The 55,595-nt window shown below is 73.1% G+C and carries 50 protein-coding genes and 1 rRNA gene (2 of these 51 only partly in view); 21 read left to right on the top strand and 30 right to left on the bottom strand.

Annotated features, from left to right (window positions below):
• Positions 1 to 1,877, top strand: the 3' portion of a protein-coding gene (locus ACH4ZX_RS18150; RefSeq protein ID WP_398273216.1) for an alpha-mannosidase. It extends 1,171 nt beyond the left edge of the window; only the last 1,877 of its 3,048 coding nucleotides appear in the window; its start codon lies beyond the left edge, outside the window; its stop codon occupies positions 1,875 to 1,877.
• Between the two features lie 210 nt (positions 1,878 to 2,087).
• Here ACH4ZX_RS18150 and ACH4ZX_RS18145 read toward each other — a convergent pair whose 3' ends face one another.
• From ACH4ZX_RS18145 to ACH4ZX_RS18130, 4 genes are all read right to left on the bottom strand, one after another.
• Positions 2,088 to 3,770: a carbohydrate binding domain-containing protein gene (locus tag ACH4ZX_RS18145; RefSeq protein ID WP_398273214.1), complete on the bottom strand. Its 1,683-nt coding sequence runs from the start codon at positions 3,768 to 3,770 to the stop codon at positions 2,088 to 2,090.
• Positions 3,771 to 3,955: 185 nt separating this feature from the next.
• Positions 3,956 to 4,363 (bottom strand): hypothetical protein, encoded by a 408-nt coding sequence (locus ACH4ZX_RS18140; RefSeq protein WP_398273212.1) that lies wholly within the window; start codon positions 4,361 to 4,363, stop codon positions 3,956 to 3,958.
• Positions 4,364 to 4,502: 139 nt separating this feature from the next.
• Positions 4,503 to 5,153 carry a CatB-related O-acetyltransferase gene (locus tag ACH4ZX_RS18135; protein ID WP_398273210.1) on the bottom strand — a complete coding sequence of 217 codons (651 nt, stop codon included), beginning with the start codon at positions 5,151 to 5,153 and terminating at the stop codon, positions 4,503 to 4,505.
• A 253-nt stretch (positions 5,154 to 5,406) separates the two neighbouring features.
• Positions 5,407 to 6,597: an ATP-grasp domain-containing protein gene (locus tag ACH4ZX_RS18130; RefSeq protein WP_398273208.1), complete on the bottom strand. Its 1,191-nt coding sequence runs from the start codon at positions 6,595 to 6,597 to the stop codon at positions 5,407 to 5,409.
• A gap of 365 nt (positions 6,598 to 6,962) precedes the next feature.
• On the opposite strand from ACH4ZX_RS18130, the gene ACH4ZX_RS18125 reads away from it, so the two are divergent.
• Positions 6,963 to 7,823: a metallophosphoesterase family protein gene (locus ACH4ZX_RS18125; RefSeq protein WP_398273206.1), complete on the top strand. Its 861-nt coding sequence runs from the start codon at positions 6,963 to 6,965 to the stop codon at positions 7,821 to 7,823.
• On the top strand, positions 7,820 to 8,503 hold the full coding sequence (locus ACH4ZX_RS18120) for a 4'-phosphopantetheinyl transferase (protein WP_398273204.1): 684 nt from the start codon (positions 7,820 to 7,822) through the stop codon (positions 8,501 to 8,503). Before ACH4ZX_RS18125 ends, ACH4ZX_RS18120 begins: the two co-directional genes overlap by 4 nt.
• Before the next feature lie 61 nt (positions 8,504 to 8,564).
• Here ACH4ZX_RS18120 and ACH4ZX_RS18115 read toward each other — a convergent pair whose 3' ends face one another.
• The 5 genes from ACH4ZX_RS18115 to ACH4ZX_RS18095 all read right to left on the bottom strand — a co-directional run bounded on the left by ACH4ZX_RS18115 (position 8,565) and on the right by ACH4ZX_RS18095 (position 11,504).
• A complete protein-coding gene (locus tag ACH4ZX_RS18115; protein WP_398273202.1) occupies positions 8,565 to 8,771 on the bottom strand; it encodes a hypothetical protein in 207 nt (68 codons plus the stop codon).
• A 14-nt stretch (positions 8,772 to 8,785) separates the two neighbouring features.
• On the bottom strand, positions 8,786 to 9,097 hold the full coding sequence (locus ACH4ZX_RS18110; protein ID WP_398273200.1) for a hypothetical protein: 312 nt from the start codon (positions 9,095 to 9,097) through the stop codon (positions 8,786 to 8,788).
• An 833-nt stretch (positions 9,098 to 9,930) separates the two neighbouring features.
• Complete coding sequence (locus tag ACH4ZX_RS18105; protein WP_398273198.1) at positions 9,931 to 10,158, bottom strand: hypothetical protein; 228 nt, start codon at positions 10,156 to 10,158, stop codon at positions 9,931 to 9,933.
• 132 nt (positions 10,159 to 10,290) lie between these two features.
• Positions 10,291 to 10,821, bottom strand: a complete 531-nt coding sequence (locus tag ACH4ZX_RS18100) for a toxin-antitoxin system, toxin component (RefSeq protein WP_360752978.1) — start codon at positions 10,819 to 10,821, stop codon at positions 10,291 to 10,293.
• A 32-nt stretch (positions 10,822 to 10,853) separates the two neighbouring features.
• Positions 10,854 to 11,504 (bottom strand): helix-turn-helix domain-containing protein, encoded by a 651-nt coding sequence (locus tag ACH4ZX_RS18095; protein ID WP_398273196.1) that lies wholly within the window; start codon positions 11,502 to 11,504, stop codon positions 10,854 to 10,856.
• 233 nt (positions 11,505 to 11,737) lie between these two features.
• On the opposite strand from ACH4ZX_RS18095, the gene ACH4ZX_RS18090 reads away from it, so the two are divergent.
• Positions 11,738 to 12,400 carry a hypothetical protein gene (locus tag ACH4ZX_RS18090; RefSeq protein WP_398273194.1) on the top strand — a complete coding sequence of 221 codons (663 nt, stop codon included), beginning with the start codon at positions 11,738 to 11,740 and terminating at the stop codon, positions 12,398 to 12,400.
• 198 nt (positions 12,401 to 12,598) lie between these two features.
• Here the strand turns inward: ACH4ZX_RS18090 and ACH4ZX_RS18085 are convergent, their stop codons facing one another.
• Together ACH4ZX_RS18085 and ACH4ZX_RS18080 are read right to left on the bottom strand one after the other, a co-directional pair.
• Positions 12,599 to 13,390: a cache domain-containing protein gene (locus ACH4ZX_RS18085; protein WP_398273192.1), complete on the bottom strand. Its 792-nt coding sequence runs from the start codon at positions 13,388 to 13,390 to the stop codon at positions 12,599 to 12,601.
• A 39-nt stretch (positions 13,391 to 13,429) separates the two neighbouring features.
• Entirely contained in the window at positions 13,430 to 14,176 is a 747-nt protein-coding gene (locus ACH4ZX_RS18080) for a FadR/GntR family transcriptional regulator (protein ID WP_398273190.1), read from the bottom strand.
• Positions 14,177 to 14,288: 112 nt separating this feature from the next.
• Here ACH4ZX_RS18080 and ACH4ZX_RS18075 point away from each other — a divergent pair, with 112 nt between their 5' ends.
• The 5 genes from ACH4ZX_RS18075 to egtA all read left to right on the top strand — a co-directional run bounded on the left by ACH4ZX_RS18075 (position 14,289) and on the right by egtA (position 19,715).
• Positions 14,289 to 15,320: an ABC transporter ATP-binding protein gene (locus tag ACH4ZX_RS18075; protein WP_398273188.1), complete on the top strand. Its 1,032-nt coding sequence runs from the start codon at positions 14,289 to 14,291 to the stop codon at positions 15,318 to 15,320.
• An 11-nt stretch (positions 15,321 to 15,331) separates the two neighbouring features.
• Positions 15,332 to 16,540: an ABC transporter substrate-binding protein gene (locus ACH4ZX_RS18070; protein WP_398273186.1), complete on the top strand. Its 1,209-nt coding sequence runs from the start codon at positions 15,332 to 15,334 to the stop codon at positions 16,538 to 16,540.
• A gap of 4 nt (positions 16,541 to 16,544) precedes the next feature.
• Positions 16,545 to 17,435, top strand: coding sequence for an ABC transporter permease (locus ACH4ZX_RS18065; RefSeq protein WP_351894762.1), 891 nt, complete (start codon positions 16,545 to 16,547; stop codon positions 17,433 to 17,435).
• Positions 17,436 to 17,444: 9 nt separating this feature from the next.
• The gene (locus ACH4ZX_RS18060) at positions 17,445 to 18,260 is read left to right on the top strand and encodes an ABC transporter permease (protein ID WP_398273184.1); all 816 of its coding nucleotides are present in this window, start codon (positions 17,445 to 17,447) and stop codon (positions 18,258 to 18,260) included.
• 159 nt (positions 18,261 to 18,419) lie between these two features.
• A complete protein-coding gene (egtA, locus tag ACH4ZX_RS18055; RefSeq protein WP_398273182.1) occupies positions 18,420 to 19,715 on the top strand; it encodes an ergothioneine biosynthesis glutamate--cysteine ligase EgtA in 1,296 nt (431 codons plus the stop codon).
• Between the two features lie 28 nt (positions 19,716 to 19,743).
• Here egtA and ACH4ZX_RS18050 read toward each other — a convergent pair whose 3' ends face one another.
• Positions 19,744 to 20,739: an alpha/beta fold hydrolase gene (locus tag ACH4ZX_RS18050; protein WP_398273180.1), complete on the bottom strand. Its 996-nt coding sequence runs from the start codon at positions 20,737 to 20,739 to the stop codon at positions 19,744 to 19,746.
• A 265-nt stretch (positions 20,740 to 21,004) separates the two neighbouring features.
• Between ACH4ZX_RS18050 and ACH4ZX_RS18045 the strand changes: the two genes are divergently transcribed.
• Positions 21,005 to 21,535 carry an HPP family protein gene (locus ACH4ZX_RS18045; protein WP_398273178.1) on the top strand — a complete coding sequence of 177 codons (531 nt, stop codon included), beginning with the start codon at positions 21,005 to 21,007 and terminating at the stop codon, positions 21,533 to 21,535.
• Positions 21,536 to 21,567: 32 nt separating this feature from the next.
• Here ACH4ZX_RS18045 and ACH4ZX_RS18040 read toward each other — a convergent pair whose 3' ends face one another.
• Both ACH4ZX_RS18040 and ACH4ZX_RS18035 read right to left on the bottom strand, forming a co-directional pair.
• Positions 21,568 to 23,043, bottom strand: coding sequence for an AAA family ATPase (locus tag ACH4ZX_RS18040; RefSeq protein ID WP_398273176.1), 1,476 nt, complete (start codon positions 23,041 to 23,043; stop codon positions 21,568 to 21,570).
• A gap of 61 nt (positions 23,044 to 23,104) precedes the next feature.
• Complete coding sequence (locus ACH4ZX_RS18035; RefSeq protein ID WP_398273174.1) at positions 23,105 to 24,592, bottom strand: ATP-binding protein; 1,488 nt, start codon at positions 24,590 to 24,592, stop codon at positions 23,105 to 23,107.
• Between the two features lie 191 nt (positions 24,593 to 24,783).
• Between ACH4ZX_RS18035 and ACH4ZX_RS18030 the strand changes: the two genes are divergently transcribed.
• Entirely contained in the window at positions 24,784 to 24,948 is a 165-nt protein-coding gene (locus ACH4ZX_RS18030) for a hypothetical protein (RefSeq protein ID WP_360752848.1), read from the top strand.
• 34 nt (positions 24,949 to 24,982) lie between these two features.
• Here the strand turns inward: ACH4ZX_RS18030 and ACH4ZX_RS18025 are convergent, their stop codons facing one another.
• A complete protein-coding gene (locus tag ACH4ZX_RS18025; RefSeq protein WP_398273172.1) occupies positions 24,983 to 25,852 on the bottom strand; it encodes a universal stress protein in 870 nt (289 codons plus the stop codon).
• Between the two features lie 86 nt (positions 25,853 to 25,938).
• Complete coding sequence (polX, locus tag ACH4ZX_RS18020; RefSeq protein WP_398273170.1) at positions 25,939 to 27,663, bottom strand: DNA polymerase/3'-5' exonuclease PolX; 1,725 nt, start codon at positions 27,661 to 27,663, stop codon at positions 25,939 to 25,941.
• Positions 27,664 to 27,740: 77 nt separating this feature from the next.
• On the opposite strand from polX, the gene ACH4ZX_RS18015 reads away from it, so the two are divergent.
• The 5 genes from ACH4ZX_RS18015 to ACH4ZX_RS17995 all read left to right on the top strand — a co-directional run bounded on the left by ACH4ZX_RS18015 (position 27,741) and on the right by ACH4ZX_RS17995 (position 33,858).
• Complete coding sequence (locus tag ACH4ZX_RS18015) at positions 27,741 to 28,880, top strand: site-2 protease family protein (RefSeq protein WP_398273168.1); 1,140 nt, start codon at positions 27,741 to 27,743, stop codon at positions 28,878 to 28,880.
• Positions 28,881 to 29,055: 175 nt separating this feature from the next.
• Positions 29,056 to 29,700: a protein-L-isoaspartate(D-aspartate) O-methyltransferase gene (locus tag ACH4ZX_RS18010; protein ID WP_398273166.1), complete on the top strand. Its 645-nt coding sequence runs from the start codon at positions 29,056 to 29,058 to the stop codon at positions 29,698 to 29,700.
• A gap of 100 nt (positions 29,701 to 29,800) precedes the next feature.
• Positions 29,801 to 30,694: a universal stress protein gene (locus ACH4ZX_RS18005; protein ID WP_398273164.1), complete on the top strand. Its 894-nt coding sequence runs from the start codon at positions 29,801 to 29,803 to the stop codon at positions 30,692 to 30,694.
• 98 nt (positions 30,695 to 30,792) lie between these two features.
• Positions 30,793 to 32,124 carry a phosphoribosyltransferase family protein gene (locus ACH4ZX_RS18000; protein ID WP_398273162.1) on the top strand — a complete coding sequence of 444 codons (1,332 nt, stop codon included), beginning with the start codon at positions 30,793 to 30,795 and terminating at the stop codon, positions 32,122 to 32,124.
• A gap of 207 nt (positions 32,125 to 32,331) precedes the next feature.
• Positions 32,332 to 33,858 (top strand): 16S ribosomal RNA (locus ACH4ZX_RS17995).
• 120 nt (positions 33,859 to 33,978) lie between these two features.
• Here ACH4ZX_RS17995 and ACH4ZX_RS17990 read toward each other — a convergent pair.
• The 6 genes from ACH4ZX_RS17990 to ACH4ZX_RS17965 all read right to left on the bottom strand — a co-directional run bounded on the left by ACH4ZX_RS17990 (position 33,979) and on the right by ACH4ZX_RS17965 (position 38,691).
• The gene (locus tag ACH4ZX_RS17990) at positions 33,979 to 34,455 is read right to left on the bottom strand and encodes an Hsp20/alpha crystallin family protein (RefSeq protein ID WP_398273160.1); all 477 of its coding nucleotides are present in this window, start codon (positions 34,453 to 34,455) and stop codon (positions 33,979 to 33,981) included.
• 128 nt (positions 34,456 to 34,583) lie between these two features.
• Positions 34,584 to 35,015: a DUF2267 domain-containing protein gene (locus ACH4ZX_RS17985; protein WP_398273158.1), complete on the bottom strand. Its 432-nt coding sequence runs from the start codon at positions 35,013 to 35,015 to the stop codon at positions 34,584 to 34,586.
• 339 nt (positions 35,016 to 35,354) lie between these two features.
• A complete protein-coding gene (locus tag ACH4ZX_RS17980) occupies positions 35,355 to 35,579 on the bottom strand; it encodes a DUF1918 domain-containing protein (protein ID WP_324790343.1) in 225 nt (74 codons plus the stop codon).
• Between the two features lie 360 nt (positions 35,580 to 35,939).
• Positions 35,940 to 37,364: an RtcB family protein gene (locus ACH4ZX_RS17975; RefSeq protein WP_398273156.1), complete on the bottom strand. Its 1,425-nt coding sequence runs from the start codon at positions 37,362 to 37,364 to the stop codon at positions 35,940 to 35,942.
• A gap of 53 nt (positions 37,365 to 37,417) precedes the next feature.
• On the bottom strand, positions 37,418 to 37,855 hold the full coding sequence (locus ACH4ZX_RS17970) for an archease (RefSeq protein ID WP_398273154.1): 438 nt from the start codon (positions 37,853 to 37,855) through the stop codon (positions 37,418 to 37,420).
• Between the two features lie 137 nt (positions 37,856 to 37,992).
• Positions 37,993 to 38,691 (bottom strand): histidine kinase dimerization/phosphoacceptor domain-containing protein, encoded by a 699-nt coding sequence (locus tag ACH4ZX_RS17965; RefSeq protein WP_398273152.1) that lies wholly within the window; start codon positions 38,689 to 38,691, stop codon positions 37,993 to 37,995.
• A gap of 291 nt (positions 38,692 to 38,982) precedes the next feature.
• Between ACH4ZX_RS17965 and ACH4ZX_RS17960 the strand changes: the two genes are divergently transcribed.
• The gene (locus tag ACH4ZX_RS17960) at positions 38,983 to 39,432 is read left to right on the top strand and encodes a DUF5707 domain-containing protein (RefSeq protein WP_398273150.1); all 450 of its coding nucleotides are present in this window, start codon (positions 38,983 to 38,985) and stop codon (positions 39,430 to 39,432) included.
• Positions 39,433 to 39,663: 231 nt separating this feature from the next.
• Complete coding sequence (locus ACH4ZX_RS17955) at positions 39,664 to 40,530, top strand: phospholipid scramblase-related protein (RefSeq protein WP_398273148.1); 867 nt, start codon at positions 39,664 to 39,666, stop codon at positions 40,528 to 40,530.
• A gap of 457 nt (positions 40,531 to 40,987) precedes the next feature.
• Here the strand turns inward: ACH4ZX_RS17955 and ACH4ZX_RS17950 are convergent, their stop codons facing one another.
• Both ACH4ZX_RS17950 and ACH4ZX_RS17945 read right to left on the bottom strand, forming a co-directional pair.
• On the bottom strand, positions 40,988 to 41,923 hold the full coding sequence (locus ACH4ZX_RS17950) for a hypothetical protein (RefSeq protein ID WP_398273146.1): 936 nt from the start codon (positions 41,921 to 41,923) through the stop codon (positions 40,988 to 40,990).
• Entirely contained in the window at positions 41,920 to 42,822 is a 903-nt protein-coding gene (locus ACH4ZX_RS17945) for a phosphatase PAP2 family protein (protein WP_398273144.1), read from the bottom strand. The genes ACH4ZX_RS17950 and ACH4ZX_RS17945 overlap by 4 nt, the downstream gene beginning before the upstream one ends.
• Before the next feature lie 245 nt (positions 42,823 to 43,067).
• Here ACH4ZX_RS17945 and ACH4ZX_RS17940 point away from each other — a divergent pair, with 245 nt between their 5' ends.
• The gene (locus ACH4ZX_RS17940) at positions 43,068 to 43,682 is read left to right on the top strand and encodes a TetR/AcrR family transcriptional regulator (protein WP_398273142.1); all 615 of its coding nucleotides are present in this window, start codon (positions 43,068 to 43,070) and stop codon (positions 43,680 to 43,682) included.
• Positions 43,683 to 43,822: 140 nt separating this feature from the next.
• On the opposite strand, the gene ACH4ZX_RS17935 is transcribed toward ACH4ZX_RS17940, so the two are convergent.
• Positions 43,823 to 44,962 carry a DUF2510 domain-containing protein gene (locus ACH4ZX_RS17935; RefSeq protein ID WP_398273141.1) on the bottom strand — a complete coding sequence of 380 codons (1,140 nt, stop codon included), beginning with the start codon at positions 44,960 to 44,962 and terminating at the stop codon, positions 43,823 to 43,825.
• A gap of 630 nt (positions 44,963 to 45,592) precedes the next feature.
• On the opposite strand from ACH4ZX_RS17935, the gene ACH4ZX_RS17930 reads away from it, so the two are divergent.
• Positions 45,593 to 48,277 (top strand): ATP-binding protein, encoded by a 2,685-nt coding sequence (locus ACH4ZX_RS17930; protein ID WP_398273139.1) that lies wholly within the window; start codon positions 45,593 to 45,595, stop codon positions 48,275 to 48,277.
• Between the two features lie 455 nt (positions 48,278 to 48,732).
• Here ACH4ZX_RS17930 and pcaD read toward each other — a convergent pair whose 3' ends face one another.
• The 4 genes from pcaD to pcaH are packed head-to-tail and all read right to left on the bottom strand — an operon-like array spanning position 48,733 to position 52,588.
• Entirely contained in the window at positions 48,733 to 49,881 is a 1,149-nt protein-coding gene (gene pcaD, locus ACH4ZX_RS17925; RefSeq protein WP_398273137.1) for a 3-oxoadipate enol-lactonase, read from the bottom strand.
• Complete coding sequence (gene pcaB / locus ACH4ZX_RS17920) at positions 49,878 to 51,206, bottom strand: 3-carboxy-cis,cis-muconate cycloisomerase (RefSeq protein ID WP_398273135.1); 1,329 nt, start codon at positions 51,204 to 51,206, stop codon at positions 49,878 to 49,880. The genes pcaD and pcaB overlap by 4 nt, the downstream gene beginning before the upstream one ends.
• Positions 51,203 to 51,808, bottom strand: a complete 606-nt coding sequence (gene pcaG, locus ACH4ZX_RS17915) for a protocatechuate 3,4-dioxygenase subunit alpha (protein WP_398273134.1) — start codon at positions 51,806 to 51,808, stop codon at positions 51,203 to 51,205. Before pcaG ends, pcaB begins: the two co-directional genes overlap by 4 nt.
• Before the next feature lie 6 nt (positions 51,809 to 51,814).
• Positions 51,815 to 52,588, bottom strand: coding sequence for a protocatechuate 3,4-dioxygenase subunit beta (pcaH, locus tag ACH4ZX_RS17910; protein WP_398273132.1), 774 nt, complete (start codon positions 52,586 to 52,588; stop codon positions 51,815 to 51,817).
• Between the two features lie 266 nt (positions 52,589 to 52,854).
• Between pcaH and ACH4ZX_RS17905 the strand changes: the two genes are divergently transcribed.
• Entirely contained in the window at positions 52,855 to 53,319 is a 465-nt protein-coding gene (locus ACH4ZX_RS17905) for a MarR family winged helix-turn-helix transcriptional regulator (RefSeq protein WP_398273131.1), read from the top strand.
• Between the two features lie 190 nt (positions 53,320 to 53,509).
• On the opposite strand, the gene ACH4ZX_RS17900 is transcribed toward ACH4ZX_RS17905, so the two are convergent.
• Positions 53,510 to 55,595, bottom strand: the 3' portion of a protein-coding gene (locus ACH4ZX_RS17900; RefSeq protein WP_398273129.1) for an ATP-binding protein. The gene runs 260 nt beyond the window's last position; only the last 2,086 of its 2,346 coding nucleotides appear in the window; its start codon lies off the right edge, out of view; its stop codon occupies positions 53,510 to 53,512.

The raw sequence follows: 55,595 nt of genomic DNA, 5'->3' as shown, positions 1-55,595 counted from the left end.
ACGAGTGGTTCCTCACCCAGAAGATCTCCTGGAACCAGACCAACAAGTTCCCCCACCACACCTTCTGGTGGGAGGGCATCGACGGCACCCGCATCTTCACCCACTTCCCGCCCATCGACACCTACAACGCCCGCTTCAGCGGCGAGGAGATGTCCCGCGCGGTGCGCAACTACGCCGAGAAGGGCGGCGCCAGTCGTTCCCTGGCCCCGTTCGGCTGGGGCGACGGCGGCGGCGGACCCACCCGCGAGATCATGGAACGGGCGCGCCGGCTCCGGGACCTGGAGGGATCGCCCCGGGTCGAGATCGAACACCCCGACGCCTTCTTCGCCAAGGCCCGCGAGGAGTACCCGGACGCGCCGGTGTGGGTCGGCGAGCTGTACCTGGAGCTGCACCGGGCCACCTACACCTCCCAGGCCCGCACCAAGCAGGGCAACCGGCGCTCCGAACACCTGCTGCGCGAGGCCGAGTTGTGGGCGACGACGGCCGCGCTCCACGCGCCGGGCTACGCCTACCCGTACGAGCGGCTGGACCGGCTGTGGAAGACGGTGCTGCTGCACCAGTTCCACGACATCCTGCCGGGCTCATCCATCGCCTGGGTGCACCGCGAGGCGGAGGCCGAATACGCCCGTGTGGCGGAGGAGTTGCAGGAACTGGCCGGCGAGGCGGTGGCCGCGCTGGGCGGCGGCGGAGCGCGGGCGTTCAACACCAGCCCCTACGACCGGGCCGAGGTCGTCCGCACGGCCGGCGGAGTCCCGGCGTACGTCGAGGTGCCGGCGAACGGCAGCGCGCCGCTCGCCGTCGCCGAGCCGCCGCGGCCGGTGACGGTGGACGGCCGCGTCCTCGACAACGGCCTGGTCCGCGTGGAGGTGGCCGAGGACGGCACCCTGGCCTCCGTGTTCGACCTGCGCGCCCACCGCGAGGTGCTGGCCGGCCCGGGCAACCTGCTGCGCCTGCACACCGACCTGCCCAACTACTGGGACGCCTGGGACATCGACAAGCACTACCGCAACCGGTACACCGACCTGCTGGACGCCACCAGCGTCGAGGTCGTCGAGCAGGACCCGCTGCTCGCCTCGATCCGGGTCTCCCGGTCCTTCGGCAAGGGCTCCACGATCGTCCAGACGATCACGCTGCGCGCCGGCAGCCCCCGCGTCGACTTCGAGACCGACCTCGACTGGCACGAGGCCGAGAAGATCCTCAAGGCGGGCTTCCCGGTCGACATCCGCGCCGCGCACGCCTCGGCGGAGATCCAGTTCGGCCACGTCCAGCGCCCCACCCACGTCAACACCAGCTGGGAGGCGGCCCGTTTCGAGGTCTCCGGCCACCGCTGGGTGCACCTCGCCGAGCCCGGCTACGGCGTCGCGGTCCTCAACGACTCGACGTACGGCCACGACGTCACCCGCACCGTCCGCGAGGACGGCGGCACGACGACCACGGTCGGCCTCAGCCTGGTGCGCGCCCCGCGCGTGCCGGACCCGGGGGCCGACCAGGGCCGCCACCGCTTCACCTACTCCCTGCTGCCCGGCGCGGACATCGAGGACGCGGTCGCCGAGGGCTACGCCCTCAACCTCCCGCTGCGGGTGGCCGACGCGGCGGGCGCGCCCGAACCGGTCGTCTCCGTGCGGGGCGACGGCGTGACCGTCGAGGCGGTGAAGCTCGCCGACGACGCCTCCGGCGACGTCGTGGTACGGCTCTACGAGTGCCGCGGCGGCCGCGTCCGGGGCGTGCTGCGCACCGGCTTCCCGCTCGCCGGCGCCCAGATCACCGATCTGCTGGAACGGCCGCTGGAGGAGGTGCCCGTCGACGACGGCGTCCCCGTCGCGCTGCGCCCCTTCCAGATCCTGACCCTGCGCCTGCGGCGCGCCGCAGCGGGCTGACGGGCGGCCGACCCTGACGGGCGGCCGACCCTGACGGGCGGCCGACTCTGACGGGCGGCCGACTCTGACGGGCGGGCCCCGGTTCACCGGGCCCGCCCGTGCGCCGCTCCCCGCGTGCCGTCCCGTGGCACCACGGTAGGGCCCCCGCGGCGGTCGTGATTCCTCCCGCCGCGGGGGCCCGGCGCCGGCGCTTCCGCGGGCCGGCGGGGCTCAGCCGGTGAAGCCGGCCGTGATCGAGGTGAACTGCCAGGTGTCCTGGCTGATGCCGGAGCAGTTGCTCACCACGCCGCCGCCCGGGCACGGCCGGTCACGGTTGACCGACCAGAACGCGAGCCGCGCGATGTGGTGGCTGTTGGCCCAGTCCCGTACTTGCGTCCAGATCGCCGGAGTGGTGTTCTCCTGCTGGTCGGACAGGCCGTTCATGCCGGAGATGCCGATGTGCGAGTAGGCGGTGGCGTCGTCCCAGCCGAACGTCGACTTGAGCTTCGCCTTCAGGCCCTCGGCCGCGTTCACCGTGTTGCCGTACATGTCGGAGCCGCCGCCGAAGTCGAACGGCATGATGGTGAAGACGTCGATGTTCGCGCCGAGCGACTGCGCCTGCTCGATGAGCCGGTTGCCGTAGTACGTCGGGCCGGTGGTCGAGGTGCCGAACGTGACGATCGTCCTCAGACCGGGGTTGTTGGCCTTGACGGTCTTCAGCGCGGTCAGGATCTTCGCCTGCACGGCCTCGTTCTCGAACTCGTCCGTGTTCTCGATGTCCATGTCGATCGCCTTGAGCGAGTAGGCGTCGATCACCTTCTGCAGGGCCCCGGCGAGCGCGCTCGCGGAGGAGCAGTTGGCGCCGAGCTTGCTGCCCTGCCAGCCGCCGAACGACGGGATGATGTCACCGCCGGCGGAGCGGATGGCGTTGATGGCGCTCTGGTCGACGCCGCCGGTCAGCGGCCGGCTGCCGTCCCACGAGGGCGTGCAGCCGGCGGAGTCCAGCACGAACGCCATCGTGAACCACTTGACGCCGGTCGCGCTCATCACCGTGCTCGGGCTCGGCGGGTCGCCCCAGCCCTCGTAGAGGTAGGGCGCGGCCTGCTTGAAGGAGGTGCCGGTGCCGGTGCCCGCGTCGGTCGTCACGGACACGGAGTTGGACGCCCCGGAGCTGTTCCCGGCCGCGTCCCGGGCCTTCACGGTGAAGGTGTAGGCGGTGCTCGGCGACAGCCCGCTGACCGTGGCGCTGGTGCCGGAGACGCTGAGCACGCTGTTGGAGCCGCTGTAGACGTCGTACGCCGTGACGCCGACGTTGTCCGTCGAGGCGTTCCACGACAGCGACACGCTGGACGACGTCTTGCCGGTGGAGGTCAGCCCCGTGGGCGCGGTCGGCGCCTGGGTGTCGGAGCTGCCGCCGCCGGGCCCGTCGAGGCTGATGTCGTCGGCGTAGTAGGTGCCCTGGGCGTACCAGCCGTGGACGTAGATGGTGGCGCTCGTCTGCGAGGCGCCGGTCGTGAAGGACACCGACAGCTGGCTGTACGCCGACGGCGAGGTCGTCCAGGTGGAGGCGCCGCCGTTCACGCCGAGGTAGACGTAGGAGCCGCGCACCCAGCCGCTGAGGCTGTACGTCGTGTTCGGCTGCACCGCGACGGTCTGGCTGCACTGCGCGTCGTCGCTCGAAGTCACCGCTCCCTGAAGGGCCTTGGAGCCGCTGTGCACGGGGGAGGAGACGACCGAGCCGAGGTTGCCGGTGCAGGTCCAGGGGGAGAGGCCGCCCGACTCGAAGCCGGGGTTGGTGAGGATGTTGGCCGCTTGGGCCGTGCCGGGGAGGGCGATGGCGCCGGCGAGCGCGAGGGCCGCGGAGCCGAGCAGGGCGAGAAGCCGACGTCTGTGACGTCCGAGTGTGTTGCGCACGCGATCTCCCTGGGGAGTGGGGGTTGTTCGGGAGTGCACGGGTGTGCGGGAAAGCAGGGAAGTGCGAAGGTGCGCAACCAAAGTTGGTATGGACCAATCATGGTGTCAAGATGCTGCGCCATGATTGGTCCAGACCGGTATGAAGATGTGGCCCGGCGGCAGAAGTCGCCGGCCGGGCAGCGGGGTCAGCATCCGGGGCCGACAGGCGGAGACGATGTCAGGGCGATCGCGGCGTTCCGCAGCCGGGCCGCCCACGTCTGCTGGTCGAGCCCCAACGTGTACTCGATGCAGCAATCGCAGTGCGGGATCAGCGCCACGAACGATCGCTCCGCAGCGGTCTCGGCCTCCGTCTCCCACCGGTCGTCCGTCGCCAGGTCGGCAGGGGTCAGCTCCCCGTCGATGAGTCTCGCCGCCAGCCGGCGCAGAGCGTGGCGCCGTGCCGGGGCCCGGTCCGGCAACCCGGTCCCGGACTCGGCGAGTGCCTGCTCGAACGCGTCGCGGACATCGCGGGTGTCCGCGTTGCGAGGCAGGCCGGCGAGCTCGCGCAACGTCGGGGTGTCCAGTCCGGCTGCGAGCGCCTCGGCGGCGATCATCGGCAGATCCTCCGGGCGTATCTCCCCCGCCTGGTAACGGCACGCCACCTCACCCAGAGATGCGAGCCCACTCCGCCCAGAAGTCTCCGGCTCCCGTGAGGGCGTCGATGCGCCGGCGGGGGCAACTCCCGCAGCGGGGTCACGCATCCGGGGTGTCCGGGGCGGCGGCCTCCAGGTCGGCGATGCTGCCCGACATGATCGTCCGCACGTGGTCGGTGATGTGCTCCGCGGGCCAGTCCCACCAGGCCACGGCAAGCAGCCGAGCGACGTCCTCTTCGCTGTACCGGGTGCGGATGAGCCGTGCCGGGTTGCCGCCGACGATCCCGTAGTCGGGTACGTCCGCGGTGACCACGGCGCCGGAGCCGATGATCGCTCCGTGTCCGATCCGCACGCCGGGCATCACCGTCGTGCCGTGGCCGAACCAGACGTCGTTGCCGACGACGGTGTCCCCTCGGCCGGGCAGGCCGGTGAGCAGGTCGAAGTGTTCCGCCCACGAGCCGCCCATGGTGGGGAAGGGGAAGGTGGAGGGGCCGTCCATACGGTGGTTGGCACCGTTCATGATGAAGCGCACCCCCGTACCCAGCGCGCAGAACCTGCCGATGATCAGCTTCTCCGGCCCGTAGTGGTAGAGCACGTTGCGGGTCTCGAAGGCGGTCGGGTCGTCCGGGTCGTCGTAATAGGAGTACTCCCCGACCTCGATCAGCGGGGACTTCACCAGTGGTCTGAGCAGCACCACCCTCGGCTGCTCGGGCATCGGATGGAGGATCGTGGGGTCGGCGGGCACAGGCATGGGGAGTGATCTCTCATCGGTGGCGGTCCGTGTCCGCTCCATGGTCGCGGCAGCGCGCCGTCCAGGCACACCCATTTTCCGCCCCCGCCGATTCACACCTGCCACCCGTGGGGCGTTGTCCGGGGCCGGCAGCGGGCGCAGCCCCACGGGAAGGCGAGATCGCGTCTCCCCGCGGGGCCGGCCGTGCGTCCCGGGGACAGCGTCCGACGAGCAGCCGCCTGCCGTGAGCGGTCAGCCGGGCGTGACGGTGGGCCTAGGCAGGTGCGGTGGCGCGGCTGCCGGTCTCGGTGACGACCGCCTCCGCCGTGGCCGCGGTGTCCAGGGTGCTCGCGGTGTCCAGGGTGCTCGCGGTGTCCGCCGCCGGGACGGGGGCGGCGGGCAGCAGCGGCTCCGTGTCCTCCGCGCGCTGCTGCGGGAGCGACACCGCGCGCAGCGGACGCGGCGCCGACACCACCGTGTAGTCCTGGCCCAGGAACGGCGGCGCCATCTCGCCCGGGTCCTCACCGAGCGCCAACTGCACAGCCGCCCAAGGGGCGTTGACGCCGCACAGCGACAGCTGGTGCAGGCCGCCGGCCGGGCGGGTGTTGACGTCCATCAGCACCGGCCGGTCGCCGTACATCCGGAACTGGATGTTCGACAGGTAGTGCAGCCCGAAGCCCTCGGCGATGCGCCGCGCCGGCTCCAGCCACTGCTCGTGCAGCGTGAACCCGCGCCGACGGCCGTTCTTCGTGCGGCCCACCGCCAGCCGGACCCGGTTGTCGGGGCCGGTGAGGCAGTCCACCGACACCTCCGGCTGCTCCAGGCGCGGCATCACCAGCCAGTCCACCGGCTCCTCGGCCCGCTCCAGCGCCTCGACGACCAGGTCGAGCGGCACGTACGGGCTCGGGAAGCCGTTCAGGTGCGCCAGCGCGAAGGGGGAGCGGGTGACGACGCGGAAGCCGACCCCGCCCGCGCCGGACGCCGGCTTGAAGCACGCCTTGTGGCCGCCCGCCTCCAACTCGTCGACGGCAGCCACCAGTTCGTCCGCCGTGCGGACCCGCCACCACTGCGGCACGGGCACGCCGATCGCCTGGACCGCCTCGTAGGCGATCACCTTGTCCTCGAAGACGGCCACCGCCTGGGGCGGCGGCGCCAGCAGCGCCGTGCCGACGGCCTCGAACTCGGCGCGGTGTTCGACGATCGCCGCCTGCTGCAGCCGGGGCACGAACACGTCGATGCCGCGACGCCGGCACTGGGCGAGGGCGTACTCGACGTAGGCGGCCGGGGACAGGCCCTCCGGCTCCAGTTCGGCGGTGTCGGCGGCGGCCAGCACGGGAGAGTCCGCGTCCCCGTGCGTCGCATGGATCTCGACCGCGCGGTCGCTGGGATTTCTCCGCAGCTGATCCATGAAGAACACGTTCTCCGCGTACGTGCGGTTGAGCCAGACGCGTACGCGAGAGACCATGCAGGCCGCCTTTCACGGTGAACGGGCAGGGCGAAGCAGGCCCGTGCCCGGGCAGGGTGGTTGGAGGGTCACCAAACCGCCCCTGAAAGAAGGGAAAGGGCAGTGGTGTCGGGGCGATCATACGGCTTCGCGAGGGCCCGGCGTGCAACGTGCGTGTTACGGATTCCCCGACCGGGCCCACCCGGCCGGCCCCACCGGCCGGGCGTTCCGTCCGGGCGTTCCGGGACACGCCCCCGTGGCCTGTCGAGGCACCTTGTCCGGCAGCCGGGAATGTGTTGTCGTGGTGGCGGTCGCCCGCGCGGAGGCGTGCGGCCCTCAGGCAGGTCCGTACGTGGGCGCTCGGGCGAGCGCGGAGGGGGCGACAGGTGACGTCGACGGCCGGTGGTGCCGGACAACTGCTGGCCATCAGCGACCTGCACATCGGCTACGCCGAGAACCGTGCCCTGGTCGAGGCGATGCGCCCCGAGTCGGACGAGGACTGGCTGCTCGTCGCCGGTGACGTCTCCGAGATCGTCTCCGACATCCGCTGGGCCCTGAAGACGCTCGCGAGCCGCTTCGCCAAGGTCGTCTGGGTACCCGGCAACCACGAGCTGTGGACCCACCCGAAGGACCCCGTCACCGCGCGCGGAGTCGCCCGCTACGAGCACCTGGTCACCCTGTGCCGCGAACTCGGCGTCGTCACCCCCGAGGACCCGTACCCCGTCTGGGAAGGTCCCGGCGGCCCGGTGGCCGTCGCCCCGCTGTTCCTGCTGTACGACTACTCGTGGCTGCCCGCCGGATGCGTCACCAAGGCTCAGGGACTGGAGTACGCGCACGGCACCGGCATCGTGTGCAACGACGAGTACCTGCTGCACCCCGACCCCTACCCGAGCCGCGAGGCCTGGTGCCGGGCCCGGATCGCCGAGACCGAGCGCCGGCTCGCCGAGCTGCCCGCGGACCTGCCCACCGTCCTCGTCAACCACTATCCGCTGCACCGGCACCCCACCGAGATCCTGTGGCACCCCGAATTCGCCATGTGGTGCGGCACCGCGGCGACCGCGGACTGGCACCGCCGCTTCCGCGTCGAGACCATGGTCTACGGCCATCTCCACATTCCGCGGACCACCTGGCACGAGGACGTCCGCTTCGAGGAGGTGTCCGTCGGCTACCCGCGTGAGTGGCGCAAGCGGCAGCAGCCGCCGGGGCGGCTGCGCCGCATCCTGCCGAAGGAGGTCGAAGCCGGGTGATCGAGGAGCTGCTGCCGGACACGGTGGTCGTCGTGGAGGCGCACGGTGACGACGGGAGCGAGCCCGCGCCGCTGTACCCGGAGGAGGCGGCGGTGGTGGCGAAGGCCGTCGACAAGCGCCGCCGCGAGTTCGCCCTCGTGCGCTCCTGCGCCCGCCGGGCCATGGAGAAGCTCGGCGTGCCGCCGCAGCCCCTGCTGCCCGGCGAACGCGGCGCCCCGGTCTGGCCGCCCGGCGTGGCCGGCAGCATGACCCACTGCGCCGGCTACTGCGCCGCCGCACTGGTCCGCGCGGGCGACCTGGCCTCCCTCGGCATCGACGCCGAACCGCACGGCCCGCTCCCGGAGGGCGTCCTGGATGCCGTGGCCCTGCCCGCCGAGGCGGCCCGGCTGCGCCGCATGACCGCCGAACGCCCCGACGTGCACTGGGACCGGCTCCTGTTCAGCGCCAAGGAGGCCGTCTACAAGGCGTGGTTCCCCCTCACCGGGCAGTGGCTGGACTTCTCCGAGGCCGACATCGAGGTGCACACCGACCCCGGCGACCGGCTCAGCGGCGGATTCCGTGCCGCGCTCCTCGTCCCCGGCCCGCTGGTCGGCGGCGGGCGGGTCGGCCACTTCGAGGGCCGCTGGACCGTCCGGCGCGGACTGGTGGCGACGTCGGTGACGGTGCCGCACCCGGACTGACCGCCGCCCGGCGCCCTGTTCGACCAGCCCGTGGCCGGCGCACGCGGGCCGGTCGGTCTCCTCAGTGTCCGTGGCCATGGCCGTGGCCGTGACCGTCATCGTCGTCGTCGCTGACGATCGTCCACGGACGCATCAGGTCGTCGTCCTCGTGTTCGAGGATGTGGCAGTGGTGGACATAGGTCGCAGGCAGCTCGGCGCCGCTGCCCGGAATCGACGCGATCGTGGCCTTCGGCGGGACGAATTCCTGGATGATGATCCTGGTCACCATCTCCGCGTGCGCCTTCACCGTGTCCTTGTGGGACAGCGCTTCGTCCGGGGCCGGCGGAACCGGTGCATCGGGTGGGCGTCGTGGTTGGGATTGATGTACTCCCAGATCTCGGTCGAGCCCTCCTTGATGAAGTCCTGTGACGGTTCCATGAACGGCACCGCGTTGAACGTCATGGTGCTGAAGAGCTTGTGCTGGTACACGACCCATTCCCGCCGCCGGGTGCGCGGTTTCGGCCTGATGGGGGCGACCGCCGGCAGCATGAGTTTCTCGGGCGGCGTCGACCTGTCCCCTCCTCCGGACAGCGGCTTGGTGACCCGGAACTGCATGCGTGGAAGCCGTCCGGGCTGAACGACTGCAGCGGCATGCCGTCGGACTGCGGCGCCGTGTAACCGCCGTGCTGATGCACGACGTTCCACACGTTGATGTTCGGAGGAAAGGGCTGGACGCTCTTGTAGGGAGGCGGTGCGATCGGAGCGAGCTCGGGATCCCCATTGCGGATCTTGTCGATCACGAACTGGAACATGTGGGTGGTCGGCAGCTCGTTGCGCCACTTGACGACCGTCGGGTGGTCACGGGTCGCGCTGATGGTCGGGCCGAGGTAGCCCGTGCCGATCGACTGGCGAGGATCATGCGGGTCCGTGGCCCAGTAACCCCACACAGGTGACGGCCCGAGATCCCGGTGGAAGCGCCACGATCCCTGCCGCATCGTGATCTCGTGGTAGTCGGCACCCGGATAGACGGAAGGATCGGGGACGGCTGTCATCGGCCTGGGCAGCGGGTCGACGTACTTTTCCGGCGGAGGCGTGTTCGGCGCGGAGGTTTCCGAACACCCCGTCGGCGGGTGGGCCGTCGCCGCATACGCCCGAGCTCCCAGGACACTCCGCGGAAGCATGGCCGCAGCCCCCATGGCACCGGCCATGAGGAATTCCCTTCGCGCGATCATCGTCGCCGGCCGCCTTCCCTCGCCTCACCTGACGTCCAAGGGATACAGGGATGCTTCGGCCTGTTTCCGCAGCACGCACGTCCGGAAAGACCACTCAAACGCCCACTGCCTGGATGAACCGGCCTGCCGGCCGAGAGTCTTCGCGGGCCGCGAGCGTGGGCTTCACCGGCCTCGGGCCGGATCGGCTCGGACGATCGCCACCGCTTTCTCCCGGGCTCACGGCTCCGGGCACCAGCCGCGCAGCAGGCGGAAGAACTCCTCCTCGTTGCCCGTCAGTCCCGCCCGCGCCAGCGCCTGTTCGGCCTCGGCGAGCACCGACGGCGGGACGACGGGTGGCCGGCGGGAACCGGGCGGACCGTCGAGGGAGGCCCGTACCGTGTGCAGCAGCCGCAGATAGGCCTGGACTGCGGTGCGTTCGTGGTCGGTCAGAACGGCTGTGGGCATCGGTCGGCTCTTCCTGTCGGCGTCGTCGGTCGCGCACCCCCCGCGATGAAGACGAAGGGGTGCGACTCCAGCTTGCCGTCCACCACTGACAGTCGGTCCGGCCACCGGCGCGGTCCGCCCGCTCGGCGGAGATCAGGACTGGGGGCCCAGGTAGCCCAGGGACGCCTCGATCCGGCCCGCGAGGTGGTCGCGCTGCACCGGCGCCCGCAGGGACGAACCGACCAGCCAGGTACGGCATCTGCTGGCCAGGAGGAGGCCGAAGGCCTCGGCCTCCTTCTCGTCGGCCAGGTCGAAGCGGCTGCGGGCGGCCACCTTGCGGACGGTGGCCTGGAGGTCGGCCTCGTCGTCGAGGAGGCGGGCGGCGACCTTGGCGCCTTCGAGGTGGTGGCCGCAGTGGCCGGCCTTCATGTGCCACAGTTCGTGGCCGAGGATGACCAACTGGTGGTCGGGGGCGGTGCGTTCCTCGATGACCACGAGGTCCTGGTCGGCCATGTCCAGCCACAGGCCGCTGGCGGTGCCGGTGGGGAAGGCGGCCGTGCGGAAGTGGACGGGGCGGCCGCGGCGCCGGCTCATGGCGTGGCAGAGGGCGCCGTACAGGTCCGCGGGGTGCGCCGGTGCGGGGAGGTTGAGTTCCGCGACCAGTTCGCCGCACAGGCGGCGCATTTCCTTGCCGATGCCCACAGTTATCCCCCGGCTCACGACTCGGGCCGCTTGACGCTCTCCAGGAGCATGTCCAGCCACTCCGCGACCTTGTCCCGGTGCTGGTCGGTGGGCAGCTGCGCGGCCCGCCAGGCGATCCCGCGGACGCCGTGGTCCTGCAGCAGGCGCTCCAGGGGATCCTCGGAGGCCGCGGCCGCCTCCCGTTCGGCGAGCTTCTGCAGGAGTTCCTGCTCGGTGTGTTGCAGGGCACCCGCGAGGGCCTCGGGGTCCTCGGCCGTGAGGAAGCCGGCGTGCACGCGGAAGAAGCGCTGGATGGCGTCGCAGTGCTCCATGGTGGGACGCCGGTCGCCGTTGATGAGGGCGCCGGCCTGCTGGCGGGACATGCCCGCGCCGTCGGCGATCTCCTGCTGCGTGTACTTGCGGCCGTTGGGCTTCAGGCGGGTGCGCCGCAGCAGGTCCAGGCGCTGCAGGAAGCGGGCCTGGACATCGGGTTCGCCCGCGGGGCGGCCGCCGAGCAGGGCCTTGACGACCGGTTCGGGCACGCCGGAGGCGACGGACAGGCGGGCGGTGTCGAAGACCTGCGAGTGGGGCACGCCGAGCCGGTCGGCGAGCGCGGTGACGCGAGCGACGACGGCAGGCAGCGCAGCGGTCGCCGCGGTGCCCGGACTCTCGAAGCCATCCGTCACCGACCGATCTCCTACGTTTCTCACAGGCTTCTCACAAACGGTTGCCGTGAACTCGACGGAGATTACCGGTCGTTCGAACCCACATCCAGGTCTCGCCACAACTGTGGCCAATTTCAGCCGTCAACAAGCGCTCAACAGGCGTGGAATGCCACGATAGTTGACACGGCTCGTGTCGTGGCCCCAGGATCAAGGCGCCGCGTGAAGGCCGCATAGGCAAGAGGGGTGACCTCCCGATGGCATTTCAGGCAGGAGGGCAGCGGTCGGCACCGCGGCCCGTCCCCGTGAGTCTCGAGGCCCAGGCCTATCTGCAGGACTGCGCCGTCCTCCTGGAGGCCGTCCCCCACCCGTCCGTCGTGCTCGACCACCGCTGGGACGTCGTTCTGTCCAACAGCGCTTTCGCGTCACTTTTCCGTGAGGTGTCCCCGCATCCGACGGCCATGCCCGGCGACAACTTCCTCCGTTTCGTGCTGTTCCACCCGGACGCGGGCACCGTCCTCGGTGAGCACGAGTCGAGCTGGTGCCTGCCCATGCTGGCGCACTTCGCGGACGCCGTGGAACGCCACGGCCATGATCACGGCCTGCAGGCCATCCGGCGGGAGATCGCGCAGGACCCCCTCATGGAGGCCGCCTTCCGGCAGGGGCTGCCGCACTGGATCCGCGCGGTCGGCGAGCGGGCCGTCCGGCACGACGGCGCCGTACGGCCCGTGACGCACCCCGATCCGCGTTGGGGCGCCACGGACTGCCGGGTAATGGATGAGACGACGCCGACGCTGGAGGAGATGGGGTACACGCGGCTGACGCTGGTGCTGCGGGAGGCGCGGCGCGACCGGTCCCGGGGCCGCACGGCCCGCCCCACGGCCGCCCACCTGCGGGTGGTGCCGGCCCCCGAGGTCTGACGGGCACCGTCGGCGTTCAGGTCGCCGACGGCGCCTTGTCGGCACGGCGCGCCTTGTCGGCACGGCGGCCTCGGCAGGCGGTACCAGTACGGCTGTCCGCGCGCCTGCCGCCGTCAGCGCTTGTCGTGACACCGGGCGCCGTCATGGCCGGCCGCGACACCGGGAGCCGTCATCGGCCCGCCGGGTCACCGTCCACCGTCACGACGTCCGGTGCGCCGCGGTCACCAGGACGAGCGGGACGCCCCGGCACGGGACGAGCCGCAGTCCGGCGAAGCGCGCGGGGCGCGAGCGCTCCAGGACGGCGGCGAAGTCCGGTCCCTTGACGAGGGAGCCGGCCAGGTGTGCCGGGTCCGCGGACGCGGCGACCCGGCCGCGCGCGTTCACCAGGTACGCGGGTCCCGGCAGCCGGCGCAGCAGGGGCAGCACGGCCGCCTCGAAGTGGCGCAGGTACACGTCGGCCGCGGCGACGCCCACGAACCGGCCGTCCACCTCGACCGGCGCGGACAGCGTGAGGCTGTACTCGTCGGAGCAGAGGTAGTCGACGTAGGGGCCCGCCACCGCGCGGCGGCCGGTGTCACGGGGCAGGGCGAACCAGTCCCAGTGCGTGTAGTCCGAGTACGCCGACCGGCTGGGGTCCAGGTCGAGCAGCAGGGGACGTACCTGGCCGTCGGCGGTGGTCTGCCACCACTCCAGCCAGGCCGGCACGTCGCCGAGCAGACCGGGCGCGGCCACGAAACCCGCCCCGGAGACCAGTTCCTGCCGGGTCAGCCGCAGGTGCAGGCCGGGGCGGAGCGCGGCGAGGTCGGCGGTCGCGGGACGGCCGTGCCGGTCGGCCACCCGGGCCAGCAGCGCCGTCGCGTCGGCGCGGGTCTCGGCGACCGCGTCGAAGACCGCCTCCAGCGCGCCGCCGACCCGTGCCGCCACCTCTGCCTCGGTGGACGCGTCGAGCGTGGCGGCCGGCGCTCCCACGAGGCCGGGGCTGGTGATCATGGCGCCCTCCAGCGGACGAGGACCGGGCGCGGCGCGCGGCTAGAGGGACAGGCGCAGGGCGATGAGTCTCGCCGTCGACTCCAGGACGCACCGCTCGGCCAGCTCCCTGGCCGATTCGTGCGCCCCATCTTGCACGGCCGAGATTACGGACCGGTGACGGTCTGCGACTTCTTCACCATATTCGTCGTCCCCGAGCACAAGGCACAGCAGCGCCCCGATGTCGGTCTGGAGGGCCACCTGCTCCCGGGTGAGCCGGGCCGACTGCGCGGCCGCCGCCAGTTCCACATGGAAGCGGCCGTACACCCGGCTGCGCGCCGCCGCGTCCTCGGCACTGGCGAACTCATCGACGCTGCGGCGGAGTTGGGCGAGGTCGTCGGCGTCCGTGCGCTGCGCGGCGAGGCGGGCCGCGGCGCCCGACAGGGCCGCCCAGTGGTCGCCCAGGTCGCGCAGTTCCTCGGTGCTCCAGCCGCGCAGCCGGACCTTGAGGCGCTCCTCGCCGGGCAGTTCGGGCAGGGAGACGAAACTGCCGCCGCCGCGACCGCGGCGGGTGGTGACCAGGCCCTGCTGGCGCAGCGCCATCAGCGCCTCGCGCAGGGTCACCGTGGACACGCCGAGCTGCCCGGCCAGCTCGCTCTCGCCGGGCAGCTGCTCACCGTCGGCGAGCAGGCCGAGTTCTATGGCGTCGCCGAGGCGCTGGACCACGGCCTCGACGCGCGCCCGGCCCTCGACCGGCGCGAAGACGGCTCTGCGGGCGCCGCCGTCGATCGATTGCTTCACGGCCACCACCTTGTGCGTTGACTCAAGCTTTACCCTAAGGGGGCCTTGAGGTTTGAACTATGACTTCATATGTTTCACGTCAAGAGGTCAACTCACCAGAACGCCAGAAAGGTTCCCGCTCATGGAGGGACGTGCGATCCGGCTACAGGATCTGCGGAAGTCGTTCGGGGAGACGACCGCGGTGGCCGGGGTCGACCTGGAGATCCGGGACGGAGAGTTCTTCTCGATGCTCGGACCCTCCGGCTCCGGCAAGACCACGGTGCTGCGCATGATCGCCGGATTCGAGACGCCCACCGGAGGCCGGATCGAACTCGCGGGCAAGGAGGTCACCCGCCTCGCGCCCTTCGAGCGGGACGTGCACACCGTCTTCCAGGACTACGCCCTGTTCCCGCACATGACCGTGGAGCAGAACGTCGCCTACGGCCTGAAGATCCGCAAGGTGCCCAAGGCGGAACGGCTGGTGCGCGCCCGCAAGGCCCTCGTCGAGGTCCGGCTGGACGGCTTCGGCCGGCGCCGGCCCGCCCAGCTCTCCGGCGGCCAGCGCCAGCGCGTCGCCCTCGCCCGTGCCCTCGTCGGCCGCCCCAGCGTCCTGCTGCTCGACGAACCCCTCGGCGCCCTCGACCTCAAGCTGCGCGAGCAGATGCAGGTGGAGCTCAAGGCGCTGCAGCGCGAGGTCGGCATCACCTTCGTCTTCGTCACCCACGACCAGGAGGAGGCGCTGACGATGAGCGACCGCATCGCCGTCTTCCACCAGGGCCGCATCGAACAGGTGGGCACCCCCGCCGAGATATACGAGCGCCCCGCGACGGCCTTCGTCGCCTCCTTCGTCGGCACCTCCAACCTCCTGGCGGGCGAGTCCGCCCAGCGCGTCGTCGGCGCGCCCGGCACCTACAGCATCCGCCCGGAGAAGATCCGCGTGCTGAAGGAGTCCGCCGAGACCGACGAGCCGGAGCAGGCCGGCGCCACCGGCACGGTCGCCGAGGTCGTCTACCTCGGGGACGCCACCCGCTTCCTCGTCGACCTCGACGCCGGCGGACGCCTCACCGCGCTCCAGCAGAACCTCGAGACCTCCGCCGAGGACGTCGCCGCCTACCGCGGCACCCGGGTCCGCCTCCAGTGGCACCGCCGCCACACCGTCCACGTCCCCGACTGAACCCTCACCCCATGGAGTACGTCGTGCGCCTCACCCGATCCATCCGAGCAGCGGGCGCCGCCGTGCTGCTGCTCGCCGCCACCGCCTGCGGCTCCTCCGGCTCCGGCGGTTCCTCGGCCGGCGGCCTCAACCCCCCTGACCTGAAGGCGCCCTCGAAGCTCGGCAAGACCGAGGGCCAGGTCAACCTGATCGCCTGGGCCGGCTACGTCGAGGACGGATCCAACGACCCGAAGGTCGACTGGGTCAGCGACTTCGAGAAGCAGACCGGCTGCCAGGTCAACTCCAAGGTCGCGGCCAGCTCCGACGAGATGGTCAAGCTGATGAAGACCGGCGAGTACGACGCCGTCTCCGCCTCCGGCGACGCCTCCCTGCGCCTGATCGCCTCCGGGGACGCGGCCCCCGTCAACACCAAGCTCGTACCGAACTACCAGGACGTCTTCAGCGGCCTGAAGAACGGCAACTGGAACTCCGTCAAGGGCCGGATGTACGGCATCCCGCACGGCCGCGGCGCCAACCTGCTGATGTACAACACACAGAAGGTCAGCCCCGCGCCGACCTCCTGGTCCGCGGTGTTCGACGACGCGGCGAAGTACAAGGGCCACGTCACCGCCTACGACTCGCCGATCTACATCGCCGACGCGGCGCTGTACCTCAAGGCCACCAAGCCCGAGCTGAAGATCAAGGACCCGTACGCGCTGGACCAGAAGCAGTTCGACGCCGCGGTGAGCCTGCTGAAGAAGCAGAACACGAACATCGGCGAGTACTGGAGCGACTACCTCAAGGAGGTCTCCGCCTTCAAGAGCGGTGACTCCGTGGTCGGCACCACCTGGCAGGTCATCGCCAGCCTCGCCGCCGACGAGGGCGCCGAGGTCAAGGCCCTGGTGCCCGAGGAGGGTTCGACCGGCTGGTCCGACACCTGGATGGTCGCCGCCAAGGCCAAGCACCCCAACTGCGCCTACAAGTGGCTGGACTGGATCATCTCGCCCAAGGTCAACGCCCAGGTCGCCGAGTACTTCGGCGAGGCGCCCGCCAACGCCAAGGCGTGCGAGCAGACCAGCGACAAGACCTTCTGCACCACCTACCACGCCGCCGACGAGGCCTACTGGAAGAAGATCGCCTTCTGGAACACGCCCATCGAGCAGTGCCTGGACGGCCGCACCGACGTCAAGTGCGTGCCGTACGCCAAGTGGGTGCAGGCCTGGACCGAGATCAAGGGCTGACGTCATGACCGTAGAGGCGCACGCCGCCGGGCGGGGAACCGTCCGGCGGCTCGCCGGGACCCTGCACCGCCGGCCCCGGCTGCGGCTGTCCCTGCTGCTGACCGCTCCGCTGCTGTGGCTCGCGGTGCTCTACCTCGGGTCGCTGGCCGTGCTGTTCGTCTCCGCGTTCTGGACGACGGACTCCTTCACCAGCGAGGTGGTGAAGGTCTGGTCGACCGACAACTTCCAGGCGCTGTTCACCACCCCCGTCTACCGGCAGGTCGTCCTGCGCAGCGTCGGCGTCGCCGTCGCCGTCACCGCCCTGTGCGCGGTGATCGCCTTCCCGCTCGCCTTCTACACCGCCCGCATCGCCCGCCCCCGGTGGCGTCCGCTGCTCGTGGTCGCCATCCTCACCCCCCTGTGGGCGAGTTACCTGGTCAAGGTGTACGCCTGGCGGCTGATCCTGTCCCAGGGCGGGCTCGCCGACTGGATGCTGAAGCCGTTCGGGCTGAGCGGGCCGGGGTACGGGCTGCCGGCGGCGGTCATGACACTGACGTACCTGTGGCTGCCGTACATGGTGCTGCCGATCCACACCGCGCTGGAGCAGCTGCCCGCCAACCTCCTCGACGCGTCCGCCGACCTCGGCGCGCGGGCCGGGCGGACCTTCCGCTCGGTGGTGCTGCCGATGGTGCTGCCGTCGGTGGCCGCCGGGTCGATCTTCACCTTCTCGCTCAGCCTCGGCGACTACATCACCGTGCAGATCGTCGGCGGCAAGACCCAGCTGATCGGCAACCTCGTCTACTCCAACATCGAACTCAACCTGCCCATGGCCGCCGCCCTCGGCACGGTCCCCGTCGTCGTCATCGTCCTGTACCTGCTGGCGATGCGCCGCACCGGCGCGCTGAGCAGTCTCTAGGAGCCCGCCGTGCAACTCTCCCGCTCCGCGCGGATCGCCCTGCGGGTCGCCGCGGGGCTCGGCTTCGCGGTGATCTACGTGCCGCTGCTGCTGGTCCTCGTCAACTCCCTCAACCCCGACCGCAGCGCGAGCTGGCCGCCGCCGGGGCTCACCCTGCACTGGTGGTCGGTCGCCTGGGGCAACTCCGGTGCCCGGGAGGCGCTGTGGACCTCGGTGAAGGCCGGTCTGGGCGCCACCGTGATCGCCCTGGTCCTCGGCACGCTGATCGCCTTCGCCGTCGCCCGGCACCGCTTCTTCGGCCGGGACACCCTCTCGTTCGTGGTCGTCCTGCCGATCGCGCTGCCCGGCATCGTCACCGGCATCGCGCTCAACTCGGCGTTCAGCACGGTGCTCGAGCCGCTGGGGGTGGGCCTCGGCCTGTTCACCGTCGTGGTCGGGCACGCCACCTTCTGCATCGTCGTCGTCTTCAACAACGTCGTCGCCCGGCTGCGCCGCACCTCCGGCACGTACGAGGAGGCCGCGATGGACCTCGGCGCCGACACCTTCCGGGCCTTCGCCGACGTCACCTTCCCGCTGGTGCGCTCGGCGCTGTTCGCGGGCGGGCTGCTCGCCTTCGCGCTGTCCTTCGACGAGATCGTGGTGACCACCTTCACCGCCGGACCCGGCGTCCAGACCCTGCCGATCTGGATCTTCGACAACATGACCCGGCCGCAGCAGGCGCCGGTGGTGAACGTGGTGGCGGCCGTGCTGGTGCTGGTGTCCGCGGTGCCGATCTACGTGGCCCAGCGGATGTCGGCGGACACGGCGTCGGGGAGCCGGGTGTGAGGCGCGGAAGGCGCGCCGGGCGCTGAAAACCGGTCGCCGGGAAAGTGCGCCCTTGTCATGACAGGGCGGCACGGCGGACCCTGGGGCAGGCACGTCCGTACGCGAACCGGATGCCGGTTCGTGCCCCGCTTCCCCGCGGCGACCCAGGAGGCTCCCCCGATGTCTCTCTCACCGGAGGACGGCGCTGACGGTCCACCCGCCGTCACCGAACACGAAGCGGAGGCACTGGTCGCCGGAATCTGCTTCAAGACCGGCCCGCCCCGCACCGTCGGCGTGGAGGTGGAATGGCTCGTCCACGACGAACGTGCCCCGCACCGCGCCGTCGCCGCCGGGCGGCTGGAAGCGGCCTACGCGGCACTGCGCACCCTGCCGCTGACCTCCGCGCTGACCGTCGAACCCGGTGGCCAGCTGGAGCTGAGTTCCCGGCCCGCCCCGTCGCTGACGCGGTGCGTCTCGGAGGTCTCCGCCGATCTGCGGGCCGTGCGTGCCCTGCTGCGCCAGAACGGGCTGACCCTGGCAGGCATGGGCATCGACCCCTGGCGTCCGCCCCGCCGGTTCCTGCGGGAACCCCGGTACGACGCCATGGAGGTCAGCCTCGGCCGCACGGGTCCGGCGGGACGGACCCTGATGTGCGCCTCCGCCTCCGTCCAGGTGTGCCTCGACGCCGGGGCCGAGGGGCCGGGCGTCATGGGATTCACCCGCCGCTGGTGGCTGGCGCACCGGCTGGGCGCGGTGCTGGTCGCGGCGTTCGCGAACTCGCCCATGTCCGAGGGCCGGGCCACCGGCTGGCGGTCGACGCGGCAGCTGATGTGGACCGAACTCGACCCGGGGCGGTCCGGCGGGCCCGCCCTGTCCCACGATCCGCGCCGCGCGTGGGTGCGCCGGGTCCTCGACGCACCGCTGATGTGCGTACGGCGGGACGACGGGCCGTGGGACGTGCCGGACGGAGTGAGCTTCCGCGACTGGACCCGCTCGGACACCATGCGCCCGCCCACCCGCGCGGACCTCGACTACCACCTCACCACGCTGTTCCCGCCGGTCAGGCCACGCGGGCACCTGGAACTGCGCATGATCGACGCGCAGCCCGGGGACGACGGATGGATCGTGCCGCTCGCGGTCACCACGGCCCTGTTCGACGATCCACGCGCCGCCGCGATCGCACACCGGGCCGTGGAGCCGCTGGCCGGGCGGGCCGCCGGGGATCCCGCCCCGCACAACCCGCTGTGGACGGACGCGGCGCGCCGCGGGCTGTCCGACCCGGAGCTGAAGCGCGCCGCCGTGACCTGTTTCGCCGCCGCGCTGGACGCCCTGCCCCGGCTCGGCGCGAGCGGCGACGTGGTGGACGCCGTGGCGGCCTACGCCGACCGCTATGTCAGCCGCGGCCGTTGCCCGGCGGACGACGTCCTCGAACGGCTGCACGGCCGGGACGGGTGCGCAACGCAGGCTCTGCGCTGAGCCGAGCGGCCGGCCGCCGAGTCGATCGTCACAGTTCCTCGGCCGCGGCCCGCAGGGTCGCCTCGAGGATCACACGGGCGACGAGATCCGGCGCGTCGTTCATCGGGATGTGGCCGCACTCGGGCAGTTCGACGAGCCTGGCTTCCGGGATCATGGCCAGCACGCGCGCGGCCTGCCGCGGCGGCAGGATCCGGTCGCAGGCGCCCCAGGCGACGGTCACCGGCAGGCCGGGGACGTCCCCGCAGAACAGGCCGGGGGCCCGCCCGGCCCGCAGGGTCGCGTTGAAGGCGGTGGCGTCCCGCAGCGCCCGCAGATCGGCGACCAGCGTCTCGGGCGGGCAGCTCTCCGGCCGGCCGTAGACCGTGCCGGCCAGCGCGGCCCGGGCGGTCGCCGTGTGCGCCAGGCGGACCATGGCCATGTCAGGCAGCAGCCGCACGCTGTGCCGGGCCGCGGCGAGCAGGGCGTACGTCCGCCGCCGTTCCGCGTCGGTCCAGAACCCCGCCGGCGCCAGGGCCGTCACGCTGCGCGCCAGTCCGGCCTGGCCCAGACGCAGCGCGATCAGTCCGCCCAGCGAGTGCCCGACCACGTGCGGCCGCTCCACGCCCAGTTCGGCGAGCACGGTGCCCAGCCAGCCCACCGCGGTCCGCAGATCGCGCGGCACGGCCGGATCCAGGTCGGGAGACTCCCCGAACCCGGGCAGGTCGATGGCGATCGTCTCGTGCCGCTCGGCCAGCAGCGGCACGACGGCGTCCCAGGCCCGGCGGTGATGACCGACGCCGTGCAGCAGGACCAGCGGCTCCCCGGTCCCCTGCCGCTCGTACGCCACCGTCACCGGGCCCAGACCCGCGGCCCGGCCCTGCACGAACGACGTCGTCCGCACCGGCACGACGACCTCGCCGCTCTCACGTCTGCCGTCGGGTTCCGCACGTCCGGGAGTCAGCAGGCCGTAGAGGTAACTCGCCGCCGCACGCACCGAGCGTGTCGGGCCGTCCGTGGCTGCTATGAAAGAAGAGATCAGGGCCATCGTCGGACACCTACCTCACCGATAAGCACTCCTTCATCAGAAGTCAGCGCTACCGACCATGGTATTCCAACCTCTCGTTCCCCGCGCGCGGTGAACATCCGGCAGCGGACCACTGACCTGGCACTTCACCGCCGGGTCCATGGTCAGGGCCGCACTCACGGGCCGCACTCACCCGGGGGAACGGAACGGTTCCCGCCCCCGCCGGAGGCGATCCGTGCCGCGCCCCGCGGGTACTCGGTCACGTACACCGGGGAAGGAGGCGGCCATGGAACAGCAGTCACGGGCGGCCCCCGACGAGCGGGAGGTGCTGGCCCGGACGGTCGCCGACGTGATGCGCCCCGCCGCGGTCACCGTCGCCGGCGACGAGACCGTTCTCGTCGCCTGGGAGCTGCTGGAGCGGTCCGGCACCCGTCACCTCCCGGTCGTACGTCCGGACGGCCGCTGCACCGGCCTGCTGGACCGGGCCGACGTGGCGGTCGCCTGTGCGGCGCCGGCCGCCTCGCTGTCCGGCCGGCGCGTGGACGAACTCCTGCCCCGCCACAGACCGGCGCTCGTGCACGCGGGGCAGACCGTACGCCACGCGGCCGACGTCATGAGCTGCGCCGACGCCGACGCCCTGCCGGTGCTGGCGGAGGACGGACGACTGGCCGGGGTGCTGACGGCGGCCGACATCGTCGCGGCCCTCGCCGGCCGGGCGGAGCGGGGCGAACCCGCCGGCACCCACCCGCCGGCCCCGCCGACGACGCTGCCCGGGCTCCCGCCCCGACGGGCGCGGCGCGGCACGGCGATTCCCTGACCGCCCGCACACACCGCCCGCCCGGCGGCTGCTCAGGAGGGTTCCCCCGAGGGGGCGCGGAAGACCGGGGTCCGGTCGGCGTCGTGCGGGCGGACGGCGGCCAGCGCCCGGGCGACCGCGGCCTCCAGGGAGCCGCTCGTGTCGACCGTGACGGCCCTCGGCCACGGCCGTTCCGCGGCCGCCATCGCGGTCGCCACGCCGGCGTCGGCGTCGGAGGCCCCGGAGGTGCGGGTGGCCAGGCGGGCCGCCGACATCGCGCCCGGCACCTGGCAGTGCAGGGCCACCAGGTCGGCGTGGGCGCGTTCGGCCATGCGCAGGGCGGCTTCGCGCTGTCCCGCGTCGTGCCAGGTGGCGTCCAGGACGACGGACTCACCGCGGGACAGCAGGGCCGACGCGCGATCGAGCAGGGCCGCGTACGTCCTGGCGGTCCACTCGGGTGTGTACAGGCCCTCGCCGTAGGCGGCCGCCGCGGACTGCTCCACCGGGATGCCGGCCAGCTCCTTGCGGAGGCGGTCACTGCTGAGCAGGGTGACGCCGAGCCGGTCGGCGAGCGCGCCGGAGAGCGTGGACTTCCCGCTGCCCGGGAGCCCGCCGACGAGGGTCACCCCGACGACGGAGGCGCGCAGATGGCGCAGGGCGGCCGCGATCAGCCGGTGCGCCGCCGTCCCGGCGCCGGGTGCGCCCTGGCGCGCCTGGATCAGCGAGACCTTGGCGCGGACGAAGGCGCGGTAGGCGACGTAGTGGTGCCGCAGCGAGGGCGGCGCCGGGTCTCCCGAGTACTCGCCGTACGCGGCGAGGAAGAACGCGGCGGCGTCCGCGGCGCCGAGCTGTTCCAGGTCCATGGCCAGGAAGGCGGCGTCGTCGAGGCCGTCGACGTAACGGAGGGTGTCGTCGAACTCAAGGCAGTCCAGGACGCGGGGGCCGTCGTCGAGGCAGAAGATGTCCTCGGCCAGCAGGTCTCCGTGGCCGTCGACGATCCGCCCCTGCGCGATGCGCGCGTCGAACAGCTGCCCGCGGCCGACGAGGTAGCGGCGCACCAGCCGCTCGGTCTCCGCCACGCCGTCCGGCACGGTGCCGTCGCCGGACATCGCCCGTACCTGGGCGAAACTCGCCTCCCAGCGCGCCGACAGCGCCTCCCGCGTCCCCTGCCGGTCCACCTCGGGCCTGCGGGGCGCGTTCGCGTGACGGGCGGCGAGCAGCCGGGCGACGGCCCGCAGCGCGTCGTCGACGGGCGCGCCTTCCCGCACCAGCCGGGACAGGCGCCGGCCCGCGGGCATGCGGCGCATCACGACCAGGGGCTCGGACACGTCCGTGTCCGGGCCGCGGAACTCGCCCAGGCCCAGATAGACGTCCGGGGCGAAGCGGCGGTTGAGGGCGACCTCCCGCTCGCAGCCGGCCCGCCGGGCGGCCACCGTGGAGTAGTCCAGGAACTCCAGGTCGACCGGCTTCTTGACCTTGTAGGCGCGGTCCCCGACGAAGAACAGGACCGCGGTGTGGGTCTCGCACACCTCGGCACGGGGGAGCGGCGCAGTCCCGGGAACGGCGCCGGGGCGCGGGTCGGCTGCCACGCTATCGCCCCCGGTACAGCCGGTCGGGGTCGACGAGGACCACCTGCCCGTCGGCTTCGGCCGCGCGGAGCGCGGGGGTGAAGCCGACGCCGCTGTAGCAGGCGGGCCGGGTGCGGGTGACGTCCTCGCCGCGGGCGGCGAGCAGACCGAGCAGGTGACGCAGGTGCTCCAGGTGGGGGGTGTCCATGACCTCGTCCCAGCGGGCCACGCCCACCGACAGCAGGGGCGCGAGGCGGCCGTCGGCCCGGCCGCGTACGACGACCTCCGCCTCCACGTCCCGGCCGGCCCGGCGTTCCGGGTCCGGGAGCGAGCCATGGGCCGCGCTCGCGGGGTGCCCGCCGAAGACGGCCGGGTCGGCGAAGTCCAGCGCCCACTCCCGGCAGATCCGCGCGAAATGGGGGCCCGCCACGGCGGAGTCGAAGACGGGACGTGCGCGCCGCCAGACCTCGCCGGCGTCCTGCTGTTCCAGCGCCTGACGATGCGGCCAGACAGACCCGTGTTCGAAGGCGAGCAGCGGCTCCGCGATGCGCAGCCGGACCAGGTTCGGCCGGAAGGCGTCGGGTTCGCCATACAGCAGACCGCTCGACCGCAGCAGCGTGAGACAGTGCGACGCGTCGGTGAGCGGCGTGCCGAGACGTTCCGCGATCTCGCCCTGGGTACGGCAGCCCGAGGCGATGGCGGCGAGCGCGGAGTGGCACAGCGCACGGTCCCAGTGGTCGGTCTCCTCCTGCATCAGGTGATGCGCCTCCAGGAACAGGGGAGTGCCGGGGTTGAGGACCGTCCGGCACACCCAGGCGTCGAAGTCGTCCGGCCCGCCGGGGGCGTCGTCGCCGGCGTAGCGCCGGTAGGCGGGGGTGCCGCCGACGACGGCGTGGACCAGCAGCGCGAGCCGGGGGTGGTCGATGCCCCAGAACCGCGCGGCCTGCCGGAAGTCCAGCGGGCGCAGGGTGAGTTCCAGATCGGCCAGCCCGCGCAGCGGTGAGGCCGCGCCGAACAGCCGGTGCATCACCGGCAGGGAGCTGCCGCTCAGCAGCAGGCGGGTGCGGTTGTCCCGGCCCGTGTCGCGCAGCCGCCGGTAGGCGGTGTGGATGACGGAAGGCAGTTCCGGGCTCTGCCGTACCAGCTCGGGGAACTCGTCGAGCACGACCGGCACCGCCCGCCGGTCGCCCAGCGCGAGCACCGCCTCGACGGCTTCCTCCCAGCCGGTTCCCCGGGCCGGCCCGCTGCCCGTGTGCCGGGCGAGTTCGTCGCCGAGACGGCGGAGGGACTCCGCCCGGGCAGCCTGCTGCGCGCCGAAACAGAAGCCGCCCAGCGCTCCGGCGAGTGCCTCCAGGAGGTAGGTCTTGCCCTGCCGGAGCCGTCCGGTCACCACACCGAGACCGGCTCCGGGCCGGTCGTCGCAGGCGAACGCGACGAGCGCGTTCCACTCGGCGTCCCGGTCGAAGACCGTCTCCGGCTTCGCGGGACGGAAGACGTCGGACGACGGCATGGCTGCTCCCCTCGCTCGGCAGCGCTCTCCTACCAGTACAACGTCGGAAACCGGCCGCCGCGACACGCGCGGTCACCCCGGGCGGCGGCCCCGCGAACCGAATTGCGGCCCGCCGCGGCCGGGTTCAGGCTGGAACGGTGTCCGAACACGCGCCTGTGGTTGTGCATCCGCCGGGACCCGGTGGCGGGAGAATGGTGACGATCCACGGTGAACCGGCCGGTACGGCCTATCACCTGCTCGACGTCCTGGAGTTCCTGCGCCGGGCCGGCCTGCGGGAATCGCACCGGGGGATCGACGACGAGGAACTGGTCGAGTGGCTGGGCGGCGACTCCAGAATGTGGCGCGGAGAGCCGTAGCCCGGTCGCGAAGTCGTGATGCGGGACGCCCGGATCAGTCGTGCGGGACGACGGCCACGGAGCAGCGCCCGTGGTGAAGGGCGGCCTGCGTCACCGGACCCAGGTGGGGCACCAGGCCGGGACGGTGCCTGCGCCGGCCGACGACCAGCAGCGCGGCCCCTTCGGCGGCCCGGACGACGGCCTTGGGCGGGCTCGCCAGACGGACGCTGTCGTCCACTTCCACCTGCGGGTACTTCTCACGCCAGGGGCGCAGTGCTTTGCTGAGCTGCTGCTGCGCCTCCCGGGTGATCTCCTCGCTGATGTTGTGGTCCACGCCCCAGGGCACGCGCGCGTGCAGCGGCACGCTCCGGCCGTGCACGGCCTGCAGCGGCACGCCCCTGGCCGCGGCCGTGTGGAAGGCGAAGTCGAGCAGGTCGTCGGAGGATCCGTGCAGTTTGAGGGCCACGACCACGCGGCTCGTGGGCGTCGGCCGCGGCTCTCCTTCCGGGGCTTCGGCGCGGACCATCACGACCGGCCGCTCGGCCCGTGCCACGACCGGCATGCTGACGTCGCCGAGGAAGTAGCTCTCGACGGGCGCCAGGCCGCGGGAGGCGAGCACGAGCATCTCCGACTCCGACGCCGCTCGGAGCAGGGCGCTCTGCGCGTCGTCGGCGACCAGCTCCGGGACGATGGTCAGGCCCGGGTGGCGCATCTGGAGTTCCGCCCGGACGGTGTGCACCAGACGCCTGGCCCAGTAGTTCTGGTCGACTTCCGAGGGCACGTCGGTCGGCTCCGGCACCAGCAGCGGCCACGCGTGCAACAGGCGCAGGGTGAGCCCCCGCTTCTGGGCCTCGTCGGCGGCCCAGCGGGCCGCGGCAAGGCTCTCGGGTGAGCCGTCGAGGCCCACGGTGACGACTGCGTGCATGGCGGCGGCCTCCGTTCTCTCCTTCGAGGAGTACCCCAATCCCCTCCGCGGCGCATGCGGACCCGCGGGACGGTTCGCACCCCGCGTCAGTCCCGGTCCTTGCGCAGGAACCGGCGCAGGCGTCGCAGCGGCCACGTGTTGATCACGTCGTCGGGGGTGAGCCATCCGCGCTGCGCGGTGCCGACGCCGTAGCGGAGGTAGGCGAGCTGGGGGATCGAGTGGGCGTCGGTGTCGACGGCGAACTTCGCCCCGTGGTCCCTGGCCCGGAGGATGTCCTCGTCGCCGAGGTCGAGGCGGTCGGGCTGGGCGTTGATCTCCAGGGCCGTGCCGGTGCGGGCGCAGGCGGCGAACACCTCGTCGAGGTCGGCGTCGATACCCGGCCGCTTGCCGATCAGGCGGGTGGTGGGGTGGCCGATGACGTTGACGTACGGGTTCTCGCAGGCGCGTACGATCCGCCGGGTCATCGCCTTGCGGCCGAGGCTGAAGTGGGAGTGCACCGAGGCCACGCGGATGTCGAAGCCGCGGAGGAACTCGTCGGGCCAGTCGACGTCTCCCTCCGGGCCGATGTTGAGTTCGGTGCCGTGCAGCAGCCGCATGCCGTGGTGTCCGCCGTCCAGGGAGCGCACCCGCTCGCGCTGGGCGAGGATCTTCTCGTCGGTCATGCGCTGCATGTACAGGTCCGGCGCGTGGTCGGTGACCGCGTAGTACGCGTAGCCCCGCCCGGCCGCCGCCGCCACCATGTCCTCCAGGGAGGCGAGCCCGTCGGTGAGGTCGGTGTGGGTGTGCAGGTCGCCCTTGATGTCGGCCTCCGTCACCACCTCGGGGAGTTCGCCGCGCAGCCCGGCTTCGATCTCCCCCCGGTCCTCGCGCAGTGTGGGCGGGATCCACGGCAGGCCGAGCCTGGCGTACACCTCGTCCTCGGTGCGGGAGGCGACCCGTTTTCCGCCGTCGGTCTCGAACAGGCCGTACTCGGAGAGCTTCAGCCCCAGGTGGACGGCGATCGTGCGGGTGCGGATGTTGTGGCCCTTGGAGCCGGTGAAGTACTGCAGACCGGCACCCCAGGCGTCGGGCCGTACCACCCGCAGGTCGACCTGGACGCCGAGGACGGTGCGGACCGAGGTCTTCTTCTCGCCGTGCGCGATGACCTCGGCGGTGGAGGGCAGTTCGGTCAGGGCGTCCATGAAGGGGGCCGACCGGCCGGCGGCGACGAGGATGTCGATGTCGCCGACGGTCTCCTTCATGCGGCGCAGCGATCCGGCGTAGGCGCAGTCCTCGCAGCCGGTGATCCGGGAGAGTCCGGCGACGATGTCCTCGGCCGACTCCATGGCGGTGCCCAGCGGGATCCGCCCTCCCGCCTGCCGCATGAGGGCGATGCCGTGCAGGATGTTCTCCTCGGTCTTCTCCCCGAAGCCCTTCAGGTCGCGCAGCTTCTCCGCCTCGATGGCGTCGGTCAGTTCGCTCACCGAGGAGATGTGCAGGTCCTCGTAGAGCGCCAGCGCCTTCTTCGGACCGAGGGTCGGGATGGTGATGAGCTGCCGCACCCCCGCGGGAATCCTGGCCCGCCGCTCCTCGACCACCGAGACCTTGCCGGTGCGGAAGTACTCGACGACCTTCTCGGCGATCGACTTGCCCACGCCCGGGATCTCCTTCAGGCCCGCGGCGTCCAGGTGGGAGACGTCGGCGGGATGGCCCCCGATCGCGCGGGCGGCCTTCTCGTAGGCGCGCGCCTTGAACGGGTCGCCTCCGGTGATGGCGATGAGGTCCGCGTACTCCTGAAGGAGCGCCTCGACCTCCTCGTTGGGCCGGACCACGGGTCAAGTCTAGGAAGCGGCCCGTCCGGGCCGCCAGTCGGCGCGCGAAGCCGCCGGCCGGAGGGTCTACTGGAGGGGTGCGGGCGACGTTCGTTCTGGGACGGATCGCCGGCGTACGCGTCGGCGTGCACTGGAGCGTCCTCGGTATCTTCGCCATCGTCGCGCTCGGTCTGGCGCAGGGCCGTCTGCCGGTGGCGCATCCGGGGCGTTCCTGGGTGGTGTACTGGGCGGCGGGCCTGTGCACCGCCGTGGTCTTCTTCGCCTCCCTGCTCGCGCACGAGGTGGCGCACGCCGTCGTGGCCCGGCGCAACGGGGTCGAGGTGGACGACATCGTGCTGTGGCTGCTGGGCGGGGTGGCCCGGCTCAGGACCGAGGCGTCCACGCCGGGCGCGGAGCTCAGGATCGCCGGCGTCGGCCCCCTCGTCAGCCTCCTGCTGGGAGGGTTCTTCGCGCTCGTGGCCTGGCTGCTGGACCTGGCGTCCGTGTCCGTGATCGTGGTGGAGATGGCGGCCTGGCTGGCGGGCATCAACGTGCTGCTCGCCGTCTTCAACGCGGTGCCCGCCGCCCCGCTGGACGGCGGCCGGCTGCTGCGCGCGTTCCTGTGGTGGCGCACGGGAGACCGGCTGCGGGCGACGGCCGGCGCGACCGCGGCGGGCAAGGGTTTCGGGTGGCTGCTCGTCATGTTCGGGCTGATCGTGTTCATGGCGCGGGGGGTGTTCGGCGGCCTGTGGCTGGCGCTGATCGGCTGGTTCCTCATCGCGACGGCCACCGCCGAGGGACGGCAGGCCCAGCTGCGCGGCCTGCTGGCCGGCGTCCCCGTGCGGGACGTCATGACCCCCGAACCCCTGACGGTCTCCGCGGACACCACGGTCGCGGACTTCCTCGCCGACGCGCGCTACCGCTACCGGCACTCGGCGTTCCCCGTGACCGACGGCGGGGCCCCGGTCGGGCTGGTCACCCTCGACGAGGCCAGAAAGGTGGCGCAGGCCGGAGCCGCGGCCGTACCGGTGCGGGAGGTGATGGTGCCGCTGTCGCGGACCGTCGTGACCGGGCCGGACAGCGCGCTGGCGGACCTGCTGCCCCGCATGGAACGGGGCGCCGAGAACCGGGTCCTGGTCGTGGCGGACGGCAGGCTCGTCGGAATCGTCTCGCTCTCGGACGTCAGCCGTACGGTGAACTGGCTGATGAACGCCCCCGGGCGGGGTGGCGGACGATGACCCGCGCCGCGCCGGCCGGCGACCGCGGCCCGGGACGTCGGACGGGCTGTGGGGGTACCTGGATCCGGTGGTCACACCGCCGGGGCGCCGACGGGGGGATGCGCGGCCGCGGTGGCGGGCCATCGGCACCGGCCGTCGCACGGGAACACCGGCCATCGCACGGAAAGCGGAGAACATGACGGAAACCGCCCCTCCACCCGAGGACCTCGTGAGGGCCGTCCGAGCGGTCGGCATCACCGACGAACGCCTGCTGGAGGCCGTACGGGCGACGCCCCGAGCGGCGTTCGTCCCCGCCGGCCACCGTACGCGGGCCTATGCGGACGCACCCGTTCCGATCGGGCACGAACAGGTGACCACGCAGCCCTCGCTGTCGGCGACGATGATCGAGGGCCTCGACCTGAGCGGGGACGAGCACGTCCTCGAGATCGGCACCGGCCTGGGCTTCCAGACCGCGCTGCTCGCCCGGCTGGCCGCCGACGTCGTGAGCATCGAGCTGTGGCCGGACCTCTCGCGGCAGGCCGGCGACAACCTGGCCCGGCAGGGCATCCGGAACGTCGAGCTGCGCGTCGGGGACGGCAGCGGCGGCGTGCCGGAGCGCGCCCCCTACGACGCCATCATCGTGTCCGCCGCCTTCCCGGAGGTCGCCGCGCCGCTGGCCGGGCAACTGCGCGTCGGCGGCCGCCTCGTACAGCCCATCGGGCCGGGCGGCCGGGACCGGGTGGTGGCCTTCCGGCGCACCGCGAAGGACCTGGAACGCCGACGGGTCCTCACGCCCGCCCGCTTCGTCCGCCTGCGCGGACGGTACGGCTTCCCCGCCTGAGCCGTAGCATGGCTCGTCGCCGGCGATCATCCTTCCCGGCCCGAGCTCGTCCATGGGACCCGAACGACGGCGGTGCATCGCGCTGACAGGAACGCACAACATGACCACGTCGCAGGCGCGGGGGGCGGTCGTCGCCGGGGTGGACGCCACGTCCGGCGCCGGGCCGGTGCTGGCCTGGGCGGCCGACGAGGCGGCGCTGCGCGGCCTGCCGCTGCACGTGGTGCTCGCCGTCGACGCGTCCGCGCCGGAGAGCGGCCGCGCCGCCCCCGGTCCGGTTCCGGCGCCGGGGGGTCCGGCGGCGCCTGCCGCGGTCGCGGCGCTGCTGGAGGAGGCACGCGAGGCCGCCGTCGCGCGGCATCCGGGACTCACCGTGGTGTGCGAGCCGGCCGACGGCTCCGCGGTGGACGCCCTGCGGGCGCTCGCGCCGGGAAGCGTCATGGTGGTGATCGGCTCGCGGCACCGTGGCATCGTGCGGGATCTGGTCAGCCGCGACTCGCTGGGGCCGTCGCTGGTCGCGCAGGCGGCCTGCCCGGTCGTCGTGGTGGGCGGGCCGGAGTCCGTACCCCAGGCTCCGCCGCGGATGGTGGTGGGTGTGGACGGTTCGGGCGTGTCGAGGGAGGCGGTGCGGTTCGCCTTCGAGGAGGCCGCCTTCCGCGGTGCCCGGCTGATCGCCGTCGCCGCCTGGGAGCCGCAGTATCTCCGGGATCTGGCTCTGGAGGACGCCGAGGACGAGGTGCGGCGGGTGCTGGCGGAGTCGACGGCGGGCTGGCGGGAGAAGTATCCGGATGTCGAGCTCCGGCACGAGGTGGTCCGCGGCCACCCGGCGGGTGTGCTCGGCGACGCGGCCCAGGGCGCTGTGCAACTGGTCGTGGGCAGCCGCGGCCTCGGCGGATTCTCCGGGCTGCTGCTCGGCTCGGTGAGCCGGTCGCTGATGCGCCGTGCGACCTGCCCGGTCGTCGTCGTCCCGCACCGCGCCGGGGAGGGCGTGGTCTGACTCGGGCGCGCATCCGTTCAGCGCCGGGGTGAGGATGGAAGTGCGGCGTGCGGGCCGTCGCCCGCCGTGTTCCTCCGGGGGGACGAGGAGGTCGCATCGTGTTCTATCTGGATCGTCGTGATGCCGGTCGGCGGCTGGCCGCCCGGCTGGCCCACCTCAAGGACGCTGGGGTGGTGGTGCTGGGCCTGCCCCGGGGCGGGGTTCCGGTCGCAGCGGAGGTGGCCGGGGCGCTGGGCGCGCCGCTGGACGTGTGCCTGGTGCGCAAGCTGGGCGTGCCGTTCCAGCCGGAGCTGGGAATGGGAGCGATCGGCGAGGGCGGCGTACGCGTGATCAACGATGACGTGGTGCGCATGGGGAGGGTCACCGCCGAAGAGCTGGCCCGGGTCGAGGCCCATGAGCGGGAGGTGCTGCAGAGCCGTGCCCGGCACTACCGGGGCGGACGGGAGCCGGCCGACCTCCGGGGCCGCACGGTGGTGGTGGTCGACGACGGGGTCGCCACCGGGTCGACGGCGCGCGCGGCCTGCCAGATCGCCCGCGCCCGCGGGGCCGCACGGATCGTGCTGGCGGTCCCCGTGGCGCCGCACGACTGGACCGCCCGGCTCGGCGACGACGCCGACGAGCTGGTGTGCCCGTACACCCCCAGGAGCTTCTTCGCGATCGGCGAGTTCTACGCCGACTTCTCCCAGACCGACGACGACGAGGTCGTCGCCTGCCTGGAAGAGGCGGCCGACCACCCGGTGAGCACGCGCCACACCGAGCCGCATCATCACGCCGTGCCCGAGGACCGGGAGGCGGACGTCCAGGCCGGCGGGGCGGTGCTGCGCGGGCAGCTGACGGTGCCCGACGGCGCGAGCGGAGTGGTGCTGTTCGCGCACGGCAGCGGCAGCAGCCGGCACAGCCCGCGCAACCGTTTCGTCGCGGCCGGGCTGAACCGGGCCGGGCTGGGCACCCTGCTGTTCGACCTGCTCACCGAGCGGGAGGAGATCAACCGGGCCAACGTCTTCGACACCGGCCTGCTGGCGCAGCGTCTGGCGGACGCCACCGGCTGGCTGCGCGGGCAGCCCGAGTGCGAGGGGCTGGCCGTCGGCTACTTCGGGGCCAGCACCGGCGCCGCCGCCGCGCTGTGGGCGGCCGGTGAGCCCGGCGCGCGGATCGCGGCGGTCGTTTCCCGGGGCGGCAGGCCCGACCTGGCCGGGCCGCGGCTGCCCGCGGTGACGGCGCCCACGCTGCTGATCGTCGGAGGCCACGACGAGCTGGTCCTCGACCTGAACCGCGACGCGCAGTCCCGGCTGCACTGCGAGAACCGGCTCGCGGTCGTCCCCGGCGCCACTCACCTCTTCGAGGAACCAGGCGCTTTGGAAAAGGTCACCGAGCTGGCCCGTGACTGGTTCGCCGACCACATGGTTCCGGTCACCCACGCGGCGTCCTGAATTCGGTCGCCCGCTCCGTCCGGCACGTGCGCGGGGAATATCCTCGCCCATCATTCGGTTGTAGTGGATGAGGGAGCGGGCGGGCTGTCAGTATTCCGGTGGAACACGAAGCGGTCCGGTCGAGATCCCGGGTTCCTTGAGAACTCGACAGCGTGCCGAAGCCAGCGCCGTTGTCCGCGTCGAGGTCGAAATGATCTCGTCGAGGCATTCACGGAGAGTTTGATCCTGGCTCAGGACGAACGCTGGCGGCGTGCCTAACACATGCAAGTCGAACGGTGAAGCCCTTCGGGGCGGATCAGTGGCGAACGGGTGAGTAACACGTGGGCAACCTGCCCCGGGCTCCGGAACAACCCCGGGAAACCAGGGCTGATACCGGATATGACCTCCACGGGCATCCATGGGGGTGGAAAGGGTTTCCGGCCCGGGAGGGGCCCGCGGCCCATCAGCTTGTCGGTGGGGCGACGGCCCACCGAGGCGACGACGGGTAGCCGGCCTGAGAGGGCGAACGGCCACACTGGGACTGAGATACGGCCCAGACTCCTGCGGGAGGCAGCAGTGGGGAATCTTGCACAATGGGCGCAAGCCTGATGCAGCGACGCCGCGTGAGGGACGACGGCCTTCGGGTTGTAAACCTCTTTCAGCGGGGAAGAAGCCTTCGGGTGACGTCACCCGCAGAAGAAGCACCGGCAAACCACGTGCCAGCAGCCGCGGTAATACGTGGGGTGCAAGCGTTGTCCGGAATTACTGGGCGTAAAGAGCTCGTAGGCGGCCCGTCACGTCGGCTGTGCAATCCCGGGGCTCAACTCCGGAACCGCAGCCGATACGGACAGGCTCGAGGAAGGCAGAGGCAAGTGGAATTCCCGGTGGAGCGGTGGAATGCGCAGATATCGGGAGGAACACCGCAGGCGAAGGCGGCTTGCTGGGCCTCTCCTGACGCTGAGGAGCGAAAGCGTGGGGAGCGAACAGGATTAGATACCCTGGTAGTCCACGCCGTAAACGATGGGCACTAGGTGTGGGCGGTAGCCATTCCGTCCGTGCCGCAGTCAACGCATTAAGTGCCCCGCCTGGGGAGTACGGCCGCAAGGCTAAAACTCAAAGGAATTGACGGGGGCCCGCACAAGCGGCGGAGCATGTGGCTCAATTCGATGCAACGCGAAGAACCTTACCGAGGCTTGACATGCCGGGAAATCTTCCGGAGACGGAAGGTGCCTTCGGGCGTCCGGCACAGGTGGTGCATGGCTGTCGTCAGCTCGTGTCGTGAGATGTTGGGTTGAGTCCCGCAACGAGCGCAACCCCTGTCCCGCGTTACCAGCAGGCCCTTTCGGGTGCTGGGGACTCACGGGAGACCGCCGGGGTCGACCCGGAGGAAGGTGGGGACGACGTCAAGTCATCATGCCCCTTATGTCTCGGGCTGCACACGTGCTACAATGGTCGGTACAATGGGCTGCGACACCGCGAGGTGGAGCGAATCCCCAAAGTCGGTCTCAGTTCGGATCGGGGTCTGCAACCCGACCCCGTGAAGCAGGAGTCGCTAGTAATCGCAGATCAGCATTGCTGCGGTGAATACGTTCCCGGGCCTTGTACACACCGCCCGTCACGTCGCGAAAGTCGGTAATGCCAGAAGCCGGTGGCCCAACCCGTAAGGGGAGGGATCCGTCGAAGGTGGGACTGGCGATTGCGACGAAGTCGTAACAAGGTAGCCGTACCGGAAGGTGCGGCTGGATCACCTCCTTTCTAAGGGAGCTGTCCTCGACCGCGCTGACAGGCCGGTCAGGCGCGCTGTCGGGTTCCAGGGAACGAAAAGCCTGCGGTCGTGGGCGGGGCCACCCGTCCACGACCGCAGGCGTCTGTGTGTCAGGCCTGGGTGATCTCGATGTGCTTGGACCTGGTCCCCTGGGACTTGGGGACGACGACCGTCAGCACCCCGTCGGCCAGCGTCGCGGTGACCTCCTCCTCCTTGACGTCGGACGGCAGCAGAACCCGGTACTCGAAGCGCCCCGTGCGCCGGGTGCTGCGCCGCAGCACACCTTCACGCTCCTGCTCCTTGTACTCGCCGGCGATGCACAGTTCCCGCTCGCTGAGCTCGACGTCGATGTCCTCACGCTCGATGCCGGGCAGTTCCGCCTCGACGAAGTAGGCGTCGTCGGTCTCCCGCAGATCGGCCGGCGGGGAGAAGACCGTGGCGGCGGGCGCGGCGCCGGCGGCCTCCAGGAAGCGGTTCATCCGCTCGAAGAGGTCACCGAACTCGGCGGCGATCGGCTCGCTCCAGCCCAGGGTGGGGAAGGAACGTTCCAGGAGCCGGCCATGCTGGTGGTGTACGGGCAGGGTCATCGCGGTTCACCTCCGCGAAACGACGGCAAACGGGTCAACTCCATGCTGCGCGCCTCCACCGCGCCGGGCGACTCGGGCACCGCACCGTCCTGGGCGGCACCGTCCTGGGCGGCCTCCCGCGTCGGCGGTCAGCCCGCGGGCTGGAGGAACAGCGCGCGGATGTCGTGCGGGAGTTGTTCCAGGACCGCCTCCAGGTGCCCGGTGGAAACGTGCTTGCGCACCACGGCCGTGACCGCGGGGACGATCCGGGGCACGTCCTCGGCGGCGACCTTGGCCTCCTGGACGAAGCGGTTGACGTAGCCCTCGCGGTCGTACTTGATCGGCACGATGCTCGGGTCCCAGCCGTCGTAGTAGGCGCCCCGCAGCAGTTCCGGGAGCTGGGCGGCGAAGTGGGCGGCGACATCGACGGTGACCCGGTCGCGGAGCGTGTGCAGCCAGGTGCGCAGGACCCGGTGGGCGAGGTGGCGGTCGTCGGTTCCCAGCGCTTCCGACACCGCTTTCAGCCAGATGTTCGCGGTGTGGATGGCGTGCTCGAAGTCGGGATGGTGAGTGGCGGGCATGGTCTTCCCTTCCGGCCTGTCCATGGCTGCCGTGCGCCGGGCGGTACGGCGACGCCTGCACGTGGGGGCGCCTTCGATTCCGGACGCCTTCCTGTGGTGACGCCTTCGCGTGAGCGGCGGGCGCGGTCGGCAGTCGGCTCGTTCAGAGGTGGCGGGGTACGGCGGCCCCTGTCCGGCGGCGCCGCGGATGCGCGGCACGGGGCCCGCTCGGCGGCCGCTCTCCCTGCCCTATGGGCTCCATGCTAGGGCGGAGCGAACCGGTCGGCAGCCGCAGCGCCGCACGGCAGCACGCCGCGTTCTCCGGCGCTGCCGGCCGATCCGATCCGGTCGAGTCACGAGTCACGCTTCGTGGGAAACGTGCCCGCGTGCGGTGTGTTCGCCCACGAATTCGAGGTGGGCCTCGGGGCCGGGGAAGAAGACGGTCTCCCGGCCGTCGTCCGTCCAGCGCACGACGTACGGCGGTGTGCCGTCCGGATGCTCGAGGCGCACGATCTGTCCCCGGCGGCGCTGCCCGCCCAGATGCAGGGACTCCACCACGATCCAGTCTCCGACGTGTGCGCGCATGGGGTGCTCCCTCCGCCTGTTGTCCGTCTCTCCGACGCCGTCGGCGCCGGGGAGAGCGCGTGTCAGGGGTGTCGAACGGCTCACCCCTTCCCCCGGGGCCGCCATCGGCGCCCGGGACCGGCACGCCCACTCTCCAGCGTACGCGGGCACACCCTGCCCCGCCCGGGACCGGCCCGTCCGCTCCGGTCCGCCCGCTCCGGTCCGCCCGCTCCGGTCCGCCCGCTCCGGCCCGTCCGTCCACGTCCGGACGGCCACGCGGCCGCGACCGCCGCCACCGGCCGCCGCTCCGGCCTGTCCGTCCACGTCCGGACGGCCACGCGGCCGCGACCGTCGCCACCGGCCGCCGTTCCGGCCAGGGCCTCAGCCCTTCAGCACGCCCAGCGGCACCAGGCGCGCGACCAGCCGGCCCAGCCCGTTGTGCTCGCCCGCCCGGACGACCGCGTCGACGTCCTTGTACGCCTCGGGCGCCTCCTCGGCGACGCTGCGCCAGGAGGCCGGCCGGACCGCGACCCCCGCACCCGCCAGCTCGCCGCGCAACTGCCGGACGGTGACCTCGCGCACCGCGCGGTGCCGGCTCCAGAGGCGGCCCGCGCCGTGGCAGCAGGAGTCGAACGCGTCGTTGCCGGGGACGCCGGTCATGACGTACGAGGCGGTGCCCATCGTGCCGGGCACGAACACCGGCTGGCCGAAGGGGCGCAGGGGCTCGGGCAGGCCGGGGTGGCCCGGCGGCAGGGCGCGGGTGGCGCCCTTGCGGTGCACGCACAGCAGCCGCCGCCCCCCGTCGGCCGGGTGGGTCTCCAGCTTGGCCAGGTTGTGCGAGACGTCGTAGATCAGGTCCAGGCCCTCGCCGGTGACCTCGCGGAACACCTTGCGGGTGGCGTCGGCCAGCAGGTGGCGGTTGGCGTGGGCGTAGTTGGCGGCCGCGGCCATCGCGCCCAGGTAGGCGCGGCCCTCGGGCGAGTCCACGGGCGCGCAGGCCAGCTGCGGATCGGGCACCTCGATGCCGTAGCGGCGCATCACCGCGTCCATCGTCCGTACGTGGTCGGTGCAGATCTGGTGGCCCAGCCCGCGCGAGCCGCAGTGGATCATCACGTACACCTGGCCCGGGCGCAGCTCGAAGGCACGCGCGCACGTCTCGTCGTACACCGCGTCGACGGTCTGGATCTCCAGGAAGTGATTGGCCGAGCCCAGGCTGCCCACCTGCCCGGCGCCGCGTTCCAGGGCGCGCTCGCTCACCTGGGTGACATCGGCGTCGTCCACGGCGCCGCGGTCCTCGCACCGCTCCAGGTCGCGCCGCACGCCGTGGCCCCGCTCGACCGCGTACCGGGCGCCACCGCGCAGCACCTCGTGCAACTGCGTCCGGTCGGCCGGCTGCCACAGGCCCCCGCGGCCGAGGCCGCGCGGGATGAGCGGGTCCAGCCGGTCCATCAGGTCGGGCAGCCGGGGCAGCAGGACGGAGCGGCTCACGCCCGCGGCGAGCAGGCGCACCCCGCAGGAGATGTCGAAGCCCACTCCGCCGGGCGAGACGACGCCGCCGGAGGCGATGTCGGTGGCGGCCACACCGCCGATCGGGAAGCCGTAGCCCCAGTGGATGTCGGGCATGGCGTACGAGGCACGCACGATGCCGGGGAGCGTGGCCACGTTGGCCACCTGCTGCAACGCCTGGTCATGGGGTTCGGCGGGCAGCAGTTCGCGCGGGGCGCAGACGACGCCGGGGACCCGCATGGCACCGGTCCGTTCGATCCGGAACCGCCAGGGGCCCTCCGCGGTCAGTTCGATGTCCATGTCGGTGCCGTTCCTCGGCGTTTTCGTCCCGGTGCCGGACACCGGGGCGGGCGTCACACATCCAACGTCACACGGCAGGCCCACCCGTGCGACCCCTGGGCCAGCGAGAGCCCGTGCAGGGCGACGGCCTTGGGCACGGCCCCGGTCTGCGCGGCCGCCCGGCTGTCGATCATCGTGAAACGCACACGCACCCCGTTCCGGGCCGGTACGACGACGACCTCCGCGGGAAGCTCACCCGCCGTGTCCATGCGGTAGACGACCTCCTCGAGCACGGCGGCCAGCAGGTGCGCGTCGTCCTCGGCCGGCACCGCGCACTCCCGGGTGACGCCGGGGGCGGCGGCGGGCAGGTCGGCGAAGCTGCCCACCACACCGCGCACCGCCTCGGCGATGCACTCCTCGCGGGTCGGCGCCCACGCCTCCACGCGCAGATCGCCGGTGTGCGGAAGGCTCCGGTGGCCGCGCGGCGACGGCTCGGGCTCGGCAGGGGGCACCGGACGTCCTCCCCGGCACGGTCGACTGTGCGGACACGTCCGCCGTTCGTGCGGACACATCCGTTGTATCGGCATACTCCCCGGACCGCGCGCCGGGGCGGGACGGGTCCGGCAGGCGGCGCCGGCCCGCCCGGCTGTCAGGGCGCGGAGCCCGGGCGGTCGCCGCGGCTCAGCGCGCGGGCGCACCAGCCGATGACCGCGGCGTTGACCAGCGCTCCGAAGACGACGGCCGCGACCAGCATCGCGGCGCCGTCCGGGAGGACGAGCAGCACCAGACTCGCCGGGGCGGTGGCGAGGAAGGGGATGACGGCCGTCATGGACTCACCCGAGTCGTCGGTCACGCTCACCGCGAACGCCCACACCAGCGGGGCGGCCCAGCCGAGAAGCAGGGCGGCACAGCCGAGAAGGTGGACGAGGCCGACGACGCCGAAGGCGTCGTGCGGCCGACGGGGCAGGGATCGGCCGGAAGCGGTACCGGTCACGGGACGGACTCCTTGGACGCGTCGCGGACCGTCCTCGTGGGAGGGGGCCGGCGCCCGTACCGCGCCGAGCGGGCGGGTGACCTTGCGGCCGGTCTCGACCGCGAAGTCCAGTGCCTCCCGGACCAGTCCCGGGCGTCGTTCGCGCAGGCCCAGGGCCGCGCCCGCGGTGACCACCACGGCCGTCAGATGGTGGGCGCTGACGTCGTGCAACTCCCGCTCCATCCGGCGCCGTTCGGCGGCCGGCGTCCGGTGCCGCTCGGACTCGGCCCGCTTCAGCAGCAGTTCGGCCGCGGCGCGCGCCCGACGGGTCCGCCGCCGGAGCAGGCCGGCGTCGCACGCGGCGGCGTACAGCACCGCGGTCAGGACCAGGTCGAGGCCGTCGCGCTCCCGCAGCCCGTGCAGGGTGTTGCCTGAAGGAGTTGCCGGACGGCGAGCGCCACCACGCTCAACACGGAGGTGCAGGCGTCGCGTTCGCTCGCCACCGTGAACAGCGCCGGCGCGCCGCCCGCGGTGCCGAGGACGGTCGTCGCCCCGGCGTGCAGCAGCCCGGCGCCCCCTTCCGTGTGCCGGAGCGCCCTACGAACTCACCTACGAACTCACCTACGAACTCACCTACGCGTTCTGCGAACTCACGGGGGATCTCCCATGCCCAAGCGCATTCTGCTCGCCTCCGTCAACGGCGCCGTCGCCCTCGGCGGGCCGGCCGCCGGCGGTCTCGCCCTCGCCCCGGCCCCCACGGAGCCGACCCTGGAGAACGGCGCCGTCCGCTACACGGCCCCGTCCGACGGCGGCGCGGGCTCGTTCAGTCACACCGTGGACGTCGGCGACGACTCCGGCGTACGGCGCCTGAAGGTCCTCGCCTGGCCCGCCGGTTCGAAGCTCGACCCGACCGAGGCGGAGCTGCGCTCGGCGGAGAGCGCCACGTGCCGGAGGTCCTCGGACGAGACCGCCCGCTGCACCTACACGCTCGAGCTCACCGAACGGCAGGTGGCCGGGCTGGACAAGGGCACCTGGTACGTCTCGGCGCTGGCGACGGGCCGGGACGGCGACACGACGTTCGTGCCCCGCGCCGCCCGCTTCGACGGCGCCCAGTGACTCCCGTTTGCCGGGCCGGTACTCGAGCGCCGCCGGCAACAGGTGCCGGTTACCGAGTCCGGCTTCGCCGTTCTTGCGGTGATTCGCCGGACATGTCGAGAACGGGTGTCCCGGGGTCGGTGACCCTGCCGTCATCGCCGGGTGACCGGCCGTCATCGTGGAGTAAAGGGTGATGAATACGGCGTCGGCGGGGCTGGCCAGGTGCCGGTACCGACGGGATAGTGTGCCCCGGTGACCACGCATTCGAACACTCCTGCAGGCTGGTATCCGGATCCGCACGGAGCGCCCCAGACGCTCCGTTACTGGGACGGCGCCCAGTGGACCCAGCACACCAGCCCGGACCAGGGCGCCCAACAGGCCCCGGCCGTCCAGCAGGTGCCCCAGCAGGTGCCCCAGCAGGCGCCTCACCAGGTGCCCCAGCAGGCCGCGGGTCCCGACCCCCGCGTACAGCGTCAGGTGCAGCAGCAGGCCGGTGTCGCCGCGGGCGGCCCCGGCGGCGGCACCCTGTTCACCGAGCCGGTCCTGGTGGTCAACCAGAAGGCCAAGCTGATCGAGCTGACCAACGAGTACAAGGTCATGGATCAGAACGGCAACCAGATCGGCTCGGTCACCCAGGTCGGACAGAGCGCGCTGAAGAAGGTGCTGCGCTTCGTCTCCAGCCTCGACCAGTTCATGACCCACAAGCTGGAGATCCGCGACGCCTACGGGCAGCCGCAGCTGCTGCTGACCCGGCCCGCGAAGTTCCTCAAGTCGCGGGTGATCGTGTCGCGTCCGGACGGCTCGCCGGTCGGTGAGATCGTCCAGCAGAACATGATCGGCAAGATCAACTTCGCCATGAACGTGAACGGCCAGAAGGTCGGCGCGATCAAGGCGGAGAACTGGCGCGCCTGGAACTTCGCGATCGTCGACCACGCCGACAACGAGGTCGCCCGGATCACCAAGACCTGGGAGGGCCTCGCCAAGACGATGTTCACGACCGCGGACAACTACGTCCTGCAGATCCACTACCAGCTGCCCGAGCCGCTGCTGAGCCTCGTCGTCGCGACGGCGCTCACCGTCGACACGGCGCTCAAGCAGGACTCGCGCGGTTTCGGCTGAGACCGGCCGTGACGGCGTACGGTGTCCCGGCCTCGTCCGCCGGGACACCGGCGCCGGTCCGCCTGGGGCGGTCTCCGGGCACGGTGCGGCCGTCGCCGCCGGGTTCGCGTCTGCCGTGTCCCTCGGTCGCGCGTGCAGTCGCCGCGCCGGACGGTCGCGCGGCGGCACCATGCCCTCGTGTCCCCGGCCGGGACAACGGGCGACGGCGGTAGGGACGGGGCCTGCGGTCCGGCGAGCGCGGGAGAGCTGTCGGCATGCGCGTGGCGGTGACGGTGAAGCCCGGCGGGACGCCGGCTTTCGGTCCGGCCGTGGCTTTCGGCCCCGTCTGAAGGTCTGCGGCCCGGTCTGAAGGTCCGAGGCCCGGTCCGTGGGCAGGTCCGGTCCGTGGGCAAGGCCCGGTCGGCGGCGCCTCGAGCTGGAGGCGGGGCGGGCTCTCCGGCCGAGGTCGGCACAGCCGTCACAGGGGTGTGAGGTGTCCTCGTTCCGGTTGCCGGGGGACCAGTGCCGGTTCCACCGAGGCGGTCTCCGGCTGCAGTGCGAGCACCGCCGCGACCGGGTGGTCGTCGTCCGCGGCCCCGGGCGTCGCACGGCTGAGCAGCAGCACGCCCCAGGACGCGAGGCCCGCTCCCGCCAGGGCGAGGAGCACGCCCGCCGGGCCGGCCTGCAGCCGCTCGCCGAGCAGGAGGAGCCCGATCACCGCGGCGGCCACCGGGTTGGCCAGCGTCACCACGGCGAGCGGGGCGCCCAGACCGCCCCGGTAGGCGGTCTGCGACAGCAGCAGCCCGCCCGTCGCGAACGCCGCCACCAGCAGCGCCAACCCGACCACCTGCCAGACCGGCAGCGCGCCGGACCCGCCGGTCGCGGCCACCGTCACGGTCTGGGTGAGCGCCGAGGCCACCCCGGAGGCGAAGCCCGACGCGGTCGCGTGCCGCAGGCCGGGCCGGGCGCCGGGCCGGGCCAGCAGCCCTATCAGCGCCGCCGTCGTCCCCGCCACCGCCAGCGCCTGCGGCACGCTCAGCACGTTGTCGGGCGCGGGCCCGGACGCCACGACGAGGATCGCGCCGAGGCCCGCCAGCGTGAAGGCGGTGCCCCGCCACTCCGCCGCGCTGACCCGCCGCCCGGCGATCCGCGCGCCGAGGGGCACCGCCGCGACCAGGGTGAGCGCACCGAGCGGCTGCACCACGGTCAGCGGGCCGTACCGCAGGGCGACGACGTGCAGCAGCGCGCCGGCCCCGTTGAGCGCGACCGAGCACCACCAGGCGCCCGAGCCCAGAAGCCGCAGGGCAGCCGTCCCGGAGCGGCGGGAGGCCAGCCGTTCCTGGGCCACCGCGGCGGACGCGTAGGCGACGGCGGAGACCAGCGACAGCACGAGGGCGAGGACGGCGGCGCTCATCGGCCCGCTCCGACCAGGGGAGCGTCCTCGGCGTGTCCGGCGTCCTCGAGGTCGCCGGCGTCCTTGAAGCCCTTGAAGTCGCTGAAGTCCTTGGCGTCCTCCGCGTCCCTGGCGTCCTCGGCGGCGGGCGCCTGGGCCGGTACGGGCCTCGCGCGCCCGTCGCCGGCGGTCGTCGCCGTCCGGTGCGGCGGGCGGATCGCCGCGAGGGCGACGCCGAGCAGCGCCGTCGCCGCGAGCGCGTCCAGCCAGTAGTGGTTCGCCGTGCCGACTATCACCAACAGGGTCAGCAGCGGATGCAGCAGCCACAGCCATCGCAGGCGCGACCGGGTCACCAGGATCAGGCCGACCGCCACCATCAGGGCCCAGCCGAAGTGCAGCGACGGCATCGCCGCGAACTGGTTCGACAGGTGGTCGGTGCGCGGCGGCCCGTACACCGAGGGGCCGTACACGTGCCCGGTGTCGACCAGGCCGGTCGCCGCGAGCATGCGCGGCGGGGCGAGCGGAAACCCGAGGTGCAGCACCAGGGCCGCCGCGGTGACCGCGGCCAGGACGCGGCGGGCCCAGACGTAGTGCGCGGGGCGCCGCAGGTAGAGCCAGACCAGGAAGGCCGCGGTGGCGGGGAAGTGCACGGTCGCGTAGTAGGTGTTCGCGATCTGGGGAAGGCCGTCGCCGTGCAGCAGCAGGGACTGGACGGCGCCCTCGCCGGGCAGGTGGACCGCCCGCTCCAGGTCCCACACGCGGTCCGCGTTGCGGTAGGCCTCGGCGGTGTGGCCGGCCGCCAGTTGCCGGCCGGCCTTGTAGACGAGGAAGAGCCCCGCGACGAGCAGGATCTCGCGGACGAGCGGCGGCCGTGTCACGGCCGCCGGCGCTGCCGGTGCAGGCTCGGTGCGCGCATCCATCCCCCGGCCCCTTCACTGACGTGGTGTGTGTGCTGCTTGCGAGAGGAGACTCGGCTCATGGCCGAAACTCATCAGTGCGTCATCGGGACGCCCACGTATCGATACGTCAGTGTACCGATACGTTGGTGTACCGATACGGCAGTGTACCGATACGTGGCTGTACCGGTACACTGACGTATCGATAGACATACGCCACACCGGACCGCGGTATTCCCCGCCGTCGGACACGAGCGAGGAGAAGAGAGATGACGTCGCAGGCCGCGGAGGGACCGGAGTCGGTCGCCGCCTCGCGCCGCTCCAAGATCACGCCGGAGCGTGAGCGGGAGTTCTACGACGCCGTCCTCGAGCAGATCCGCGAGTGCGGGTACGACGCCGTGACCATGGAGGGCATCGCCGCGAGCACCCGCTGCAGCAAGTCCACGCTCTATCGGCAGTGGAAGACCAAGCCGCAGTTCGTGGCGGCGGCGCTGCGTTCGTCCCGCAAGGTGCGCTTCGCCGGCATCGACTCCGGTTCGCTCGCCGAGGACCTGCGGCTGGCCGCGCGGGCCGCGGGGGACTGGACGGGCAAGGACACCCGGCTGCTCCAGGCGCTCGGCCACGCCGTCACGCAGGACCGGGAACTGCAGCAGGCGCTGCGCGAGGCGCTCGTCGACCCGGAGATCACCGCGCTCAGGGAGATCCTGCGGCGCGGCGTCGAACGGGGTGAGATCGCCGCCGACCACCCGGCGCTGGAGTTCGTGCCGACGCAGATCTTCGGTGTCCTGCGCGTCCGCCCGGTCCTGGAGGGCAAGTACGCCGACCCGGACTACCTGGTGCGGTTCGTGGAGGCCGCCGTGCTGCCGGCGCTGGGACTGACCTGAGACCCAGGCCGCCGTCCGTGGGATGACAGGACGGTGACCTGCTCGCGCCGCACCGTGGGGACGGGGGCGGCGCGCACCCCCCCGGCCGGGTGGGGTTCCTCTCGAGCGGAGAGGCGCCCCACCCGGCTGATCCGCAGCGCTCAGACGTTCTGGCCGTTGCCGCTGCCGGTCGACACCTTGATGCCCTTGGTGATGTCGTCGATGACGGACTGCTGCTCGCCGACGTCCACGCCGAAGCGGACCACGACGATCCGGGAGGGGTTTGCGGGCGACGGGAACGCGAGCGACTCGACGTAGCCGTCGGCGCCCTTGCTGGTGACCGCCTTCCAGCGGACCAGATAGCCCTTCTGCCCGGCCACGGTGACCGCCTTCGCGGCCAGCACGTCGTGCGAGGTGATCGAGCCGTAGCTCTTGCCGCCGTAGGACTCCTCGGCGTTCTTCTTGATGTCGGCCTTCGCGACCGCCTCGGCCGTGCTGCCCGCGATGCCGAGCGCCTCGGCCGGCGCCGAGTACGCACCGCCCTTGGTGCAGGTCGCGGAGGTGTCGCCGGGGCACTTGTAGGAGTCGTTGGACGTCACCTGCGCGCCCGCGGTGATCTCCTGGCCGTACCAGCCGTCCGGGATCGGGATGCTGATGCCGCTGACCGCGTCGGTCACCGACCCGCTCTCGATCTTCGGCGCCTCGGACTGTCCGGGCCCGGGCGCCTCGGACCCGCCCGAACCGCCGGAACCTCCCGAATCCCCGGAGCCGCCGGGACCGCCGGGACCGCCGAACGGGCCGCCCTGGCCCTCCTGTCCGCCGGGACCGCCCTGGCCGCCCGGCCCCTGCGGCGCGCCGGCGCTGGTGCCGCCCGAGCCGCCGCCTTCGGACAGCGCGTACACGCCCACACCGATGCTCGCGAGGACCACCACGGCCACCGCGACGGCTATGCCCGTGCGCGCGCCGCGCCGCGGGGCGGCCGGAGGCGGGGCGGGATAGCCCGGGTAGCCCATTTGGCCCGGGTAGCCAGGTTGGCCCGGGTAGCCGGGTTGGCTGGGGTAGCCCGGTTGGGCCGGATGCCCGGGGTGGCCCGGATGTCCGGGGTGGCCGGGAAGGGTCGCCTGAGTGGCCGGATGCGCTCCGCCCGCGGGATCCTGCGCCGGGGGACCCCATACGGCGGCCGTGCCCGCGGGGCGGGTCCGGTCCGTCCATGCCTTGCCGTCCCACCAGCGCTCGGTGGCGGGACCCTCACTTGTCTGCCCGGGATCGGGGTACCACCCGGGAGGAGTCACCTGCGTCATGCCCCCACCGTATGAGGCGTCGGTGAAAGCGGGATGAGAGGATCCGCCCTCCGGACGGTTCCGGCGCGTGCGCGGTGTCGGCGAGGGGGCAGCGATGGCGTCGGCGAGGACGTCGGGCCGGGTCCCACGGGCGTGTTCCGGCCACCCGGACGCCCGCCGCCGCGGACGGCGCGGACGGCGCGGACGGCGCGAGGGCGGGCCCGCGGCCCGTCCGGCCGGGCGTCCGCGCCCTTGGCCGGTCCGGCTGGGCCCCCGGGTCCGTGGCCCGTCGGGGTGGGCGTCCGTGTCCGTGGCCCGTCGGGGTGGGCGTCCGGGTCCGTGGCCCGTCGGGGTGGGCGTCCGTGTCCGTGGCCCGTCGGGGTGGGCCCCCGGGTCCGTGGCCCGTCGGGCCGGCGTCCGCGCCCACGGCCCGCCCCGGGAGCGCGTGCGACGTCGTACGCGCTCCCGGGGCAATGGGTGAGGTACCGTCAGGGAAACGGCGGGCAAAGGCCGTTGGACGTCCCGCGCCACCCGCCCATACCTCTCGTGGACCGTCCTGGCAACATCCGGCCGGACCGGTCTCCGGTTCGGCATGCGGACGACTACGCTCGAGTTCGGTACGTCGTCCGGGCGACTCGGGGAGGTAGCGGGATGACGGAGGGCCGGCCCACAGAGGCCGCCTCGGCTTCCCTGTGGGAGCGCGAAGAGGAGGTCGCCGCCGTCACGCGGGCGATCGACACCCTCTGCGCCGACGAGTCGTCCGCGGGCAGCCTCCTGGTGATCAGGGGCGAGGCCGGTTTCGGCAAGACCGCCCTGCTGGCCGAGGCCCAGCGCATCGCCGAACAACGCGGCTGCACGGTGTGGGCGGCCCGCGGCGGCGAGACCCTCAGATCCGTCCCCTTCAACGTCGTACGGCAGTTGCTGCAGCCCGCGCTGGTGTCGCTGATGCCCGAGGAGGCCCGCGAGTACCTCGGCGACTGGTACGACGTCGCGGCCCCGGCGCTCGGGATGGCGGAACCCGGCGAGCACCAGGCCGACCCGCAGGGCGTGTGCGACGGCCTGGTCGCCGCGGTGCGCCGGCTCGCCGGGCGCCACTGGCCGCTCGTGCTGCTGATCGACGACGCGCACTGGGCCGACGAGGAGACGCTGCGCTGGCTCGCCGCGTTCGCCGAACGCCTCGCCGACCTGTCCGTGCTGGTCGTCGTCGCCCGCCGCACCGGCGGGATGGGCGGCGCGAGCGCCAGCCACCTCGACGCCGTCGCCGCCGCGGCGGACCGCCCCGTCACCACCCTGAGGGCGCTCACCCCGGACGCCACCGCGGGGCTCACCCGCGCCACTCTGGGCAGCCACGCCGACGACCCGTTCTGCCGCGAGGTGTGGGCGGTCACCGGCGGCAACCCGTACGAGACCGTCGAACTCCTCGCCAAGGTGCAGGACAGCGAGCTGGAGCCGACCGAGAACGCGGCGGCCGAACTGCGCGCCCTGAACCGCTCCTCGCGCGGCGGCGGCCTCGTCGCCCGCCTCGAAGGGCTCGGCATCGACGCCACCCGGTTCGCCTGGGCGGCCGCGATCCTCGGCACCGGCATCTCCGTCGACCTGGTCGCGCGCCTCGCCACCCTGAACCGCGAGGACGCGCTGCGCTGCGCCGAACTGCTGCGCGGCGCCCGCATCCTGACCGAGACCGACCCCGCCGATCCACAGGCCGACGACGGCGAACTGGAGTTCGTCCACCCGCTGATAGCGAGCGCCGTCTACCAGTCCATCCCCGACGCCCTGCGCACCGCCATGCACGGCATCGCCGCCCAGGTCGTCACCGACTCCGGGCTGGGCCCCGCCGCGGCCTCCCGGCACCTTCTCCTGGTGCACCCGGACGACGACCAGGAACTCGTCGACCAGTTGCGCGAGGCCGCTCACGAACACCTCGCCGTCGGCGCCCCCGACGCCGCCCGCCGCTGCCTCGAGCGCGCCCTGCGGGAGCCGCCCACCCCCGACGTCCACGCGCGCGTGCTGTACGAACTCGGCTGCGCCACCCTGCTGACGGCGCCCGCCAGGACCGTCGAGCACCTGCGGTCCGCGCTCGCCCTGCCGGGCCTGGAGGGCGACGCGCGCGTCGACGCCGTCTGCCGGCTCTCCCAGGCCCTGCTCCACAACGGCCAGCTGGACGAGGCCGTCCGCACCGTCGAGGCCGAGGCCGCCCGGCACCCGGAGGGCCCCGCCAGGACCCGGCTGCAGGCCGTGCAGTACATGTGGGAGGGCGTCCACGCGGGCGAGGCGGGCCCGCCCGGCCGCTCCGAGCGCCTCGCCGCGCTCGCCCGGGGCTGCGCCGGCCGCAACAACTCCGAACGCGCCGTGCTGATGCTGCGCGGCTTCGACGCCCTGCTCCAGGGCGAGAACGCCGAGGAGGTCGTCGGCCTGTGCGACCGCTCCCTGGTCAACGGCCGCCTCGCCCCGGGACTCGGCTGGACCGACACCGAGTGGGGTGTCGAACCGCTGCTGATGCTCGCCAGCTCCTACGCCTACACCGACCGCCTCGACCGCGCCGAGAGTCTCTGCAACGAGGCCGTGCGTGCCTACGAGTCGGCCGGCTGGAGCGGCGGCCACCTGGCACTCGCCCACGCCCACCTCGGACTCGGGCACCGCAGGCGCGGCCGGCTCCGTGAGGCCGAGGCGTCCTTGCGCGAGTCGCTGCGCCTGGCCGAACGCGTCGGCCGCGGCCTGCCCCTGTACTGGAACGCGGCCTGCAACCTCGTCGACGTCCTGCTCGCCCGCGGCCACGTCGACGAGGCCTGGACGGTCGCCGAGCGGCACGGTTTCGCGCCGCCCTACCCGTCCACCGTGGTGATGCCCGACCCGCGGTCGGTGCGCGGCCGGCTGCTGCTGGCCGTCGGCCGCGTCAAGGACGGCGTCAACGAGCTGGAGGAGGCCGAGAAGGCGGCCGCCGCGCGCGGCCACCACAACCCGGTGGCCGTCCCCTGGGCCCTCGACCTCGCCCGCGCCCTCGCCGCCGAGGACCCGGCACGTGCCGGGCGGCTCGTCGCCGACGCCCGCAGACGGGCCGAGCGCTTCGGCACGGACACCGCCGTAGGAGAGGCCCTGCGCTGCGCCGCCGCGCTGGAGACCGGCCAGCGCGCGGTGCGGCTGGCCGCGCAGGCCGTCGCCTACCTGGAGGCCTCGCCCTGCCAGTACGAGCACGCCGCCGCGCGGGTCGAGCACGGCATCGCCGCCCGCTCGGCCGCCGAACTCGACCGGGGCCTGGCGCTGGCGCGTTCCTGCGGCGCGGACGGCCTGGCGGCCAGGGCACACGAGGCGCTGCTCGCCGCCCGGGAACCGCGGTAGCCCACGAGGCGGCCGACGCCCACCCGGCGACGACGCCCAGCCGGCGACGACGCCCAGCCGGCGACGAAGCCCAGTCGGCGACGACGGCCGCCCGTCGCTGCCGGACGCCCGGCGACGACGCCCACCCGGCGACGACGGCCGCCCCAGTAGCGACGGGCCCCCGCGCGCACCAGGGCCGCAGACCGCTTGCTGCGCTGGCGCCGGCAGGCGGTCCGAGGCGGCCCGAGGCGGCCCGAGGCGGTCGGCCGGTCGGTCGGGGTGGTCGGCTGCTCGTGCCCGCTGGGTCGCGGGCCCGGTGCGCCCGGTGTGCCCGCGTCGGCCGGGTGCCGTCGTAGCAGCCGCCCGTGCGCGACTCCCGGGTCGCCGGGGTCGGCAGCCGCGGTGAGGCAGACGGCGCGCGCGGGCGGTGAGCGCGGACTCGCCCTGGCGGCAGGGCGAGGAGCCGGCCGACGGGGTCACCGTTCTTCCGGTGGCGCCCCGTCCTCCTCGGCGGGCTCCTCGGCGAGCACGCGCTGGGCCGTCGCGAACGCCGAGTTCGCCGCCGGGACCCCGCAGTACACGGCCGTCTGCAGCAGCACCGCACCGATCTCCTCGGGCGTCAGCCCGTTGCGCCGCGCCGCCCGCACATGCATGGCCAGCTCGTCGTAGTGGCCGTGCGCGACCAGCGCGGTGAGGGTGATCATGCTGCGCTCGCGGCGGCTGAGCGTCGGGTCGGTCCAGATCTCGCCCCAGGCGTAGCGGGAGATGAAGTCCTGGAAGCGTGCGGTGAACGGGGTCTGCCGGGCCTGCGCCCGGTCCACGTGCGCGTCGCCGAGCACCTGGCGCCGTACCTCCATGCCCCGTTCGGCGTGCCCGTCGAAGTGGGTCCGCAGGGCCGTGAGCACGGCCTCCGGGCGTTCGGCGGGCGCCAGGTGGGAGGCGCCCGGCAGTTCCACGAGCGCGGCGCCCGGCACCGCGTCCGCGATCTCCCGCAGATGGGCCGGGGGCGTCGCCGGGTCCTCCCGGCCGGCCACCAGCAGCGTGGGCGCGGAGATCCCGGCCAGCCGGTCGCGCAGGTCGTAGGCGGCCAGCGCGTCGCAGCAGGCGGCGTACGCGTCCGGATCGGTGTTCCGGTGGTCGCGCACCAGCTCCGGCACGGTGAACCCGGGCGTGAACCAGCGGGCGTCGGCGCTCTCGACCAGCCAGTCCATGCCCTCCCGGCGGATCCGCTCGGCCCGCTCCTGCCAGGGCCCCGCGCCGTTGAAGTGGGCCGAGGAGCAGATGACGGCCAGCGAGGACACCCGCTCGGGGTGGTGCACGGCGAGGTGCAGACCGACCGCGCCGCCCAGCGACACGCCCGCGTAGGCGAACCGGTCGACGCCGAGCGCGTCGGCGAGCGCGAGGACGAGGTCCGCGAGGTCGGCGACGGTGGCGCCGGGCCCGATGAGGCCGGCCGACGAACCGCCGTGTCCCGGCAGGTCCCAGCGGATCACCCGGTGGGTGACGGACAGCTCGGGCGCCACCTTGTCCCACAGGGCGTAGGAGGTGCCCAGCGAGGGCCCGAGCAGCAGCGGGGGAGCGGAAACGGGCCCCTCGGCACGGTGGTTGAGGAGTGTGTCGGTCAACGTCGCTCCAGCGCACGGTCGGTGAGGGTTCCGGCGGAGCCGGTGTAACGGGTGGGGTCGGTCGCGTCGCCCAGGCCGACGCCATCCAACCCCGGTTCCTCGGAGAGGAGTTCGGCCAGCGGGCGGCCTTCGGTGTGGGTGCGCCGGGCCAGTTCGGTGAGCAGGGCCTTGGCGCGGGCGCGGCCCAGGACGCCGGCCAGCTCGGCCGACAGCCGCTCGGAGACGATCAGCCCGTGGGTGAGGTCCAGGTGCTCGCGCATCGCGTCCGCGTGCACCCGCAGCCCCTCGGCCAGTTCGGCGGCGTCGCGGGCGGCCCCGCCGACCAGCCGGAGCAGGTCCCTGAGCGGCTCCCACTCGGCGTGCCACGCCCCGGCGGGCCGCTCGTCCTCGGCGACCAGCGAGCCGTACAGGGTGGCCGCGAGCTGCGGGGCGCGCCGGGCCGCGGCCGCCACCAGGGTGGCGCGCACCGGGTTCGCCTTGTGCGGCATGGCGGACGAACCGCCGCCGCTGCCCTCGGCGACCTCGGCGATCTCGGTGCGCGAGAGGGTCAGCACGTCGGCGGCGGCCTTGCCCAGCGCCCCGGCCGTGAAGGCCAGGCACCCGGCCAGGTCGGCGACCGGGGTGCGCAGCGTGTGCCAGGGCAACAGGGGTGCCTGGAGGCCGAGTTCACGGGCGTACGCGGCGGGCAGCTCGGTGGGGTCGGCGGCCCCGTACGCCGTGAACGCCGCCAGGGTCCCCGCCGCGCCGCCGAGTTGCGCGGGCAGCGAGCCGCGTACGGCTTCGACGCGGTCGCGTGCGTCGAGCACCAGCGACCGCCACCCGGCCGCCTTCAGCCCGAACGTGGTCGGTACGGCGTGCTGGGTGAGCGTGCGTCCCGGCATCGCGGTGTCGCGGTGGGCGGCGGCGAGCCGGGCCAGCGCCCGCTCGGTGCGGCCGAGGTCGGCGAGGACCGGGTCCAGGGCGCGCACGGCGACCAGCATCGTCGCCGTGTCCATGATGTCCTGGCTGGTGGCGCCGCGGTGGACGTAGGGGCCGTACTCCTCGCCGGCCGCCCGGGTCAGGTCGGCGACCAGGGGGATGACCGGGTTGCCGCCGGCCCGGGCGCGTTCGGCGAGGGCGGCCACGTCGAAGCGGGCCGGGTCGGCCGCCCGCGTCACCGCGTCCGCCGCCTCCGCCGGGGCGAGCCCGAGGGCGGCCTGCGCGCGGGTCAGCGCGGCCTCCGCGTCGAGCAGGGCCCGCAGGAACGCGCTGTCGCTCGTCGCGGACGCGGCGGGGGAGCCTGCCCACCCCGGGGCGAGCAGGCCGTCAAAGCCGGCAGATGTCACTGGAACTCCAGGAAGACCGTCTCGCCCTCGCCCTGAAGGCGGATGTCGAAACGGTAGGTGCCGTTGCCCTCGTCCCGCGCGATCAGCGTGTCGCGGCGGCCGGTGTCCAGCCGGGACAGCAGCGGGTCGGCCGCCAGCGCCGCCTCGTCGCCCGGCAGGTAGATCCGCGTGAACAGGTGCACGAGCAGGCCCCGCGCGAACACGCACACGCTCACGTACGGGGCGTTGTGCCCGCGCGCCCCGGGCCGCAGGGTCCGCGCGTACCAGTGGCCGTCGGCGTCGGTCTGGATGCGCCCGAACCCGGTGAACTCCACGCCGTTGCGGCCCAGGTGGTCGCCGGTGGCCGGGTCCCGCCGCATCGAGCCGTCGGTCGTCGGCAGGTTGCCCTCGGTGTCGGGGCCCCACAGCTCCACCAGGGCGTCCGGCAGTCCCCTGCCCTCGCCGTCGTACACGTGGCCGTGCACGGTGACGGTGTCCGGGTGCCCCTGGGGCGCGATGTCCTCGCCGCCGCGGAAGGGCAGCGCGAACCCGTAGAAGGGGCCGACCGTGTGCGAGGGGGTGGGCAGCACGTTCTCCGGGCTGCTGGTGTCGATCTTCGTCATGTCGGGTCAGCGTCCTTCTTCGATCCAGGTGGCGTTCGGGCCGTCCAGCACGATGTCCCAGTGGTAGCCGAGCGAGAACTCGGGGACGGACAGGCTGTGGTCGTACGTCGCGATCAGCCGCTGCCGCGCGGCGTCGTCGGTGACCGACTGCAGGATCGGGTCGTAGGGGAAGAGCGGGTCGTTCGGGAAGTACATCTGCGTCACCAGCCGCTGCGTGAACGCCGTGCCGAACAGCGAGAAGTGGATGTGGGCCGGCCGCCAGGCGTTGACGTGGTTGCGCCACGGGTAGGGGCCGGGCTGGATGGTGGTGAAGCGGTAACAGCCGTCGTCGTCGGTGAGCGTGCGGCCGACCCCGCTGAAGTTCGGGTCCAGCGGGGCGTCGTGCTGCTCGCGCTGGTGGGCGTAGCGGCCGGCCGAGTTGGCCTGCCAGATCTCGATGAGCTGGCCGCGCACCGGGCGGCCGTCGCGGTCCAGCAGTCGGCCGGAGACGGTGATGCGCTCGCCGACCGGCTCACCGGTGTGCTGGCGGGTGAGGTCGTTGTCGATGCCGCTGAGGTCGCGCTCACCGAAGGCCGGGGAGGAGAGTTCCACCAGCTCCGGGTCCTTGGAGACGTCGATGGCGATCGGCGGCTGCTTGGGGTGGCGCAGCACGGAGGAGCGGTACGGGGCGTAGTCGCGGCGCGGGTGGTGCTCGACGGGGGCGCCGCCGGCGACGCGCTTCTCGTACGCGTCGTGCTCGGCGGCGATCTCGAGGTCGATGTCGTGCTGGGTCAGTGTCATGGGATCAGCGGCTTCCTTGGCGTGCGGTGCGGGCGACGACGGCGAGGCGGGCACCTGAGACGTACCCGTTCCGAAATAGTCAGGGCGCTGATTAATTGGTGAAGTTTCCTTCACGCTGCCATCGTCCCGGCCGCGACGTCAAGACCCCCGGAATGGCAAGGTCAGGAGTGTGGGAGGCCTGGGCAGACAGTCCGCGTAGCACCCGGTATCGTTCAGTGCACCAACGAATTCGAGCGTGCGTCAACGCATCGACCAGGGGAGCGCGCATGGCCGCGGTGGACCTCACCACCCATCCCGGGCACCTGGCCCGGCGGCTGCAGCAGGCCCACTACCTGCTGTGGAACACGATGGTCTCGGAGGAGATCACCTCCCCGCAGTTCGCGGTCCTCAACGCGCTCGTCGCCGAACCGGGCCTCGACCAGCGGACGGTGGGGGAGCGCGTGGGGCTCGACCGGTCCACGATCGCCGAGGTGATCAGCCGGCTCGGCCGCCGCGGGCTGCTCGACAAGGTGCGCGATCCGCAGGACGGCCGCCGCTTCCTGCTGCGCCTCACGGACGAGGGGCTGCACACCCACCGCAAGCTGACCGTGCGCACCGCCCGGATGAACCAGGTCTTCCTGGCGCCGCTGTCCGCCGCCGAGCAGGGCGTCTTCTTCGAGCTCATCCAGCGGGTCGCGGACGCGGCCGAGGGGCTGCGCAATCCGCCCGAGTCCCTGGCGTCCCGGGGCTGACCGGGGCCGATGCCGGTGCCGCCCAACCGGGTCTCCGGTCGGAGTGGCGGCAGGCACCCGTCGGGTGCGGAGAACGGTGATGTCCTCGTCGGTGCCGCCACCGGCCGTCGGATCTCCCGGGCCGCCCTGAGACCTGTCCGTGAACGCCGTCACGGGATCCGCGGTGTGATGTACGCCGTCGGCCGCTCTCCTACCGTGCCTCCGTCCGGAGTTCGCGGAGTTCGGCCGCGGCTTCCGCCTGGCGGGGGTTGTTCAGTTCGCGGAGCGCGTCGTGGGCCGCGAGCAGGGTCCGACGGGCCTCGTCGTGGCGGCCCAGCCGGCGCAGGACGATGCCGAGGTCGAGGCGGGTGGGTTCGGCCCAGGCGGCCATGTCGACGGCCTCGAACGTCGCCAGCGCCTGGCGGAGCGGCAGTTCGGCCTCCGCCCAGCGTCCCAGCGCCGCGAGGTCGTTGCCGATGTGATGACGGGCCGCCGCGAGGTAGGCGGTGATCAGCTCGGCAGGCGCCCCGGTCACCTCTGCCTGACAGATCGCCTCGCTGAGCCGGTGGATGTTCAGGGCCTCCTCGGCACCGCCCGACTGCCGCAGGTGAGTGCCCAGCATGTTCAGGGTGGAGAGCTCGGCCAGACGCCCCTGTGCGGAGGTCTCGTCGGCGAGGCAGGCGGCCGATTCGCGCAGCCTGGCTATCGCTTCCTCGACACGGCCGGTGCGACGCAGCGCCGATGCCCCGTAGCCCAGCGCCCACCCCGTCTGCAGCCGGTCCCCGGTCTCACGCGCCGCCGCCAGGGCGGCGTCGGCGGCGGCGAGCGAGGCATGGGGATCGTGGACGCAGTTGCCGTACGCCCACGCCAGGAAGTTGAGCTGGACGGCCTCGTCCTGCCGGCTGCCCAGCGCGCGAGCCGCGCGGACCCCGCACCGGAACACCTCGACCCACAGCTCCCAGTGCTGGTTCAGGTCGGAGAACCAGTGCATCGCTCCGGCCGTGTCGATCACCTGCCGGTGGTGCCCCGAGGCCTGCGCCTGGTGCAGGGCCGCGAGCCACTGGGCCCGCTCGGCCTCCAGCCACGCGCGGGCCTCCTCACGGTCGGCGGGCGCACCGGCGGGATCGGGATCGTCGTCCAGGGCGTCCTGGTGGCGGTCGGCATCGAAGCGCAGCGCGGCGGCGGCAGCCCGGCGCAGCATCCACAGAGCCGTGCGGTCCAGTGCGGCCCGGGACGCCGCGGCGCCGTCCTCGGCGGCCAGCTGTTCGGCGGCGAAGAGCTTGACGAGGTCGTGGAAGCGGTAACGCTCGGCCGTGGCGTCGGGCCGGAGCAGGCCGGCGTCGACCAGCTCTTCGGCGTACTGGGCCACTGAGCCGACCGGCAGGTCGGCCAGCAGGGCGGCGGTCTCGGGGCCGAACTCGCCTCCGGCGGCCAGGGAGGCCCGGCGCAGGACCGTCCTGGCGCCCGGTGACAGCTGCCGGTAGGACAGGGCGAAAGCCGCCCGCACCTGGAGATCCCCGACCTGGAGGGTGTCCAGACGCCGTTCCTCCCGGGCCAGTTGGGCGGCCAGCTTGCTGATGCGCTCGTGCGGCCGGCTGGCCAGACGCTGCCCGGCGATCCGTACGGCCAGCGGCAGGAAGCCGCACAGTTCCACCAGATCGCGGGCCGCCCGGCCCTCCTGCCCCACCCGCTCCGGGCCGACGATGCGGCTCAGCAACTCGACTGCCTCCTCCTGCCGCAGCAGTGCGAGGTCGATCCGGTGGACCGCTTCGAGACCGGCCAGGGCGTGACGGCTGGTGACGATCGTCAGGCAGCGCCCGGCGCCGGGCAGCAGGGGGCGGACCTGGTCCTCGCTCGCCGCGTTGTCCAGCACCAGCAGCAACCGCCGGTCGCGGACCACGGACCGCAGGAGTCCCGACCGGTCCTCGGTGGAGGCCGGGATCGCGCGCTCGTTGACGCCGACCGCCCGCAGCAGGGAGCCGAGGGCGTCGCGCGGGGTGGTCGGTTCGGGGTCCATCCCATGCAGGTCGACAGCCAGCTGCCCGTCCGGGAAGTGCGACGCGAGGCGGTGCGCGGCGTGCACGGCGAAGGTGGTCTTTCCCAGGCCCGGCTGACCCGACACCACGCTGACCGGGGAAGAGGCGGGAGCGGCGCCCTCCACCAGAGTGAGTAACCGGGCCAGGGCCGGCCCACGAGCGACGAAGTCGTTGATGTCACGCGGCAGGGCGAGAACGTTGTGGGGCCGCGGCCCGGCAGCCGACCGCGGGCGGGGCCGCCCCAGGCGGGCCGCCCGTTCC

It is taken from the genome of Streptomyces sp. NPDC020490, from assembly GCF_044335305.1.
GTDB lineage: Bacteria > Actinomycetota > Actinomycetes > Streptomycetales > Streptomycetaceae > Streptomyces.
The sequence above is the reverse complement of the archived record's forward strand: the minus strand, read 5'-3'. Positions and strand labels throughout refer to the sequence as shown.

What these genes read in the sequence shown, in the direction of transcription:
- ACH4ZX_RS18025 (WP_398273172.1), bottom strand. Translation starts at nt 25,852, where the DNA reads ATGCACGCAGTCGTCACCGTGGGCCTCGACGGCTCACCCGAGAGCCTT.
- egtA (WP_398273182.1), top strand. Translation starts at nt 18,420, where the DNA reads ATGTCTCTCTCACCGGAGGACGGCGCTGACGGTCCACCCGCCGTCACC.
- ACH4ZX_RS18100 (WP_360752978.1), bottom strand. Translation starts at nt 10,821, where the DNA reads ATGCGCCGCCTGTGCGGCGAACTGGTCGCGGAACTCAACCTCCCCGCA.
- ACH4ZX_RS17940 (WP_398273142.1), top strand. Translation starts at nt 43,068, where the DNA reads ATGACGTCGCAGGCCGCGGAGGGACCGGAGTCGGTCGCCGCCTCGCGC.
- ACH4ZX_RS18010 (WP_398273166.1), top strand. Translation starts at nt 29,056, where the DNA reads ATGACGGAAACCGCCCCTCCACCCGAGGACCTCGTGAGGGCCGTCCGA.
- ACH4ZX_RS17990 (WP_398273160.1), bottom strand. Translation starts at nt 34,455, where the DNA reads ATGACCCTGCCCGTACACCACCAGCATGGCCGGCTCCTGGAACGTTCC.
- ACH4ZX_RS17975 (WP_398273156.1), bottom strand. Translation starts at nt 37,364, where the DNA reads ATGGACATCGAACTGACCGCGGAGGGCCCCTGGCGGTTCCGGATCGAA.
- ACH4ZX_RS17905 (WP_398273131.1), top strand. Translation starts at nt 52,855, where the DNA reads ATGGCCGCGGTGGACCTCACCACCCATCCCGGGCACCTGGCCCGGCGG.
- ACH4ZX_RS18085 (WP_398273192.1), bottom strand. Translation starts at nt 13,390, where the DNA reads ATGATCACCAGCCCCGGCCTCGTGGGAGCGCCGGCCGCCACGCTCGAC.
- ACH4ZX_RS17950 (WP_398273146.1), bottom strand. Translation starts at nt 41,923, where the DNA reads ATGAGCGCCGCCGTCCTCGCCCTCGTGCTGTCGCTGGTCTCCGCCGTC.
- ACH4ZX_RS18045 (WP_398273178.1), top strand. Translation starts at nt 21,005, where the DNA reads ATGGAACAGCAGTCACGGGCGGCCCCCGACGAGCGGGAGGTGCTGGCC.
- ACH4ZX_RS18140 (WP_398273212.1), bottom strand. Translation starts at nt 4,363, where the DNA reads ATGATCGCCGCCGAGGCGCTCGCAGCCGGACTGGACACCCCGACGTTG.
- ACH4ZX_RS17980 (WP_324790343.1), bottom strand. Translation starts at nt 35,579, where the DNA reads ATGCGCGCACACGTCGGAGACTGGATCGTGGTGGAGTCCCTGCATCTG.
- ACH4ZX_RS18070 (WP_398273186.1), top strand. Translation starts at nt 15,332, where the DNA reads ATGGAGTACGTCGTGCGCCTCACCCGATCCATCCGAGCAGCGGGCGCC.
- ACH4ZX_RS18115 (WP_398273202.1), bottom strand. Translation starts at nt 8,771, where the DNA reads ATGGTGACCAGGATCATCATCCAGGAATTCGTCCCGCCGAAGGCCACG.
- ACH4ZX_RS18105 (WP_398273198.1), bottom strand. Translation starts at nt 10,158, where the DNA reads ATGCCCACAGCCGTTCTGACCGACCACGAACGCACCGCAGTCCAGGCC.
- ACH4ZX_RS17935 (WP_398273141.1), bottom strand. Translation starts at nt 44,962, where the DNA reads ATGACGCAGGTGACTCCTCCCGGGTGGTACCCCGATCCCGGGCAGACA.
- ACH4ZX_RS18135 (WP_398273210.1), bottom strand. Translation starts at nt 5,153, where the DNA reads ATGCCTGTGCCCGCCGACCCCACGATCCTCCATCCGATGCCCGAGCAG.
- pcaH (WP_398273132.1), bottom strand. Translation starts at nt 52,588, where the DNA reads ATGACACTGACCCAGCACGACATCGACCTCGAGATCGCCGCCGAGCAC.
- ACH4ZX_RS18005 (WP_398273164.1), top strand. Translation starts at nt 29,801, where the DNA reads ATGACCACGTCGCAGGCGCGGGGGGCGGTCGTCGCCGGGGTGGACGCC.
- ACH4ZX_RS18090 (WP_398273194.1), top strand. Translation starts at nt 11,738, where the DNA reads ATGGCATTTCAGGCAGGAGGGCAGCGGTCGGCACCGCGGCCCGTCCCC.
- ACH4ZX_RS18065 (WP_351894762.1), top strand. Translation starts at nt 16,545, where the DNA reads ATGACCGTAGAGGCGCACGCCGCCGGGCGGGGAACCGTCCGGCGGCTC.
- ACH4ZX_RS17985 (WP_398273158.1), bottom strand. Translation starts at nt 35,015, where the DNA reads ATGCCCGCCACTCACCATCCCGACTTCGAGCACGCCATCCACACCGCG.
- ACH4ZX_RS18075 (WP_398273188.1), top strand. Translation starts at nt 14,289, where the DNA reads ATGGAGGGACGTGCGATCCGGCTACAGGATCTGCGGAAGTCGTTCGGG.
- ACH4ZX_RS17960 (WP_398273150.1), top strand. Translation starts at nt 38,983, where the DNA reads ATGCCCAAGCGCATTCTGCTCGCCTCCGTCAACGGCGCCGTCGCCCTC.
- pcaG (WP_398273134.1), bottom strand. Translation starts at nt 51,808, where the DNA reads ATGACGAAGATCGACACCAGCAGCCCGGAGAACGTGCTGCCCACCCCC.
- ACH4ZX_RS18035 (WP_398273174.1), bottom strand. Translation starts at nt 24,592, where the DNA reads ATGCCGTCGTCCGACGTCTTCCGTCCCGCGAAGCCGGAGACGGTCTTC.
- ACH4ZX_RS18030 (WP_360752848.1), top strand. Translation starts at nt 24,784, where the DNA reads ATGGTGACGATCCACGGTGAACCGGCCGGTACGGCCTATCACCTGCTC.
- ACH4ZX_RS17945 (WP_398273144.1), bottom strand. Translation starts at nt 42,822, where the DNA reads ATGGATGCGCGCACCGAGCCTGCACCGGCAGCGCCGGCGGCCGTGACA.
- ACH4ZX_RS18050 (WP_398273180.1), bottom strand. Translation starts at nt 20,739, where the DNA reads ATGGCCCTGATCTCTTCTTTCATAGCAGCCACGGACGGCCCGACACGC.
- ACH4ZX_RS18110 (WP_398273200.1), bottom strand. Translation starts at nt 9,097, where the DNA reads ATGCAGTTCCGGGTCACCAAGCCGCTGTCCGGAGGAGGGGACAGGTCG.
- ACH4ZX_RS18130 (WP_398273208.1), bottom strand. Translation starts at nt 6,597, where the DNA reads ATGGTCTCTCGCGTACGCGTCTGGCTCAACCGCACGTACGCGGAGAAC.
- ACH4ZX_RS17930 (WP_398273139.1), top strand. Translation starts at nt 45,593, where the DNA reads ATGACGGAGGGCCGGCCCACAGAGGCCGCCTCGGCTTCCCTGTGGGAG.